49 protein-coding genes and 2 pseudogenes (1 of these 51 running past the window's edge) are annotated in these 57,671 nt (G+C 60.8%); 25 read left to right on the forward strand and 26 right to left on the reverse strand.

Going from position 1 to position 57,671, the window contains the following annotated elements:
* Positions 1 to 601, forward strand: a pseudogene (locus Q1A53_RS13260) (integrase core domain-containing protein); the annotation flags it as partial.
* A 454-nt stretch (positions 602 to 1,055) separates the two neighbouring features.
* On the opposite strand, the gene Q1A53_RS13265 reads toward Q1A53_RS13260, so the two are convergent.
* The 3 genes and pseudogenes from Q1A53_RS13265 to Q1A53_RS13275 form a co-directional block, all read right to left on the reverse strand.
* Complete coding sequence (locus Q1A53_RS13265) at positions 1,056 to 5,177, reverse strand: Calx-beta domain-containing protein (protein ID WP_299967467.1); 4,122 nt, start codon at positions 5,175 to 5,177, stop codon at positions 1,056 to 1,058.
* A gap of 756 nt (positions 5,178 to 5,933) precedes the next feature.
* Positions 5,934 to 6,152, reverse strand: a complete 219-nt coding sequence (locus Q1A53_RS13270; protein WP_299967470.1) for a hypothetical protein — start codon at positions 6,150 to 6,152, stop codon at positions 5,934 to 5,936.
* Positions 6,153 to 6,187: 35 nt separating this feature from the next.
* Positions 6,188 to 6,430, reverse strand: a pseudogene (locus Q1A53_RS13275) (integrase core domain-containing protein); the annotation flags it as partial.
* A 721-nt stretch (positions 6,431 to 7,151) separates the two neighbouring features.
* Here Q1A53_RS13275 and Q1A53_RS13280 point away from each other — a divergent pair.
* Both Q1A53_RS13280 and Q1A53_RS13285 read left to right on the forward strand, forming a co-directional pair.
* Complete coding sequence (locus tag Q1A53_RS13280) at positions 7,152 to 7,769, forward strand: tRNA (adenine(22)-N(1))-methyltransferase TrmK (RefSeq protein WP_299967473.1); 618 nt, start codon at positions 7,152 to 7,154, stop codon at positions 7,767 to 7,769.
* Positions 7,770 to 8,362: 593 nt separating this feature from the next.
* Complete coding sequence (locus tag Q1A53_RS13285; protein ID WP_299967476.1) at positions 8,363 to 8,539, forward strand: hypothetical protein; 177 nt, start codon at positions 8,363 to 8,365, stop codon at positions 8,537 to 8,539.
* 4 nt (positions 8,540 to 8,543) lie between these two features.
* Here Q1A53_RS13285 and Q1A53_RS13290 read toward each other — a convergent pair whose 3' ends face one another.
* From Q1A53_RS13290 to Q1A53_RS13310, 5 genes are all read right to left on the reverse strand, one after another.
* On the reverse strand, positions 8,544 to 8,942 hold the full coding sequence (locus Q1A53_RS13290) for a hypothetical protein (protein ID WP_299967479.1): 399 nt from the start codon (positions 8,940 to 8,942) through the stop codon (positions 8,544 to 8,546).
* A 590-nt stretch (positions 8,943 to 9,532) separates the two neighbouring features.
* A complete protein-coding gene (locus Q1A53_RS13295; RefSeq protein ID WP_299967482.1) occupies positions 9,533 to 11,023 on the reverse strand; it encodes a caspase family protein in 1,491 nt (496 codons plus the stop codon).
* Between the two features lie 16 nt (positions 11,024 to 11,039).
* Positions 11,040 to 11,639, reverse strand: a complete 600-nt coding sequence (locus Q1A53_RS13300) for an OmpA family protein (RefSeq protein WP_299967485.1) — start codon at positions 11,637 to 11,639, stop codon at positions 11,040 to 11,042.
* Positions 11,629 to 12,687, reverse strand: a complete 1,059-nt coding sequence (locus tag Q1A53_RS13305) for a hypothetical protein (RefSeq protein ID WP_299967489.1) — start codon at positions 12,685 to 12,687, stop codon at positions 11,629 to 11,631. Before Q1A53_RS13305 ends, Q1A53_RS13300 begins: the two co-directional genes overlap by 11 nt.
* The gene (locus tag Q1A53_RS13310) at positions 12,684 to 13,289 is read right to left on the reverse strand and encodes a hypothetical protein (protein WP_299967492.1); all 606 of its coding nucleotides are present in this window, start codon (positions 13,287 to 13,289) and stop codon (positions 12,684 to 12,686) included. Before Q1A53_RS13310 ends, Q1A53_RS13305 begins: the two co-directional genes overlap by 4 nt.
* 293 nt (positions 13,290 to 13,582) lie before the next feature.
* Here Q1A53_RS13310 and Q1A53_RS13315 point away from each other — a divergent pair, with 293 nt between their 5' ends.
* From Q1A53_RS13315 to Q1A53_RS13340, 6 genes are all read left to right on the forward strand, one after another.
* Complete coding sequence (locus Q1A53_RS13315; protein WP_299967495.1) at positions 13,583 to 14,269, forward strand: hypothetical protein; 687 nt, start codon at positions 13,583 to 13,585, stop codon at positions 14,267 to 14,269.
* 14 nt (positions 14,270 to 14,283) lie between these two features.
* The gene (locus tag Q1A53_RS13320; protein ID WP_299967498.1) at positions 14,284 to 15,306 is read left to right on the forward strand and encodes a TAXI family TRAP transporter solute-binding subunit; all 1,023 of its coding nucleotides are present in this window, start codon (positions 14,284 to 14,286) and stop codon (positions 15,304 to 15,306) included.
* Positions 15,307 to 15,308: 2 nt separating this feature from the next.
* A complete protein-coding gene (locus Q1A53_RS13325) occupies positions 15,309 to 16,637 on the forward strand; it encodes a caspase family protein (RefSeq protein ID WP_299967501.1) in 1,329 nt (442 codons plus the stop codon).
* 40 nt (positions 16,638 to 16,677) lie between these two features.
* A complete protein-coding gene (locus Q1A53_RS13330; protein ID WP_299967504.1) occupies positions 16,678 to 17,457 on the forward strand; it encodes a hypothetical protein in 780 nt (259 codons plus the stop codon).
* The gene (locus Q1A53_RS13335; RefSeq protein ID WP_299967507.1) at positions 17,454 to 18,824 is read left to right on the forward strand and encodes a hypothetical protein; all 1,371 of its coding nucleotides are present in this window, start codon (positions 17,454 to 17,456) and stop codon (positions 18,822 to 18,824) included. Before Q1A53_RS13330 ends, Q1A53_RS13335 begins: the two co-directional genes overlap by 4 nt.
* 635 nt (positions 18,825 to 19,459) lie before the next feature.
* On the forward strand, positions 19,460 to 20,524 hold the full coding sequence (locus tag Q1A53_RS13340; protein ID WP_299967509.1) for an alpha/beta fold hydrolase: 1,065 nt from the start codon (positions 19,460 to 19,462) through the stop codon (positions 20,522 to 20,524).
* Between the two features lie 46 nt (positions 20,525 to 20,570).
* Here Q1A53_RS13340 and Q1A53_RS13345 read toward each other — a convergent pair whose 3' ends face one another.
* Positions 20,571 to 21,320, reverse strand: a complete 750-nt coding sequence (locus tag Q1A53_RS13345; protein ID WP_299967512.1) for an FCD domain-containing protein — start codon at positions 21,318 to 21,320, stop codon at positions 20,571 to 20,573.
* Positions 21,321 to 21,501: 181 nt separating this feature from the next.
* On the opposite strand from Q1A53_RS13345, the gene Q1A53_RS13350 reads away from it, so the two are divergent.
* The 7 genes from Q1A53_RS13350 to Q1A53_RS13380 all read left to right on the forward strand — a co-directional run bounded on the left by Q1A53_RS13350 (position 21,502) and on the right by Q1A53_RS13380 (position 30,184).
* The gene (locus Q1A53_RS13350) at positions 21,502 to 22,278 is read left to right on the forward strand and encodes an FCD domain-containing protein (protein ID WP_299967515.1); all 777 of its coding nucleotides are present in this window, start codon (positions 21,502 to 21,504) and stop codon (positions 22,276 to 22,278) included.
* A complete protein-coding gene (locus Q1A53_RS13355; RefSeq protein WP_299967518.1) occupies positions 22,275 to 23,258 on the forward strand; it encodes a substrate-binding domain-containing protein in 984 nt (327 codons plus the stop codon). The genes Q1A53_RS13350 and Q1A53_RS13355 overlap by 4 nt, the downstream gene beginning before the upstream one ends.
* Positions 23,259 to 23,317: 59 nt before the next feature.
* Entirely contained in the window at positions 23,318 to 25,207 is a 1,890-nt protein-coding gene (locus Q1A53_RS13360; protein WP_299967521.1) for a sugar ABC transporter ATP-binding protein, read from the forward strand.
* Positions 25,204 to 26,181: an ABC transporter permease gene (locus Q1A53_RS13365; RefSeq protein WP_299967524.1), complete on the forward strand. Its 978-nt coding sequence runs from the start codon at positions 25,204 to 25,206 to the stop codon at positions 26,179 to 26,181. Before Q1A53_RS13360 ends, Q1A53_RS13365 begins: the two co-directional genes overlap by 4 nt.
* 10 nt (positions 26,182 to 26,191) lie before the next feature.
* A complete protein-coding gene (locus Q1A53_RS13370; protein ID WP_299967526.1) occupies positions 26,192 to 28,129 on the forward strand; it encodes a hypothetical protein in 1,938 nt (645 codons plus the stop codon).
* A gap of 1 nt (position 28,130) precedes the next feature.
* Positions 28,131 to 29,111, forward strand: coding sequence for a D-erythronate dehydrogenase (gene denD, locus Q1A53_RS13375; protein WP_299967529.1), 981 nt, complete (start codon positions 28,131 to 28,133; stop codon positions 29,109 to 29,111).
* A gap of 62 nt (positions 29,112 to 29,173) precedes the next feature.
* On the forward strand, positions 29,174 to 30,184 hold the full coding sequence (locus tag Q1A53_RS13380) for a TRAP transporter substrate-binding protein (protein ID WP_299967532.1): 1,011 nt from the start codon (positions 29,174 to 29,176) through the stop codon (positions 30,182 to 30,184).
* A gap of 457 nt (positions 30,185 to 30,641) precedes the next feature.
* Here Q1A53_RS13380 and Q1A53_RS13385 read toward each other — a convergent pair whose 3' ends face one another.
* Entirely contained in the window at positions 30,642 to 31,625 is a 984-nt protein-coding gene (locus Q1A53_RS13385) for a sugar-binding domain-containing protein (RefSeq protein WP_299967534.1), read from the reverse strand.
* Between the two features lie 226 nt (positions 31,626 to 31,851).
* Here Q1A53_RS13385 and Q1A53_RS13390 point away from each other — a divergent pair, with 226 nt between their 5' ends.
* The 6 genes from Q1A53_RS13390 (at position 31,852) to Q1A53_RS13415 (ending at position 38,060) form a co-directional block, all read left to right on the forward strand.
* The gene (locus Q1A53_RS13390) at positions 31,852 to 32,841 is read left to right on the forward strand and encodes an autoinducer 2 ABC transporter substrate-binding protein (RefSeq protein WP_299967536.1); all 990 of its coding nucleotides are present in this window, start codon (positions 31,852 to 31,854) and stop codon (positions 32,839 to 32,841) included.
* Between the two features lie 75 nt (positions 32,842 to 32,916).
* On the forward strand, positions 32,917 to 34,413 hold the full coding sequence (locus Q1A53_RS13395; RefSeq protein WP_299967539.1) for a sugar ABC transporter ATP-binding protein: 1,497 nt from the start codon (positions 32,917 to 32,919) through the stop codon (positions 34,411 to 34,413).
* Positions 34,410 to 35,411: an ABC transporter permease gene (locus Q1A53_RS13400; RefSeq protein ID WP_299967541.1), complete on the forward strand. Its 1,002-nt coding sequence runs from the start codon at positions 34,410 to 34,412 to the stop codon at positions 35,409 to 35,411. Before Q1A53_RS13395 ends, Q1A53_RS13400 begins: the two co-directional genes overlap by 4 nt.
* 7 nt (positions 35,412 to 35,418) lie before the next feature.
* On the forward strand, positions 35,419 to 36,432 hold the full coding sequence (locus tag Q1A53_RS13405; RefSeq protein ID WP_299967543.1) for an ABC transporter permease: 1,014 nt from the start codon (positions 35,419 to 35,421) through the stop codon (positions 36,430 to 36,432).
* Positions 36,433 to 36,462: 30 nt separating this feature from the next.
* Complete coding sequence (locus Q1A53_RS13410) at positions 36,463 to 37,464, forward strand: dihydroxyacetone kinase subunit DhaK (protein ID WP_299967545.1); 1,002 nt, start codon at positions 36,463 to 36,465, stop codon at positions 37,462 to 37,464.
* Positions 37,461 to 38,060 carry a dihydroxyacetone kinase subunit L gene (locus Q1A53_RS13415; protein ID WP_299967547.1) on the forward strand — a complete coding sequence of 200 codons (600 nt, stop codon included), beginning with the start codon at positions 37,461 to 37,463 and terminating at the stop codon, positions 38,058 to 38,060. Before Q1A53_RS13410 ends, Q1A53_RS13415 begins: the two co-directional genes overlap by 4 nt.
* Before the next feature lie 368 nt (positions 38,061 to 38,428).
* Here the strand turns inward: Q1A53_RS13415 and Q1A53_RS13420 are convergent, their stop codons facing one another.
* Genes Q1A53_RS13420 through mtnK form a run of 5 tightly spaced genes read right to left on the reverse strand, consistent with a single transcriptional unit; the run spans position 38,429 to position 43,593 of the window.
* On the reverse strand, positions 38,429 to 39,508 hold the full coding sequence (locus Q1A53_RS13420) for an aldo/keto reductase (RefSeq protein WP_299967550.1): 1,080 nt from the start codon (positions 39,506 to 39,508) through the stop codon (positions 38,429 to 38,431).
* Positions 39,509 to 39,515: 7 nt separating this feature from the next.
* Positions 39,516 to 40,196 carry a class II aldolase/adducin family protein gene (locus Q1A53_RS13425; RefSeq protein ID WP_299967552.1) on the reverse strand — a complete coding sequence of 227 codons (681 nt, stop codon included), beginning with the start codon at positions 40,194 to 40,196 and terminating at the stop codon, positions 39,516 to 39,518.
* Positions 40,193 to 41,200 (reverse strand): sugar-binding transcriptional regulator, encoded by a 1,008-nt coding sequence (locus Q1A53_RS13430; protein WP_299967555.1) that lies wholly within the window; start codon positions 41,198 to 41,200, stop codon positions 40,193 to 40,195. The genes Q1A53_RS13425 and Q1A53_RS13430 overlap by 4 nt, the downstream gene beginning before the upstream one ends.
* A 9-nt stretch (positions 41,201 to 41,209) precedes the next feature.
* A complete protein-coding gene (gene mtnA, locus Q1A53_RS13435; RefSeq protein WP_299967557.1) occupies positions 41,210 to 42,313 on the reverse strand; it encodes an S-methyl-5-thioribose-1-phosphate isomerase in 1,104 nt (367 codons plus the stop codon).
* Complete coding sequence (gene mtnK / locus Q1A53_RS13440) at positions 42,310 to 43,593, reverse strand: S-methyl-5-thioribose kinase (protein WP_299967559.1); 1,284 nt, start codon at positions 43,591 to 43,593, stop codon at positions 42,310 to 42,312. Before mtnK ends, mtnA begins: the two co-directional genes overlap by 4 nt.
* 107 nt (positions 43,594 to 43,700) lie before the next feature.
* On the opposite strand from mtnK, the gene Q1A53_RS13445 reads away from it, so the two are divergent.
* From Q1A53_RS13445 to Q1A53_RS13455, 3 genes are read left to right on the forward strand one after another with little or no spacing between them, the layout of a single operon-like run.
* A complete protein-coding gene (locus Q1A53_RS13445; protein WP_299967562.1) occupies positions 43,701 to 45,215 on the forward strand; it encodes a sugar ABC transporter ATP-binding protein in 1,515 nt (504 codons plus the stop codon).
* Positions 45,212 to 46,222: an ABC transporter permease gene (locus tag Q1A53_RS13450; RefSeq protein ID WP_299967565.1), complete on the forward strand. Its 1,011-nt coding sequence runs from the start codon at positions 45,212 to 45,214 to the stop codon at positions 46,220 to 46,222. The genes Q1A53_RS13445 and Q1A53_RS13450 overlap by 4 nt, the downstream gene beginning before the upstream one ends.
* Positions 46,223 to 46,247: 25 nt before the next feature.
* On the forward strand, positions 46,248 to 47,288 hold the full coding sequence (locus tag Q1A53_RS13455) for a substrate-binding domain-containing protein (RefSeq protein WP_299967568.1): 1,041 nt from the start codon (positions 46,248 to 46,250) through the stop codon (positions 47,286 to 47,288).
* A gap of 519 nt (positions 47,289 to 47,807) precedes the next feature.
* On the opposite strand, the gene Q1A53_RS13460 is transcribed toward Q1A53_RS13455, so the two are convergent.
* The 11 genes from Q1A53_RS13460 to Q1A53_RS13510 form a co-directional block, all read right to left on the reverse strand.
* Positions 47,808 to 48,569: an SDR family oxidoreductase gene (locus Q1A53_RS13460; protein WP_299967571.1), complete on the reverse strand. Its 762-nt coding sequence runs from the start codon at positions 48,567 to 48,569 to the stop codon at positions 47,808 to 47,810.
* A gap of 13 nt (positions 48,570 to 48,582) precedes the next feature.
* Positions 48,583 to 49,569 carry an acetamidase/formamidase family protein gene (locus Q1A53_RS13465; protein ID WP_299967574.1) on the reverse strand — a complete coding sequence of 329 codons (987 nt, stop codon included), beginning with the start codon at positions 49,567 to 49,569 and terminating at the stop codon, positions 48,583 to 48,585.
* Between the two features lie 96 nt (positions 49,570 to 49,665).
* On the reverse strand, positions 49,666 to 50,130 hold the full coding sequence (locus Q1A53_RS13470) for a hypothetical protein (protein WP_299967576.1): 465 nt from the start codon (positions 50,128 to 50,130) through the stop codon (positions 49,666 to 49,668).
* Positions 50,123 to 50,422, reverse strand: a complete 300-nt coding sequence (locus tag Q1A53_RS13475; protein ID WP_299967580.1) for an antibiotic biosynthesis monooxygenase — start codon at positions 50,420 to 50,422, stop codon at positions 50,123 to 50,125. The genes Q1A53_RS13470 and Q1A53_RS13475 overlap by 8 nt, the downstream gene beginning before the upstream one ends.
* Before the next feature lie 64 nt (positions 50,423 to 50,486).
* A complete protein-coding gene (locus Q1A53_RS13480) occupies positions 50,487 to 51,989 on the reverse strand; it encodes an amidase (protein ID WP_299967583.1) in 1,503 nt (500 codons plus the stop codon).
* 119 nt (positions 51,990 to 52,108) lie between these two features.
* Positions 52,109 to 52,816 carry an ABC transporter ATP-binding protein gene (locus tag Q1A53_RS13485; RefSeq protein WP_299967586.1) on the reverse strand — a complete coding sequence of 236 codons (708 nt, stop codon included), beginning with the start codon at positions 52,814 to 52,816 and terminating at the stop codon, positions 52,109 to 52,111.
* Positions 52,813 to 53,535, reverse strand: a complete 723-nt coding sequence (locus tag Q1A53_RS13490; protein ID WP_299967589.1) for an ATP-binding cassette domain-containing protein — start codon at positions 53,533 to 53,535, stop codon at positions 52,813 to 52,815. The genes Q1A53_RS13485 and Q1A53_RS13490 overlap by 4 nt, the downstream gene beginning before the upstream one ends.
* A complete protein-coding gene (locus Q1A53_RS13495) occupies positions 53,532 to 54,563 on the reverse strand; it encodes a branched-chain amino acid ABC transporter permease (protein ID WP_299967592.1) in 1,032 nt (343 codons plus the stop codon). The genes Q1A53_RS13490 and Q1A53_RS13495 overlap by 4 nt, the downstream gene beginning before the upstream one ends.
* Entirely contained in the window at positions 54,564 to 55,430 is an 867-nt protein-coding gene (locus tag Q1A53_RS13500) for a branched-chain amino acid ABC transporter permease (RefSeq protein WP_299967595.1), read from the reverse strand.
* 10 nt (positions 55,431 to 55,440) lie between these two features.
* On the reverse strand, positions 55,441 to 56,679 hold the full coding sequence (locus Q1A53_RS13505; protein WP_299967598.1) for an ABC transporter substrate-binding protein: 1,239 nt from the start codon (positions 56,677 to 56,679) through the stop codon (positions 55,441 to 55,443).
* A 118-nt stretch (positions 56,680 to 56,797) separates the two neighbouring features.
* Positions 56,798 to 57,671 carry the 3' portion of an amidase gene (locus tag Q1A53_RS13510; protein ID WP_299967600.1) on the reverse strand. Its footprint extends 734 nt past the window's final position, so 874 of the gene's 1,608 nt are visible here — the last part of the coding sequence; the start codon falls outside the window, past its right edge; it ends in the stop codon at positions 56,798 to 56,800.

Genomic DNA, 57,671 nt, shown 5'->3' on the forward strand with positions numbered 1-57,671 from the left:
TGGTCGTTGGACTTCGTGTCTGACGCCTTTGAGGATGGCCAGCGGTTCCGCGTGTTGTGCATCGTGGATGATTGTACGCGCGAAGCCTTGGCAACTGTAGTCGATCGCTCCTTGTCTGGTGCCCGCATCACCCGCGAGTTGGAGATCTGATCCGACGGCGTGACCAGCCCGATATGATTGTCAGCGAGTTGCCATTGGATGCGCCATTGGTCCGAGCGACAATGGCGACGGAACAGAAATGACATCTCATGCTGTGCTGCGATGGTGCCAGGATACTGGCGTTGGCTGGCATTACATCGCACCAGGCAAACCGATGCAGAACGCCTTCGTGGAAAGCTTCAACGGCAGGCTGCGCGACGAATGTCTAAATGAGCACATCTTCGGCAACCTCGCCGAAGCCAGAAAGATCATCGAAAACTGGAGGATCGACTACAACACACAGAGACCACACACATCACTTGGCGGGTTGGCACCTGCCGTCTACGTCAATCTCAACCGCCGCACCCGGCCTGCCTCGCTTGAGCTCCGCAAAGGCTCCGCTCAGCAGGCCTTGACCGCAACCATATCAACAGCAAGAAACAGGAACGGATTCTACACCTGAACACCCCGGATCAGGGGGCTGGGTCACGACATATCCATAACGGGCGGTTGAGCACCTCGCGTTACACTTGAGGAATACCGTAACCGTTCATGGGATAAACGGCCCGTTTGCTCTCTCGACAGACTACTACGCAATCGGTCGAGAGAAGATATGCCGCTATACCATTTTTCAAGATGGCTTTGTTCGTTTGCGTGTTTACGGATTTCTGGCCTCGTTTTCTCGAGCCAACAACAGCTTCTGGCGGCATCGACCGTCATGATCCAAACCGCCAGAAGATCCCACCTAGCTGCATACTAAGGAAGACAGCTTAAAGACCAACGGCCACAAAAAAAGCATGGCTCATGGAAAACGACGACCTTGGAATGAATCGCACCCAAAAAGGAAATGGCGCTTCATCAGTTTACCTGATCATCGTTTTATCCTCATGAATTTATGTGAGCCAGAACGACAAACCTCACAGAATGAAGTCGCCCGCGGTGTAATCGGTTGCCAGGACGCCCGGGCCATCGTTTATGCGGACCTCCAGATCGATAGCGCCGTCGTTGTTCACATTGCCATATAGCCGCGTTTGGCCGCCGAATTCCTGGACCCAGAGGGCCCCTGCGCCGAAGCCAAGGCCAGTCGCATTGGTAACTGCGCCAAGGAAGGTGAACGCCTGATTGCCCCCAAGCGTCGTATTGGCATCGATGGTCGATACGTCGATAACATCGCCGCCAAAGGTCCCGGTGCCCTCAAAGCCGATGATCGTATCCGCAGCCTCAAAGCTCGATTCCGCAACTGCGTTGAAGTCGAAGGTGTCGAATCCAGCGCCGCCATTCAGGGTGTCCACACCGAGACCGCCGACCAGAGTATCGCCCTCGTTGCCACCGTTCAGTACGTCGTTGCCGTCGCCGCCGTCAAGAAAGTCGAAGCCATCGCCGCCGAACAGAGTGTCGTCACCAGCCTGCCCAAAGAGGTCGTCATCTTGGGTCTGGCCATCGATGACGTCGTTGCCAGCGCCGCCCAACATCGTGTCGTCGTTTGCACCGCCGAACATCGTGTCATTGCCGGTCTGGCCGTCCATGACGTCACCGCCGCCGCCGCCGCCCATGAAGTCGTCGCCAGCGCCACCCAGCAACGTGTCGACCCCGGTCTCGCCGAAAATCGTGTCGTTGCCGTCTTCTCCATTGATGAAGTCGTTGCCGCCGCTGCCAAAGAGCGTGTCGCTGCCGTCGCCGCCGCGGATCGTATCATTACCTTCGCCACCGAATGCGGTATCGTCTCCGCCGCCCGCATCGATGGTATCGACACCGTCGCCGCCGCCAATCGTATCATTGCCGAGGCCTCCGAAGATGGAGTCGTTGCCCGCTTCGCCAAAGAGCTGGTCGTTATCGTCATTTCCGTCGATATAGTCATTCCCGCCCTGGCCATAGACCGTGTCTGCGCCGTTACCGCCCGACATCGTGTCGTTGCCGTCGCCACCGTTGAGCACATCGACGCCGTCACCACCAAAGAGTCTATCGTCGCCCCGCGCACCGAGAAGACGGTCATCGCCTCCAAAGCCAAAAATGTGCTCGTCATCGCTGGTGCCTGTGATGGTCTCCCCGGCCTCTGTACCCAAAATGACGGTCGGGCTCGGTTGCGGTGTGGGTTCGATGGTACCGATCGCGAAAGCCTCGCGCGCATTGCCAGGCAAGACACCATTTTCCAGATCCGACAGGCGAAGGACCAGCGTCTCAGATCCTTCAACTTGGGTGTCATTGTTGATCGGTACAGTGATCGATGTGGTGATTGCACCCGCGGCAAAGCTAAACTGTCCGCTGGCGCCAGCAAAGTCTGACCCTGAGTCGGCTGTGCCGTCGAGAAGACTGAAAGAGCCGGTCGTCGGCTCAGCGGTCGAGCCGATCCGACTGAGCGTAAACGTCATCACACCACCTTCCGGTGCACTGGTATCGCTCACCAATACACGCGGTGTGCCCAGCACTGCCGCGGGCGTGTCATCGTCGAAAATAATGCCCGTGGCGCTCAGAGTGGACCCACCGCCCGCAAAAACCGCCCCTGTTGGGTTCGACAGCTCAACCACAACGGTTTCGTTTTCTTCCGGCGTGTTGTCCGCCACAGTACGCACAAAGATCTGGCCGGTTGTGGTGCCGGCCGGAATAGTGAGCGTGCTGGCATTCACATCGAAGTCTTCAGAAACGATTGCGGTGCCCGAAAGCGCCTCGTAGCTGAAGGAAACCGGGCTCGTTGAGGGTTCGGACAGGGTAACCAGAAAGGTCATGAAATTGTCATTGCCGCTTGAGCCTTCGACAATTTCTCCGACTGTCAGCGAGATTTCTGGGGCCAACCCCAATGCGGTGTCGTCGTCGAACAACGTCGCCTTCGCAACGACACCGGTTTGGCCGCCCTCGATTTCAGGCGAGTTGGTTGTCAGCACAAGCTGAAAGCTCTCCATCTGTTCGGATGCCGTGTCACCGAACACGTCCACCGCGACAGATGCGATCGTCTGACCGGCCGCAAAGGTCACCTGACCACTGGCGCCCCGAAAGTCCCCGTTGCTCGTGGCGGTTCCTTCGACGGTGGTGTAGTCGAAGATGATCGTTTCGCCCGAAGGCTCCGACAGGCGTATTTCAAAGACTGCCTGTTTGATGCCGCTGTCGCCTTCCAGGATCGTGGTGTCCTGAATCGTCACAGAGCGTTTCAGGCCCGAACCATCATCGTCCAGTAGAACGGATTGGACTGTCATGCGCTCTTCGCCATTGGCGAGTTCGGCACCCAGCACGTTAAAGACTTCGACCTGAATATTCTCATCTGCTTCGACAGTGTTTTCGGCCGCTGTACGGATAAAAAACTGCGCCGAGGTCTGACCCGCCGGAATCGTTACGGTGGTGCCGTTGATATCGTAGTCCGCCCCTTCATCTGCGAGGCCCGAAAGCGCGCGATAGATGAAGGTGACCGGCGATAGCGAGGGCTCCGACAAGGTCGCGGTATAGGGAATGAAGTTGTCGTTGCCACTGGTACCTTCGACGGTTTCTCCACCTGTCACAGTCAGCGAAGGTGCGGTAGCAGACGCATCATCATCCATAATCGTGGCTACCCCGCCGGCGAAATCGACCGCGAGTTGATCCGCGTGTGCGGCGATGGGTGCAACCACGAGAGAGAACTTCTCGCTGCCTTCGATGGCCGTATCGCCTGAAACGTCAACGGCCACAGAAGCTACCGTCTGGCCGGCGGCAAAGGTCACAGTGCCTGTGGTCGCCGTATAGTCCGAACCGGCCAAAGCCGTGCCATCACGTGTCTGATACGTCAGCGTGATCGCTTCGCTTGCGGGATCCGACAAGCGGATCTCGAAAACAGCCTGTTTCGCACCACTGTCCCCTTCCAGCAAAGTCACATTATTGACGAAAGCTACCCGCTTCTGCCCCGATCCGTCATCATCGAGGATCACACCTTGAACGGTCGTTATAGGCTCACCATTCGACAGGACCGCACCTTGTACGTTGAAGATGTCGAGCTGAAGGCTCTCGTCTGTTTCGATCGCATTGTCCGCGACCGTGCGGACAGAAAACTGTACCGTGGTCTGTCCAGCGGCGATCGTCACAACTGTTCCGACGCTATCGAAGTCTGCGTCCTCGTCTGACGTGCCCGAATTGGCACGATACGCGAAAGAGATAGACGATAGCGCCGGTTCCGAAAGGGTCGCCGTAAAAGTGACGAAATTATCGTTGTTGCTAGACCCTTCCAACACATCCGCGCCCGTTACCGACAGAGTTGGGACACTGCCCGATGCGTCATCATCCAGGATTGTGGCCACGCCGCCCGCAAAATCCACCGCGAGTTGGTCGGCGTCTGCTGCGGTGGGGGCAACCACGAGAGAGAATTGCTCGCTGCCCTCCACCAAGATGTCGCCAGTGATGTCTACGGTAACGGTTTTCACCGTTTCTCCCGCCGCGAAAGTCACCGATCCGATCGCTGCGGTGTAATCCGAACCCGCCAGCGCGGTGCCGTCGCGGGTTTGGTAGTCAAGCGTTATCGCTTCGGTCGACGGTTGTGACAGGCGGATCTCGAAAACTGCTTGTTTGGTGCCAGCATCGTTTTCCCGCACGAAGGCGTCATTGACCAGCGCAGTCCGTTTCAGCCCTGTGCCGTCGTCATCGAGGATCACGCCCTGAATGGTCGTGCGAAGCTCGCCATTGGCAAGAGTTGTCCCTTGCACATTGAAGATGTCGACTTTGACACTTTCGTCCGCTTCAGAAACGTTATCGGCCACCGTGCGCACGAAGAATTGCACCGACGTCTGGCCTGCCGGGATGGCAATAATGGTACCAACGGTGTCGAAATCAGCTTCTTCGTCCGCCGTACCGGACCGCGCGGCGTATATGAAGGTGACCGGCTGCAGCAATGCCTCGGAAAGGGTCGCGGTATAGACGATAAAGTCGTCATTATTGCTGGAGCCTTCGATGATTTCTCCACCGGTAATCGTCAGCATTTCAATATCCTTAAGTTGTTTATAGTCGTTCAAATACAGGTCGGACCAGTAAACTCGTTTGTGGCGAAGCTTGTAAAGTGTTAACGAACCGGTGTCGGCGATCTTCACAATTCATTTGCAAAACGCGAACGGTTGCGGCACGCGCATGAGGCGTCGACACCCGAGTAGCATGGTGCCAGGTGAGGCCTGTCACGCTTTCGCGCCGGTCCAAGTGGTCGTTTAGGTCATCGCCGTCGGATGCGACCAAGGTCCAACAAGAGGCGCGGCAACGGTGGCACGATTTACGGTGCGCTCTTAAGTGCTCACAATTAGCGATCTCAACCCTTCATCATGCCGCCCACGAATGTCTCAGGATTGGTTCTGCCTTCTCGGGTTTGTGGGAAACACAATCCACGCTTTTTCGCGGCCTGTAATTCGTTTCAATCAAACAAGTACGAGCTTGTTTGAAGGGTGAGCCAGACGAGGTGATTGCTGCGATGAAACAGGCTCAGGCTGAGAGTGAGCAAAACAACCACAAGGCCTATACGCGCGCTGAACGATCGGTACCTACCCTCAGCAGCACAGACTTAGGGTATTGCGCAGAAATTCGGATTTCAATTGTAGCCTAGGCGAAAATAGCATTGATAGATAATCGCTGCACCTCGGTGAGCTTCCGAAGTATGTATTTGGTCTTCTGTTTGAGAAACCAAATCTGCAGAAAGCTTGGCTGATGCTTTTCCGGCCCTTCTGATAGCCGAGAGCCAAGGCGTTAATCGATATCTTCTTAAAATAATTCTCAAGGTTCCGGCTACCCTGAACGGTATATGTGATTTGGGTTCTCTCGAAAATACAATGCAAAAAGTCCAGGCTGATACTTGCCCTGACTTAGGCACCAACAGGTTCATTTCTTGCGCTCGGACCAAAATCGCAAAGAAAGCGAGCCATCTTAGCCGAAGCTGGTTTATTAACCTGGTAAACACGGTTCGGTCTGAGGCCAGCAATCGCAGAGAGCAGCCAAGACGTGACAAAGCCGACGGTCATGCGCGGCTCTTTGTTGTCCACTGAAAGGCGCATATCCAAATCTTTTGACTTTTGAGCGATCATCCCGCAGGTCTTGCAAGCTGGTTTTTTTCTTGGTCCTAGGTGTTCAGTCCCGGCATCTGGTGGATCGGATAAGCAATGGATCTGTCTGGCTCTGAAGTCCAGATCTTGCAGATGTATTCGTAAGGCGTCAGGCCGTTGAGCGTCTTTAACCTGCGGGCAAAGTTGTAGGCTGCGATGAAGTCTGCGAGATGCGTGCTCAGCTGATCACGAGTATCGTAGTGATACCGTTTGACGGTCGCGTCCTTGATCGTGCGGTTCATCCGTTCGACCTGGCCGTGCCTCGGGAAAACAGTCCCCCGGACTGTTTTCTGGCCCTCAGCACTCCACGGATGGTTTGGCTTTGTTAGAAGCCACTCGGTGGATTGATGACGAAACACCTCCTGCACCGCGCACGATCTACCATGAGACGAAGCTGGAGGCTGAGGCGATGGTGCGCCAAGAAGCCGGGCCTCATCTGAATGCTGCCATCGTTCGGATCAGCCGCTGCTTTCAGAAAACCCGGCAGAGATGGTGATCCACCGCCTATCACGGGGTGTCAGCGCGGGATGCCGCCTCTGCCCATCTCCATACAGCCGCAGCATGTGACGTGACCTGCACCCCTCTCATTGCGAGTGCTGCAACCCCCTTCCGACGCGACGATGCAGGAATGCTCGGATGTGATCTGCGCGCGGTGCTGGCCAGCCGCTGCCCGGCCATTCTGAATGCATTTGCATCACGAAGGTGGGAAGTGCCCCGGCGCATGGATCGGGTTCATGACAGCGCGAAGGCGCAGGATGTCTGGAAATGGACCCCACAGCACGACGCGCTTTCTATGTTGATCGCAGAGACTCCGGGGACGCCAGATCACTCCGACTTCCAACAAGGGGCCAGCGATCAGGATTGAAAATGTGCTGTCCCCCGATGATTTGGCCCAGGTCGCAGAGCGTCAACGCGCGCAGCAGTCGGACTGGCGCAAGGTTCCGAACGAAGGCTGTCTTTGAAAAGCTGGGGTTTCTGGTCTTGCCAGATGCCTTCCCGCCGCGTTCAGACACGCGGCTGTTGCTGCAAAACATGCACGTGCCGCCCGGTGTATCGGTTTTGGATGTGGGGACTGGCATGGGTGTTCTGGCTGTCGTGGCGTGCAAGGCCGGGGCCGAGCGCTGTGTTGCGCTCGACATCAATCCGCAATCTGTTCGAAACGCCAAAAGCAACACAGAGCGCCATCAACTAAACGGGCGTCTGGACATACGCCTGTCTGATGGGCTTGCGGCCCTGGCACCCGGCGAGCGTTTTGATCTTGTCCTTGCGAACCTCCCGGGTTGGGCAGCACCAGCCAGCGATCACGTGGAAGCTGCTCAATGGGACACGGGCTTTGCAACCAACAGAGCTTTCTTTGCGAAAGTGAGGAAATACTTGTCCCCTAACGGGCACATCCTCATGGCCAAGGCAAACTACCCCGGAATCAACGATGTTCCGGCGATGGCCGAAGAGAACGGTCTGATGGCCCGGATCGTCGCAGCGCAGGCGCCCAAAGAAGACGACCCGCGTCGGTACGTTATCTTGGTGTTCGCACAGGCTCAAAGGAGAGATCAATGGATCTTGGCCTACGGTGCATGTCGAGTTGCACCGGTAGGCTGAAATCACCGGCCAAAGCACTGTGTTTCGGGACGATGTGATCCACGTGGAGGCCAGACTTTGCGACATCCGTGCCGCTTAAGCCGCCGGTCACGGGTGGTATCTTGTTGTCGAGCATCACTGCCTCTTCATTTATTCGTTGGTTCGCCCAGACCAGTGCAGGGCAGAGCAGCAACGGATCATTGGGTGTCGGAAGTCATCAGGTCTGTCTGCTGTAAAAGGCTTTGTCTGGTTACGTGATTGGATGAAGTCTGGTCAGAGACGGTATTTCCATGGAACGAGCCGGATTGCGTCACACCATCGGCGTAGGTCAAATCGAGCACCACACGCGGGGCAAGACCTTCCGCGAAACGCATGGGAATGGCGCGGGCGAGGCCACCGGAGGACGGTGTCTGGTTGGCGGGGTGGCTTTCCCAAACTGCATTGCGTCTTCATTGGTTTTCGGTCGTATCCCGTCTCGGTTTCCATGCTGACCTGAACGCTGGAGAAGTCAGCGTCGCAAAGACGGTTTGGGAACAGGTTTTGATCATTACGAAGGCCTCCGCAAAACGCGATGCGCCCAGTGACCATGCTCTACAACAGATTTTCTCGATTGCATGAAGCTATTGAGCAACACGGGCGCTTTTAGTCGGATCGTCGCAGGACGGGCCGACGAGCACGGCGAGGAGAAGACCGCTATGATCGCCGCCATTGAAGCGGGGTTTCACCTGCCGGGCAATGGATCAGCGGCTATATCGGCCAAGACCTCTGTTCAGCAACTTACCAAATGTTGACGAGTTACTCGGCCTCTCTCGCCATTTGCCGTGCAAACGCCTGCAGGTCCGAGGACTGACGCCAGAATGCCGATTGGTTCAGATACGCATCGACAAACAGAAGGATACGCGCCTCAATCCCGGGCCGAAAAAATGAAAGAAACCCGACATACGACGAGCGCCAGCACGAACGCCAAAACCGGATCGGGGCAATATTTGGCGAGCGGCTTACGGCACCCAATAGGGCAGGTGTCTCGAAGTCTTCCGGTCCGCCACCGCCGCTACAGCAACCTTCATCTATCTGGTGTGACGCCGCGCCGTCGGGCGGTTTTTGAATGTGGGTGCAGACCGCGTCTATGACCTTGGCGTCGCTGCGCGTTGTGTCCGTGGCATGGCTCGAAGCTGCCAACGCCGGACATGTCATGTCCGTCCGCATCCTGCAGTCGCGCCGACGCAGCAAATCCTATGGCGGACGCAGCATCGCGATGGACCAACGGGATCAAAGAGTGGATACGATACGCCCTGGGCAAGGCGGTAAAGTGCAGCAACCGATCGTTCTGATGTAGTTTGCTTAAGCCCGATCTTATCCTCAAAAAGTCCAATCATCGCACAGCCGACGCATCATTCGGCAGAAGAACTGTTCCGCGATACCTGCCTCCATCATCGCCCCCCAAGTCATGGAGCTAAAGCGTCAAACCGGGTTCAAACTGTAACGCACTCGGCCAGTGGGGTCGGATCAAAAAGTGCTGCGGGTTCAAGAAGCCAAAGATGGATCCGGTGAGCAACCGCTTCCACGTCATGCGCCAGGCATCCGAAACAACGCGTTGCGTCTGCGACCGGGGGCGATGCAAGCACCGCTGCACGCGCCGAAGGCGAGTTGGTCCGCACAGCTGGCTTGACCCTGTGCGGTCATGAAGGACGGCGTTGGCGGCAACGGCAGCTATGACTGGCAAGGCCTCGCGACAACATTGCGAAAGATGTCAGCCTTATCTGTCACATTCACCCAGACGGACGCTACTTTGACAAAATCGTACCGATCGCAATGCCAAGGAGCGCGCCACCAATTACGCCATTGTTATTGTTTGACGAGCTGTTCCGGCGCTTGGTTGTTGCCCGTGGAGCAGTCGCAGTATGCGTGTAAGGCGTGTACCGGCCTTCGGTTTGCGCCACCAGCAGTTCCAACTGCGGGATGCTCAGAAATCCGGTCGGTTGCAGCCCGTTGCTGGCCTGCCAGTTGGAAATCCCGCGCCGGGTGTTATTGCCCCACAAACCATCCACGGTGCCCACATTGTTACCCGTGGCGTTCAGCCGCGCCTGAACGTTGCCACGCCCGGTGCGGTCAAGATTGATGGACGCTTCCGTAGCCTCACCGGTGATCTGACCCCGCAGTGCCGCGGTCACGGGCAGTTGCAGGGGGCCAACCTCGTTGATGGCGGCACTGCGGGTGTTTGCTGCCGGCTGGGGCTGGGGCAGGCGCGCGGATGCAATCTGTGTCGATCCTCCGCCCTGCGCTTCTTGCAGGCGGCGGATCATCCGGCGGGCATTGTTGGCGTAAAGCCCTGTGGGAAAGCTCTCAAGATAGGCTTTGTAATCCTCAACATCACCAGTTTCGCGCGCCAGATCGAACAGTAGTTTTTGTTCTTCCAGCATGGATCGTGAGGGCGCCGCTGCCACGTTTGTGTCAACCGCTGCCTGTGCGACGGGTGCAGGCTCCACTCTGTTCACACGGTTAAGGACCACCGGACCTGTCAGGGACACGTTGATCCAGGGACGCTGTGCCTGATCCGTGCTCTGGTAGACATCACCTGTCACCCGGCTGAAGACTTCGGCGATATCGGTGTTTTCCGCGTCAATATGCTTGAGCAGCGCCGTGGTGAAGGGCGAATTCAGGCCATCCCCATCCAACGCGACCTGGCCGGGACTGGTTGCGAATGCAATAGCCATGCCCTTGCCATTATCCTGAACCTTCATCTCTGCCAGACCGCTCGACACGGCGGCAGACCGTGTGGCGCCCATGGAGCGCGATAGCGTTTGCGACAGCGGGTTGTCACGGCAGGCGTCCAGAAACACCAGGTTCACCGCGTTTGACAAAGACATCTGGCGGGTGACGAAATCCACCGACACGGCTTCAAAGTCCAGCGCCGTTTCATCCTCGAATACGGCGTCTACCGGGACGAGGTAGTTGGTACCGTTCACCGACATGCCATGACCTGCGTAAAAAAACATATTCACATCGGAATCGCGCGAGGCACGGGCAAAATCACGCAGCAGGCGTTCCATTCCGATCTTGTCGAGATCAAATCCCACATAGGTCTCAAAGCCAAGGCTTTCGAGCTTGTTGGCCATGGCCTCGGCGTCATTCACCGGATTGGCCAGCGGTGTGGAGTGCTGGTAGGCACCATTGCCGACCACCAGCGCCAGTCGGCGTTCAGCTGCTGCGACCGACGCGGTCAGCACGGTTGCTGCCATGACCACAAAGCCCATCAAATAGATAAAAATACGCATTTTGGTACCTCGTATGTCAGGAAAGGGGTTGGACGTTGATGATCTCAACGCGGCGGTTCAAAGGGTTCATCAGGTTCGTGGGGTCCATCGGACGGGACGTCCCATACCCCGTCGGCACAAGCATGGTGCGGGGAACCTCGTAAAAATTCACAAGATGATCCACGACGACTTGCGAGCGCATCTCGGACAGGCGCTGATTGTAGGCCAGATCGCCCCGGCCATCGGTGTGACCGGCGACCTGAAACGACATCCGGGACAGACGGGTGTCCAGCAAGGCCTTGGCCAGTGAGCGCAAGGCCAGCATCCCATCGGCGGTCAGTTTGATGGAATCCAGTTCGAAATTGATCGTCATGCTGATCTTGGGCAGGTCAACCTCCATCGGAAGCTGCCCCTGAATATTGATCCCGCGCTTGGCAATGCTGTTCATCGAGCGCACGACCGGCCCGGTATTCTGCGGCAGCAGTTGTTGAATGATCGACTGGCTGTCGAGATTTTGCTGTGCAGGCGCGGTTGTCGGTATGGCAAGTGCGACGCCGAACGCTGCAATTAATCCGATTTTCTTCAATGATGCCTCCACCGTTAAATGTAAATGCGGTTGTGCGCCGTCAGGGCACAACCGTAATGTGCAAAACCTCGGCCGAGATTTCGCGGCTTCCAATACCTTGATGCTCTTCCTGCATCCCTTTGCTCAACAGACCGAGAAACCCGTTCTGATCCAGAGGTGCGCCGTTCGCGGCCAGGGCAAACTGCCCCCGCGGCCCGATTTCCAGGGTGTCCAGGCTGTCGATCGGGCTGCGGGATGTGACAACGATAATCGCCTCAGAGCCCGCCGGAGCGGACGCAGTGTAGAGCTGTCGTCCTGCAACCCCGTCACCAAAGAGGATGGTGGACCGAGGCCTGTATTGCTCGCGCAGCAGGCGGGTGCGGGGCGTCAGATTGACCACGCTGCCATCAGCCTGAAGATAGACGACATAAACAAAGGCGAAGAAATCCGGCGTCGTGACTTCGAACGCAAGGCTTTCCTTGAAGGCCACCCGCGTTTTGTCGGACAAAAGCCGCACCCCGGGTTTCGCATTGGAGGTCAGGGGCAGCTCAAGCGCCTCAAGTGCTGCGCAGGCCGGGAAGGGCTTTGCCGTGACCGAAGCCACCGTCTGAGCGCCGTAGGTTGACGCAAGCTGCGCGCGGTCCTCTTCGCCCTGAACGTATCCGTTCAGCCGCAGTTGACCGTCACCGCTCAAGACCCAATGCAGCGTCGCACATTCCAGAGCCGTGCGGTACCGGATGCGCGGGCTGATGTCGTCGATGCACCGGTCGATCACATCGACGCGGGCCGGCACGTTTTCAACCACCAGTTCCTGAAACGCGTCCTTGCACAGTGGCTTGGCCGTCAGCACGAGAGGGTGGCGCGCGATCTCCGTGGCCAGCTGAGACGGCTCCCCTCTGCCGACGCCCGGTGACGCCACCGTCAACGCGCTCTCCAGTTCGTTCAGCCGCCGTTCAGCGTCAAATATGTCGGCACGCAATGCCGATACTGCGCCAAAGCCCTGATTGACCAGAGCACCTATGTTTCCAATGGCGTCAACCTGCTGAGCCGCCCCAGCAAGTGGGGCCACGATCAGCCCAGCCGCAAGCAGCAAAGCCCGGGTATGCGACAGCGGGGTCATCCGCAGTAGGCCTTTGCCGCGTCAACCCGGACGGTAACCCGCCGGACTTGCCTGAGCAGATCGCGCGCCCGAAAGTATCTGGCGTCCATGTCAATCTGGGATCCATCGGCCTCGGCAATGCCCTGGTCGGGCCAACAGGTTTCGAGATGAAGCGCCAACTCGGCCATTTCGGCGCGCGAGACACCGGCCAACTCCGCTCCGGCCGTATCGACCATGTTAACCATGATGGGGTTGCAACTGTCTTCCGCAAAGCTCGGCTTGAGCGCGTCGAAAGACGTCAAAAGGGTCTGGCTGAGCCTCAGCCCGTTTTCGATTCCATCGAAATAGCCATCCAGCTCTGCCGGTGATTTCTGGTTGCCGAAATTGTCGGCAAAACACAGCAGATCCGCCCGTGTCCGCGTCAGAGCCTGCCCGCCGCCGGACACGACTGCAACCTCGTCTTCTGGCTGGGCCGCACCCCCGCCTTCGGGGTTATTCTGTAAAGATTTCAAAAGGTTGATCTGATATCCCGCATCCTCGATGATCTGATCCAGCGCGTCCAAACTGATCTCGTCTATCAGCCGTTCGACGAGCGCATCCGCTTTGACTGATGCGGCGTTCAACACCCCAAAGCAGATGGCGCAACCAAGCAGAGCTGTACGGATAAAAGACGCCATTATGTTCCGAAAAAATCAATAGTTGAAAGAAGTGCTTTTACTTACGATAGTGATCTGACGGTTGACCGGCAACATTCTTGTGAAATTTACATTAAATGAATATTCAAGTGTCAGTGCTGAGGGTGCTATTTGTAACTTTGCTTTGCGGTCCGGCGGCCGCGAATACCGTACCAACGCTTCTCGATGCTTTGGGAGAACCCCGTCTTGACCAGGACGTCGTCTGTGCCGACATCGCGCCATTGGAACGCGGCAAATTTCGCAAGTGCCGCGTGCGCTGGATCGCCATCGAACTGGACGCGGTCAAAGACGAGATCGAGCGGCTTCGGGCGGACCGCATCGAACAGGAGCGTAACGCGGTCTGGGATTGGCTGAACGCCACGCCGGTTGAAGATTGCGATGCCGTCCCCGAGATCGAGATTGCGAAGTTTCCGTTCTGCGCGGCAACCAATGACGCGGCAGGGCTGACCCTTTTGGCGCGTCATGAGAATGGCTTGTCAGAGTTGCGGACATTGCGCGAACAGCTTGCGGGCCAGTTGTCCGATTTGCAGACTCGCCTCGAGGCGATCAAGCAACGGCAAGGTGCGCTGACCAGCCGCTTTGACGAACCTCTTGCAGCCGAGCTCGAACCGCTGCTGGCCCGGTTGCGGGAACTCGACGCGCAGACCCAGTTGATGGGAATGATGAACAAGGCGGAACTGGCGTCGGTCTCATTGGCGGAACCGGTTGTTGCCTTGCGGCTGATGCAAGCATCGGCAGGCACCGATCTGCGCGAGGACGCATCCGCATCCGCAAGCGTTGTGGCCTCGATCCGGTCGGGCGAACGCCTTGTCGTGATAGAGACAGACGATCCGCAATCAGAGTTTATTCCGGTGGTGCACGGCCTGTCAGGCTTTGGCTACGTGGCACGCACCGATCTCGAACAATAACAGAAGGGCACGATATGTCTGAGTTTCGCACGGGTTTTCAAAGGAGCAGAACCATAGGGCGCGTCAAAAGCGCGGTGCTATCTGTGGTCTGCGCCGCGGCGTTCGGCACGATGTCAGTGGCGCAATCTGAAACACCCACGCTACGGATCACCACAGGCGGACCCAGCGGTACCTATTACGCCATCGCCCGGGACATTCAGAACATCCTGCCGGATTCAATCCCGTTTGAAGTGGTGCAGAGCGATGGCTCTGTTCACAATCTGCGACGCCTGCTGGCCTTTGAAGGGTCCGAAGAGCAGGAATATTTTCAACTCGCTTTGGTACAGGCGGACGTGCTGGCGCAATTGCGGGACCGCGCCGAAGGCAGCGATGTGCTGCAATCCATCGTCAGCCGCATCAAGGTCGTCATGCCGCTTTATGTGGAGGAAATCCACGCCTACACATTCGCCACCACGCAGCTGCTGAGCTTTGAGGATATCCTGTCGCGGGAAAACCTGTTCATCAATGCGGGGCAGGAAAAGAGCGGGACGAACCTGACCACGCGCTGGCTTATCGAGCAGGTTTTGCCCGATAATCGTGACATTCAGTTGGTGAATGTGAATGTCGGCCCGGGTCTGCCTGCGATGGGTGGCTCTTATGACGTGTTGTTCGATGTCTCGGGGGCACCAAATGACCGCGGGCGGAGTATCGCAAAAGAACGGGACATCACCTTGGTGCCGATTGACGTGCCGGAGCTGTATGAGTTGCCGGATTCGCCCTATGTTCGGACGAAAATCACCCAGGATCACTACTCCTGGTTGACCCGCGACATCGAGACGATGGGGGTTCAGGCGTTGCTGGTCACGTTCGACTATGACGAACGCAACCCCTTCTGCCAGCAGATCGAGCGTATGACGCGCACCATTCTTGAACGGCTGCCCGCGCTGAAAGACCCGGCCACAGATGCCAACCCCGCATGGGCCGAGGTCAACCCGCTAGAGGGCAGTCAGCGCGCAGACCTCTACCGGTGTTCGGCGCCGGTTTTGCAGGGCAACTAGGGATGCGTCTGCTGCGATGCATAAGGCTCTGTCTGGCCGGGATTGTCATCGGCAGCGCGTCGGCGGTTGCGGCAGATGTGCTCGAGAGCCCCGACCGTTTCGCCTATGTGATCGGCAATTCCGCCTACGAGACATTCGGTGGTGACAAGATCGAGGGATCGCCCTTCAACCTCGTTACGCCAGCCAATGACGCCCGCCAATACGCTGATGCGTTGGCGCGCTTGGGATGGACTGTTCTCAACGAGGCTCGCGTGGAACGCGCGACCGAGGCGATCCGGCGCGAGCTCGAAGCAGCGCTGAACCAGATCACCCCCGGATCCGAAGTCGTGTTTGTCTTCAGCGGGCATGGCTTCTCGATCAACGATACGAATTTCATCGTGGGGATACCTGCGTCGGGCGAAAGCTACGCGTCGGTCGAGGAAATGGTCAGCGGGTCCATACCCATCGATTACATCGTCGAGCGCCTCGACAGCCGGGATCCAAGCCGGATCATCCTGATCATCAATGCCTGTGGTGATCAGCCCTTGCTGGATTCCGTTGGAACGGCCCCGGCGCGGGTCAGCTATCCGAATGTCGGCGCGGAGGTTCTGATCCTCTATAGCTCGTCGCCGCGCGGCGTTGCTTACGACTTCATCGATAGTCAGGAGCGCGCGACCCGCGACCAGGAAGAGAACCTCAACTCTCTGTTCACAAGGTCCTTTCTGAAGCAAATTGAAGAAGATCAACCGCTGCTCGCGGCATTTACGAATGCGCGGATCGAGACAGAACGCCTCAGCCTCAAGGCCGCGGCTTTTCGCGGCCTGCCGCCGCGTTCGCACCGCCAGATCCCGCATATTGTGCACGATACGATCAACGGACGCTTCAATCTTTTTGACCCATCGGCCACCCTGATCGAAGCCTCGCAATCCGCGGACTGGCGGCTGGCCCCGTCCTCTTGCCGGGTGAACGAGAACAGCCTGAACGAAGCACTGGCCTTGCGTGACGCCAGCCCGAACCCCAGCAAAGAGGATCTCGATGCGCTGCGGGCGTGTATTCTGCAAGCGGGCTTGCAGGATCTTGGTGTCGATAAAATCACCTTCGACGGTGCCCGTGGTGGCGTGGTCTTTTCCAGCGTCTCCGCTGACAGCGCCTTCAAAAAAGCGGACCTTGTCAACAGCATTTCGATTGTTCGGGTGGATGGAGCACCGGATCGTGTCACGCTCCGGGACCTGAACCAGTTTCAGGAGGTCCTTTACGAAAACGTGCGGCGCCCCGGCACCACCATGTATTTTACCCGTGTCGGGGCCCCGGAAACCGGTGGAGGGTCGAGTTTTGTCATTCATGAATATTGAAAACTGCACGAAAAAAGGCGCGCTGTGCGCTCTGACCATGATGACGTGGTCCACAGCAGCAATCGCGTCCGAGTTCATCATTCTGAGCGCGCCAGAAAAAATCGAGGTGCGCGAGACAGTGAGTGAGAGCGCGGGCACGATGTCGGGGGCGCATAGCGCGCGCATCAGGGCAAATGCCTTGATCGCCAGCCTCTTTCTGTCGAAGTCAGAAACGGAGACCACCGCGCAACCTGGGCAATTCAAGATCGCGCCGATTGTGGTGCCAGCGGTCGTAGAAGAGATGGAAGAGAACCTGCGCCTTTGCATGAACCTCAATACGATCAATGGTCACTATAAACTCATCGGATACGCCGAAATGGCGAAAGTTGAGAAGACGGGTTCAGCGACAGATCTGGTGGCCTTGTCGTTTGAAAGCGAGCACGCGCAAACCATCGGCAACCGGTACGGGGACAGTTCGTTTATCGGCCGCTCTTTCATCGCTACGGCCTGCGCATCCAGTCAGACCTCCTACTACATGCCGGTCAGCTTTGCGGACGATCCTGATACGTTGAACATCACGTTCGAGGTGACAAACGGCACCGTGGAGGCCGTTCTCTATGCCATCGGCGAGGACGGTGTGACAGCGCGAGAAGGCGCTGAGATGACTTGCCGGGCCACGCGTCGGCTCACCAAGGGCTTTGACTGTGAGGTCAACCTCGCTGGTCTCTTTGACACAGTCGATGTCGAGGACTACTCTGGCCTCGTCGAGCTGGGCCTCACCATCACCGACAAACAAGATACGTCTTACTTTGCCACGCGTATCTCTGTTCCGCGTCCATGATCGATTGGCTGTATGGCTGGGCCGCGCGACAGCTGGGCCCGAGAGAGCGTAAATTTCGCTGGTTTCTGATCACGATCTTCAAGGTGCTGCTTATCCCCCTGAGCCTGGGCGCGGTCATTGCCCTCGGCACGCTGGCTTTCAGCATTTTTGCTTTCTTCAATCCCGATCAGACACGTGGAAACGCCGTTTTTGTCATTGCCGCGGAAACCGACCGCCTCTCGTTCGAAATCAGCGAAAGCCCGCAGAAGACCAAGTTTTTCATAGACGGCGCTACCATCGCCTTTGAGAATACTTCTGTCGTCGACGCGGATGCGCCAGCAGACTCTCAGGAACGCTTTTGTCTGTCCGGATGGATCGAGGCACTGCCGGGAAGTACAGTCGACCTCATGGTGATCGAGGGACGACAGGCGGCACGGATCACCGAAGGTACCACCGTTCTGAGCAATGGAAGCCGCCGTTTTGCTCTGAATGACACAGACGATGCAGAGAGTACGACGCCAGCAAACGCGCTGATGGCCGCTCCGTCGAACACGCCTGATGGCGCGACACCGGTGGTCATTGAGGCGCTGAGCATGCAAGGCACGGTGCAGATCCGTGATGACGCGGATTGCCCGTCTTCGCTCCGCAGCGATGACGAGGAGGTTGCCTTTGCCCCGCGCAACGAGCCGATCTTCATCGACGGCCCCGGGCAGATCGGTCAACAGACGGACGTCATTCAGTCCAAAGAATGCTCGGGCAATGCCAGCGACTGCGAGGAGGCAGTGTCTCGGCGCATCATGGAGCCGGGCCGTACCTACATCACCGGAGACATCGACATCCTGGCCCGCGAAAAGCTCTGCTGGGATCAGATCCGGGGGCGTGACTGCAATGGATTATTTCGCCTCGATGCGGATTCGGTTCCGCTGCCGACAGGCGCGTCGGTGCAGGGGGTGCTCGCCGACGAGCTTGAAGAGCCGACCCCTCTTTTCGGTCAGGTTCACTTCGATGGTGCGTTCTATGTTGTGAACGTCTGGTCAAATGCCAACTGGATCGCGCTGACATTTCCAATTCAGACCATTGAACGGTCTCCTGACCCATCGAGCGAAAGCGCAGCCGAGGGCATTGATACGTTCGAAATAGCGACAGAACTTTCCTACAACGAACTTCGGTTGTCATTTCTGGACCAGATCCTGACAGATGCTTGGCTGTTGGTTGCCGCAACCGCCCTTTTGACGCTTCTCAGCTGGGTCTTGAGCGTGTTGCAGATCGAACTGGATATGGTGCCACAGCAACTCGGCAACAAACCCAAAGAGAATGTCGAGCCAGTCACCACTGCCTCACCTGCACAGTCGCCGGACAGTACGGCACCGCCCGATCAAAACAGTTAGTTTTTTTTACGTAGGTTTGAAACGCATCCCACGGCCATTTCGGCGTCGTTCAAATCAGGTTTATCTGCCGTCAATAACTGTCGATCACCGGTATGCCGAGCGGCCTTATCGGTTCAAGGACCGGCTGCGCATCGACATTTCTGGGCCATCCGCTCCCGGCCTCTAAGGCTGACGCAGCTTTTTCCGGTGTGGTCGAAAAATCTGCTTCAGGCAGGATCGCTTGGTCGAACTCTGATGATATCCAAACCGGCGCCTTTGTGATCCGCGTTCAACCCTCAAAGAGGGCATGCTGCGCGTTGCGACCTGAAACTCTGACCGACCGCCGCACGCCGACCCATCGTGGCGCGGGCTTCGGTGCCACTGACTGCTTCGGAAGAGAAACTGCATCAAGTAGTGAGAGAGCCATTTCTGCCTCAGCTCCAACTCATAGTTCAACCTGTCGTGGCTCAGCCGCTTCGGTCACGGTTGAAATTAGGCCGGAACGGCCTGCAGATGTCGGCTGATTTCCCTGCTCAAAGGCATCGTCCCGGGACCTTTCCGGCAAAACTGTTGACAACTAAGCGAATTCGAACATGCTAACTGGTCTGTTGGCCGGACCAGTATATCAGCCGGGCACAATCCTAGGGAGGACATCGATGAAATACTTTCAACAAATAGCTGCTGCGGCCGCAATCGCCTTGGTGGCCGGCGTTGTGCACGCCGCCGATTACCCGGAGCCGGTGCGCAGCACTTTCGTCATCAAGGACTTCGCCTTTGAGGATGGCGGAACACTGCCGGACATGAACGTCAGCTATCTGACAATCGGCGATCCGGCCAACCCGCCGGTCCTGATCACCCATGGCACCACCGGGCAGGCAACCTCGATGCTTGGGGCGGCTTGGGCCGACAATCTGTATGGTCCCGGTCAGCCGCTCGACGCGGAGAAGTATTTTCTGATTTTGGTCGACGCTATCGGTGCCGGTGAGAGCAGTAAGCCCTCTGATGGCCTGCGCGCCAGTTTTCCCGAACATACCCTGCTTGATATGGTGAAAGCCCAAAAAATGCTGCTGGAGGAGGGTCTCGGCATTGACCGGCTACATCTCAAGATCGGCTTTTCAATGGGCGGAATGCTGTCGTGGACATGGGCGACGGAGTATCCTGATTTCATGGATGGCGTCGTACCGGTCGCGTCGCTGCCGGGGCCGATGGCGGGGCGCAACTGGATGATGCGGCGCATGGTGATCGATGCGGTGCGGGACGATCCCGCGTGGATGGGCGGCGACTATGTCGAGCAGCCGCCGATGCTGCGCTACCAGAGCGCCTGGTTCGGCATTGCCACATCAGGTGGCAATCTGCGCCTGCAGGAGCTGGGTGCGACCAACGAGATGGCCAGCGCCTATGTCGACGAGCGCAAGGCCAGTCAGAAGGTGGGTGACGCAAACGATGTCATGTACATGTGGAACGCCTCTCGCAACTTTGACCCGTCGCCCAAGCTGGATCAGATCACCGCCAAGGTGATGGTGATCCTGTCCGAGGACGACGAACGCAATCCGTTGGAATTGCCGATGCTGACGGAAGGTATGGCCAAGATCGCCGATGGGCAGGTTGTCGTGGTGCCCGAGGGCCCGGATACCAGAGGCCACGGGACGACTTATAATGCAGCCGCCTTTGCCGACACGCTGGCGGTCTGGATGGCCAATCTGCCCAACGCACCGGAGTGATACATGCCGGGCCGCTCTCTTCTTCGGAGCGGCCCGGCACGCCCGCTCAGGTGCGCACTGCGGCGTCCAGGAACAGACGCGTGGTCGTGTAAATGCGGGTCGAATGCGCGATGAAGGCGTCGCTGGCAGCAGCAGCGTCTCCTGCCGCAATCGCATCCCGGATCGCAAGATGATCTGAAAGGCTCACCTGTACCGATCCTGGCTGGGCCACGATGCGACGGCGGTGATCCAACAGAAAATTGTAGAGCGACATTGCCATGTCGAACAGCGCGTCGTTGCCTGCCGCGCGGTAGACCAGCATATGAAACTCGCGGTCGCACAGCAGAAAGCGCACGGGATCACCCTCGCAGGCGCGCTGCGCAGCGAGCGACGTATCAAGATCTGCGAGCAATTCCGCCGTGACCCGCTCCGCAGCAGCGCCAGCCAACCGGCTTTCGACAAGCAGGCGGGCGTCGTGCACCTCTTCCAGATCATAGTCTCCGGTCAGGCCCAGATCCGCCGCTCCCCGAACCAGCGCCGAGACGTCGGATTTTGCAACGGTCGTCCGCGCACCGTGGGCGACGCGCAGGATGCCGTGTGCCGCGAGTATGGCAACTGCACCCCGAACGGAATCGCGGCTGACCGACAGTGCCGAGGCGAGTTCACGCTCGCTTGGCAGCTCATCCCCTACCGACAGGACGCCAGATGCGATCAGCGTCGCCAGTTTCTCCGCGATCACATCGCGTACGGAGCGACGCGAGACGTTGCCCATGATCTCCTTCGTATCCTCGAAGGCGAGTTTTCGTACTGTGCCCATATTCCGCAAATCCGTGCCGTCTCATCTTTTCGTTGCGGGTGATAGCAGGTTTGGCGCTGCGACGGTAGCGCGGCAGGTCACACCGTAAAGATAACGTTGACTCGTTCTGTTTACTGGTACAGTGTTCGGACCAGTAGTCCAAAGCGGAGAGCTCCGCGCCAGCCTGGGGAGGAGGGTCGAGATGGATGCACAGACCCTCTTGGCGGAGGACGGAACCGGTCGCGCGCATGTTCCGCGCCGGTCGATGAAGGAAACAATCGCTGACAAACTGGCGACGCTGATCGCATCTGGGGTGCTGTCCGTTGGTGATGAGCTTCCGGCGGAGCGTGACCTTGCCTCGGTCATGGGGGTCAGTCGGGAGACGATCCGCGGCGCGCTCTTGATCCTGTCCACCCGCGGCATCCTAACCGTGGTGCAGGGGGCGAGAACCACGGTTGCCTCAATTGACGTGGGTGAGATGGCGCTGTCAGGCATGCTGTACCGCGATGTGATGACCTATGGCCTTGATGAGGTGCATGAGGCCCGGTTACTGATCGAAGCCCGCATCGCACGGTTGGCGGCGGCGCAGATCGAGACCTCGGCCCTCGACAGGCTGAGTGATCTTATTGCCGCGCAGGAGGCGGCTGGGGCCGATCCTGTGCGCTTCCTGATCTCGGACCGAGAGTTCCACACGGTTGTGTATCGCGCCTGTGGAAATGGCGTCCTCTCAGATGTGGCCACCACGCTTTACGCCTACCTTCTCGATCACCGTCGCCGCGTCATTGCGCGGCCCGGGGCGATCCAGACCAGCATTTCAGACCACCGCGCCATCCACGATGCGCTGGCACGGCGCGACGCAGATGCGGTCGCCGCGGCCTTCGCCGTTCATGAGCGCCGTATTTACGAGACGACCCGCCAGATCATGCCAAAGGCAGGCACGGCGGCAAGACCCACCAACGGAGGAGGAAAAACACCATGATGACCCGCAGAAAGCTAACCGCTCTGGCCATGTCGGCCCTGACAGCTGCGACCCTGACGCTGGGTGCGCCCGCGCTGGCCCAAAGCAAAGGCGAATTGGTCTATATGACCCCCGGTCTCGATCTCGCCTTCTGGCGCTACGTTTCCGAAGGCGTGAAATCGGTCGCCGAGACCCAAGGATACGGTTTCGCCGCCCTCGACAGCACCAATGATCCACAGACCCAGTTGCAAAATGCACAGGATGCCATCGCGCGCGGCGTGGCGGGCATCGTCCTGTCGCCTACCGATAGCAGCACGGCCCCGGCGGTTCTGTCACTGGCGAAGGATGCCGGAATTCCGGTCGTCATTGCCGACATCGGCACGGATTCAGGAGAGTTCGTCTCGGTCATCGGGTCGAACAATTATGAAGGTGCGAACGGTGTCGGAGCGGCACTGGCCGAGGCGATGAAAGCCGCTGGCAAGGACGATGGCAGCATTGGCATCGTCGGCATCAGCCAGGCACGCCTGAACGGCCAGGCCCGTACCAAAGGTTTCGAGGATGCAGTCGAAGCAGCGGGGATCGACGGCAAGGCCGGGCTGCAACAGATGCAGGCCTATACGGCGGATGAAACCTTCAAGTTCACGCAGGATATGATCACGGCCAACCCTGACATGACCGGCATGTTCGTGCAGACAGATGGTCCGACGCTGGGGGCGTTGCGCGCGATCAAGGCCGCGCGGATGGATGGTGAGGTTCTGGTCGGCGCCTTCGACGGTATTCCGGAATTCGTTCCGCTTTTGCAATCGGGTGAACTTGTGGTGTCCGGCATGCAGCAACCCTATCTGATGGGCGTCCGCTCCGCCGAGGCGATGATAGAACATCTGGACGGCGGCACACCCCAGAAGGAGATCACGGTTCCGATCCTGATCGTCACGTCCAGCAACATCGAGGAGCTGCTGCCGACGATCAAGGAAACCGTTTTCGCAAATGAGATCGACTGAAGCAGCGACAGTGCCGGGGCGGCTGTGATTGCCCCGGTGCCCCTGATCCACGGATGACCATGCACCAGTCCCAAACCCGCGCCGAGCCGCTTCTGACCGCCCGCGGTGTGTCCAAGTCCTTCGGCAAGACCCAGGCTCTGACCGATGCCTCTCTCGCCTTGCGGCCAGGGGAGATCGTGGGGCTGCTCGGGGCGAACGGGGCGGGAAAATCAACCCTGTCGCGCATCATTTCCGGGCATCTCCGACCGTCGGGCGGTGATATCGCTTTTGGCGGTACGCCGCTTGCCTTGACCTCGACGCGCGACGCTTTGCGGCGCGGGATAGCACTTGTCGCGCAGGAAACATCGCTGGCGCCCGACATGACCGTGCTGGAAAATATCTTCCTACCGGATCTCGCAACCCCAGGACGGCTCTCCTTTCGGGCTATGCGCGACAGGGCCGGTGAATTGCTGTCCGGTCTGGGTCATGAACACGTCCTGCCGCTGGACGCCGAAGTGCGGCTGCTATCCGCGGCGCAAAAGCAACTGGTGGAAATTGCCAAGGCGCTGGCGCTTGATGCGCGACTGGTGATCTTCGACGAACCCACAGCCTCCCTGTCCATGACCGAGGTCAACCGGCTCTTTGACATCATGGCGCGCTTGCGCGACGGAGGCCGGGCGCTGGCTTTCGTGTCGCACCGGCTTGAGGAGGTTTTTGCCATTACCGACCGCGTGACAATCCTGCGGGAGGGGCTCGCGGTCGCCGAGGATGTCGCGACATCCACGCTGACGCAGGGCGACATCATTCAGCATATGGTAGGTCGCGACATCGGTGCAATCTACACGAAGCGCACCGCCGCCGACACAGTGGTGCAAGACATCGCCTTCGAGGTGCGGGGCCTGTCATCCGCACCCTACGTTCGGGACATGAGCTTCGCTGTCCGCAAGGGCGAGATCCTGGGCCTTGGCGGGCTAGTCGGTGCAGGGCGGTCCGAAGCAGTAGAGGCCATTTGGGGACTGCGCGCGCGTCAGGGTGGCGAGATCCTCGTGCACGGCAAACCCGTCACCTTTCGCAAGCCGGCGGACGCGGTCCGTGCGGGTCTGGGCTTTGTCGCCGAAGACAGGCGCGCGCAGAACATAGTCCCCGATATGTCGGTGCGCGAAAATCTGATGCTGGCGCAGATGGGTCAACACCGGGGCTTTGGGCGCGGCTACGGCAAACGGTCGGCGCAGATGACGCAGTTGATCGCAGATCTGGGGTTGCCCGCGGACCGGCTCGATACCAGCCTGTTGAACTATTCCGGCGGGATGCAGCAGAAAATCATCATCGCGCGCTGGCTGCTGACCGATCCGGAGATCCTGATCCTCGATGAGCCCACCAAGGGCGTGGACATCGGCACGCGGTCGTCCATCTACAGCATCCTGCAGTCGGCAGCGGATGCGGGCCTCGCCGTGATCGTCATATCGTCGGATTTCGAGGAGTTGCTGGGTCTGGCAGAGCGCATCGTGGTCGTGAGCGACGGCTACACCATCGCGGATCTGCCCGCCGCGCGTCTCACGGAGGAAAAGCTTACCCTGCTGGCAGCGCCCCGCACCTCGACGGCGCGTAATCAGGCGCTGCTCAGGGCCCTGGCGCAGGACTACGATGCAGACGCGTTCTGGACCCTGATCGACGGTGAAGAGCTGATCTGTCTCGCGCAGGCGGGCAGGTCTCTGGCCGGCTTGCCGCCTGGCGAGGCACTGCGGGCAGAGGAGACAAATGTCTCCGTAGCCCTTGCTGCCCGCCACGATGATTTCGTGACCGAAGCGGATGGCGACCGCCAAACCCTGCTGGTCCAGATGACGGACAAGCGCGGGCATGATCTGGGCTGGATCGGGGTCACGGTAGCAGGGGATGCGACCGTGCCGCCGTCCGACGAGATAAGGGCGCGGGTGCAGGCGTTGCTGCATGCCGAGGAGGAAAGCGCATGACCGACGTCGCCAACGAGCCACGAGGGCCAGGCACCTTGTCCACCATAGTGCGCAGTCTGGAGTTTCGGATGTTCTGCCTCGCGCTGACGCTGGCAATCATCCTGTCGCTGTCGTCGCCGTTCTTTCTGACGGAGCGGAACATTTTTAACATCCTCGACCAATCGGTCGTGATCGGCATTGTCGCGGTGGGCATGACCTTCGTGATCCTGACGGGCGGCATCGATCTCTCAGTGGGTGCGGTCTTCGGGTTGGCCGGGATCGTGCTCGCGCAACTGCTCCAGACCATGCCCGTTCCGCTTGCCATCCCACTTGCGGTGCTGGCCGGGGCGGGCATCGGGTTGTTCTCGGGGGTATTGGTCGCGGTGTTCGGGCTCGCCCCGTTCGTCGTAACGCTCGGCGTCATGGCCATCGGGCGCAGCTTGTCATTCATCTTTTCCGGTCAGCGCAGCATCTCTGGGCTGCCGGAGGGACTCGACAGCATCGTCTATTCCAGCTTTCTGGGCATTCCCGCAAATGTCCTGTTTCTCATCGGTCTCTACCTTTGTGCTTGGGGGTATCTGAGCTACGCCAAGGGGGGGCGCACGATCTACGCCATTGGCTCCAACAAGGAAGCGGCGCGCGCGGCCGGGCTATCGGTCACCTTCTATTCCGTCCTGCCTTACGTTGTGTCCGGTGCGCTTGCCGCCGTGGCGGTCACCTTCAGCCTCGCGCAGGTCATGTCGGCGGATCCTATGGCGGGCAGCGGGCTCGAACTCGATGCCATCGCCGCTGTCGTGATCGGTGGCGCCAGCCTTTACGGCGGACGCGGCACGCTGATCGGGACGCTGTTCGGCGTGCTGATCATGGTCATGATCCGCAACGGGTTGAACCTGATGGGGGTGTCGCCGTTCTGGCAGGGCACGGCCATCGGCTCGATCATCATCCTGGCACTGCTCGCCGAACGCCTGATTACCTGGCGCTCGGCCCGAACCTGACGGAGGCCCCATGCAAAACCCGTCTCGCGCGATTGCGTTCTACGGCACCGAAGAACCGGTCCCGCCACCTCGTATGCTGCGGGCGGGCAAGCTCTCGGCCGAACTGGAGGCCGGAAATCTGCGCTATATTCGCTGGAATGGTGAGGAAGTGCTGCGTGCGGTGTCCTTCATCGTACGCGACAAGGATTGGGGAACATACAATCCGGTGATTTCGGATCTCGAGATCACGGAGGCTCGCGACAGCTTCCGGGTGACATTGCACGCGGTGGCCGCGGATGCGGAGCAGTCATTTGCTTATGATGCCGTGATCGAAGGTCATGCGGACGGGCGGCTGACCTTCGCAGGCAAGGGCGCGACGCAGGCCGGGTTTCTGACCAACCGCACCGGCTTCGTGATCCTGCATCCGATCGAGGGTGTGGCCGGCGCTGCGGTGACAATCGAGCATACGGATGGCCGCCTCATCGACGGCCACTTTCCAGAGATCATCGACCCGCTGCAGCCGATGATGGACCTGCGCGCGCTGACCCACCGGACCCCCGGCAGGGTCGAGGTCCATACGCTCATGGAAGGCGACACCTACGAGATGGAGGACCAGCGGAACTGGACCGATGCCTCCTATAAGACCTACGTGCGACCGCTTGCCAAGCCGTGGCCCTACCGGATCGCGCCGGGCCACGGGGTCGACCAGAGGGTGACGATCACCCTGTCGGGCGAGGGATCGGTTAAGGTGGATGACGGCCCGGTGGACCTAAATCCCGGTGCCGCGACTGGCCCTGTGCCGCCATTGGGTATCGGATTGCGCCCCGAAGATGTCGCAACCAGCGCGGACGCGACGGCGCTGCGCGCCTTGGGCCCGGCGCATGCGGTCCTGCACCATGATCCGCGTGCAGATCACGGAAAGGAAACGCTTGCCGCCATGCTTGACGTGGCGGGCGATATCGGAGCCGAGCCTTGGCTGGAGGCGGTTGTTGCGCGGACAGATGATCTGGGTGCACGGGCCGAGGTGCAGGCCCTGGGCGCCCTGGCTGCAGATATTGATGCGCCCTTCACTACGGTTCTGGTCTCACCGGCCCCGGATCTGAAGTGCACCTTGCCAGGCTCGGTCTGGCCCGAGGCACCGGATGCGTCTGCGCTTTATGACGCGGCGCGCGCGGCCTTTCCCGGCACCCGGATTGGCGGCGGCATGTTCAGCTACTTTACCGAGCTCAACCGGAAGCGACCGCCTGTTGACCATCTCGACCTTGTCAGTTTCACCACATCACCGATGGTCCACGCGGGCGACGACCGATCCGTTATGGAAACGCGCGAGGCTCACCCCGCCATCGTCAAGTCGGTCTCCGCCATCGCGGGTCACACGCCGTGGGCCGTCGGCCCCTCGGCCATCGGCGTGCGCGACAATCCTTACGGGGCCGCAGCAAAGTCCAATCCGGACAACATCCGGCAGGCGATGAACTGGAACGACCCGCGGCAGCGTGGCCTGCTGGGAGCGGTCTGGGCGCTTGGCTACTTCGCGCATTTTGCCAGCGGTGGCGCGGCAGCCGTGACACTCGGGGCGGGAACAGGACCCTTCGGCGTGGTCTCGGCACCCGCGGATTTCCCCCGGCCGTGGTTCGAGGATCATGGCGGCGTCTATCCCGTTTTTCATGTGCTGCGCGGTCTTTCCCGGCTTCGGGGGGCCACCATGCGCGCGCTTGATTTCGCCGCCTCTGCGCCGGTCGTGGGCTTTGCGGCGGACGGGGAGATGGGCGTTGAGATCTGGGTTGGCAATGCCGGACCTGATCCCGTCCGTATTGCCGTTCCGGGGGCTGGGCGGCACGCGCTTCTCGACGCAGAGCACTTTGCCGCCGCCGCTGAGGCGCCGGATTACATGGACCACCTCAGCCCCGTCGATGGTTCTCGCGCGACACTCGACGGTTTTGCCATTTCCCGTATCCTGTTGGAGGCCTGACATGCACCTTCTTATCATCGGCGCCGCCGGTATGATCGGCCGCAAGCTGGCCGAACGCGTTGCGGCAACCGGGTTGATCGGGGGGGAGCCGGTCGACCGGCTGACACTTGCGGATGTTATCGAACCTGATGTCGCCGCAGACTTCAGCGGCACGCGCGCCGCCGCGGTCGCGGATCTGACGGTTCCTGGCACGGCCGAGCAGCTGATTGCGGACAGGCCGGATGTCATCGTGCATCTTGCGGCCATCGTTTCCGGCGAGGCGGAGGCAGATTTCGACAAGGGGTACGCCATCAATCTCGATGGCACCCGCGCCCTCTTTGAAGCGGTTCGCCTTATCGAAGGCTATGTGCCGCGCCTGATCTATGCGTCGTCACTTGCCGTTTTCGGCGCGCCTTTCCCCGACCGGATCGGGGATGAGTTTCATCTGACGCCTCTGACCAGCTACGGCACGCAAAAAGCAGTGGGTGAACTGCTGCTGGACGATTATTCGCGGCGCGGCTTTCTCGACGGGATCGGCATCCGCTTTCCGACCATCTGCATCCGTCCCGGCAAACCGAACGCCGCGGCGTCGGGCTTCTTTTCGGGCATCCTGCGCGAGCCGCTGAACGGTTTGCCCGCTGTTCTGCCCGTGCCCGACACCTTGCGCCACTGGCACGCCAGTCCGCGCGCTGCCGTCGGTTTCGTCGATCACGCCGCAGGGCTCGATACCGGCCTGATGGGGCATCGCCGTAACCTGACGATGCCGGGGGTGTCCGCCACCGTCGCCGACCAGATTGCAGCCTTGCGCGATGTGGCGGGGGAGAACGCGGTCGCCCTGATCCGCCGCGAGCCCGATGAGACGGTTCATGGCATCGTCTCGGGCTGGGCCCGCGACTTCGACACACGGCGCGCTCTGGATCTCGGTTTCCAGGCTGAAGCCTCATTCCGAGAGATCATTCACGTCTACATAGAAGACGAACTGGACGGTGCCTTGCCGTCCTGATCACCGGGACCGCATCCTGCGGCCCGCAAAACATGGAATAATATCCAAGGGAGGAAAGACAGATGATCAGAACAACCCTCGCAGCCGTTTCCGCGGCAGCCCTCATGGCCAGCATGGCCAGTGCGCAGACGACGACGCTGCGCATCCAGAACCACCAATCGCCCGAGTCCACCTCAGGTCGCGTCATCATCGACTTTGTCGAGAACGTAACGACCATGTCCGGCGGCGATATCCAGATCGAGATGTTCTATTCGGCATCCGTTGTAAAATCGGTTGAGACCTTCGATGCCGCTGTTAGCGGGATCCTCGATTGCGACATGACCAACGGCAGCTATCAGACGGGCAAGAACCCCGCGTTTCAGTTCGTCGCCGACACCATGGGTGGCTATGATACGCCGCTGCAGTATCAGGCCTGGGTAAATGTTGGTGGTGGGCGCGAAATCATTAATTCGCTCTACAACCCGCGGGACATGACCTTTATCGGCGCGGCCATCGGCGGGCAGGAATCGCTCAGTTCGACGCGCCCCCTCAGAGGCCCGGCCGATCTTGAAAACTTCAAGTTCCGGTCGCCTCCCGGCATGCAGACGGAGATCTTTTCGGCCCTCGGTGCATCGCCCGTGGTCATGGACTTCACCGAAATCTTCACATCACTTGAAACCGGTATCATCGACGGTGCGGATGCGTCTTCCCTGGCGGTGAATGTGGGGCTGGGGATTTACGACATTGCGAAACACACGACTTTCCCCGGCTTCCACTCGATGTCGTCGGACCATCTGGCCTGTCGCACCGACGTCTGGGAAGCCATGCCGGAGGCGCATCGCGCGATCATCTCCACCGCACATAAGGCCATGGCGATGGATCTGATGATGCTCACGCTTGTGGAGAACGGCGAAGCGGTGGCGGCATTACCGGCGCAAGGCGTGACGCTTTATGACTGGTCGCCCGAGGATCGCGCCACGTTCCGCGCCGCAGCACAGGAGGCATGGGCGGACTGGGCCGATAAAACCTCAGAGACCGCCACCATCGTGCAGAGCCACCGCGACTTCATCGAGCGGATTGGCCTAGGTCAATGAGGATGACCTTCTGAGGCGGAGACGCTGATGCGGAACACGGGGCTGGCGTGACAACACGCTGAGAGAAGCTCTGAGCACGCCGGGAGAGGCCACGCGATCGTGCGTGGCCTCTATACGTATCGTCGCTCTGCAAAAGGTGTCTGACACCGCCACCAGTCGATGACTGGACGTTTCGAGTGTACTCGCGCGCCTGACCTGCTGCCCGACTACCGACCGGTTTGAACTGGAGTTTTCTACGGCATTGGCATCCGGCGTGCCCTTGGCGTCTTTCGAGCGCATCGTTCGTCGTTGAATAACCTCAGGGACGGACCCGGCGCAGAAGTCACTTCCACAGCGCGATCTCTGAGGTGACACGTCCGGCGGTTCTATTGGACGGGTCCTTATACGGCCTGGTCTCAGTAGGGAGCTTCCATCTCCTTGTTGTCGCGCAGACGCCCCCGGCGGCCGTGTTGTGTGCTCACTTTGGTGTGCAGCCCTCGCCCTCTGCGGTGTAGAGGAGGGCTTCGGCCAGCCCTTCGTCCACCAGCAGTCTCTTTGCGAAACCGGCCCTCAGCACCGCCAGCGTGGCTGCACGTTTACCCGTGCCTCCGGCAAGCAGAACCGTATCCATCCCCGCCATGTCAGAGGGTTGAACGCAGGGGGTGCAGCGGTTCAGCTCGATATCCGCGACGGTGCCGTCCGCTTTGTAGAACACGCCGCAGCAGTCTCCCACCACATCCGCGTCGCGCAACTGCTGGATCTGCTCGGCGCTGAAAATGTCACTGTCAAAGAGGATTGAGCCTTCACGGCACTCGCCCACGCTCATCAAGGCGTGGTGCGCGCCGCGGGCCGCGACCATCGCGTCGCGCACCAGCCGCTGCGCGATGATCCCCTCACAGGCCGAGGCGCTGTCCGCCACGAAGGGCGCGGGGAGCAAGATCGCCCGCCCCCCCGTCTGCGCGGCCAGCCTGACACAGACATCGCCGGGTGCCGTATGTGAGGCGTATGTGACCGAGCCCATCAGGGAGACGAATGTCAGACCACTGTTGCGCACACCGGTGAGGTTGTCGGCCATGGCCGACAGGGTTCGGCCCCAGCCAACGCCAACTGTCACCGGCGTATCGGAGCTTGCGATCCGGGACAGGTACCCGCTCGCCAGGATCGCAACCGCATTGCGCGCAAAGGCATCGTCATTCGCCGCGCCCCTGACCGGCGCGACCTGAGCCTCCTGAAGACCGAAAGCATCCGCGAGGCGGTCCGCCAGCGCCAATGTCCGGGCTGTTCGATGCTCCACCGTGATGCGAACAAGGCCCTGATTGCGCGCGTCGGCCAGCATACGAAGCACCTTGAAACGCGAGATACCAAGCCGCTTGCTGACTTCCTGCTGGCTGAGATTGCCCACGTAGTAGAGCCAGGCCGCCTGCGCGATACCATCATCAGCCGGGTGTTTGTTGGACAACATGACCGCTTTGGTTCCTCCACATGGCCTGCGACAAAATGGCTTGACCAGGCGTTGGCGCCTTTTATATTCACATAGGTGCACTCGATGCACAAGTGTTGCACAGCGGCAGATGCCAGGGGGCTTCGGGCACGCTTTGTGAGGATCGAGGTGGCGCACAGGAGGGAGGCCGGGCGATGCCCGGCTTCGGGGAAAGATCCGCAAACGCGGGCTCAGGGAGGAAATTCAGATGCAAACCAAGTACAGACTTTTGGCCAGTGTGGCGCTGGCGTCGACGGCGCTTTTCGGCACGCAGGTCGCCGCCGACGGACATTCCAAGGACATCGCGACCGTCGTCAAGATCGCCGGTATCCAGTGGTTCAACCGGATGGAAGAAGGCGTCAATAAATTCGCCGAGGACTCCGGCATGAACGCCTTTCAGGTGGGTCCCGCACAGGCCGACCCGCAACAGCAGGTCGCGCTGATCGAAGACATGATTGCGCAGGGCGTGGACGCGCTCGCTGTGGTGCCGATGTCGCCCGAAGCGCTTGAGCCGGTGCTGGGCCGCGCCATGGAGGCCGGCATCGCCGTGATCACCCACGAGGCGGCAGCGCAGCAGAACACCGCCTACGATCTTGAGGCCTTCGTCAACGAGGATTTTGGCGCCAACCTGATGGAGCAACTGGCGAGTTGCATGGGCGGTGAAGGCGAATATGCCGTCTTTGTCGGCTCGCTCACCTCCCAAACCCATAACCAGTGGGTCGATGGTGCGATTGCGCATCAGGAAGCCAACTATCCCAATATGACACTGGTCGGTGACAAGAACGAAACCTTCGACGATGCGGAACAAGCCTACACCAAGGCGCAGGAAGTCCTGCGCGCCTTCCCTGATATCAAAGGTATGCAGGGATCTGCCTCGACGGATGTGGCCGGGATCGGACGCGCAATCGAAGAGCGCGGTATGGAAGACGGCACCTGCGTCTTTGGCACGTCGCTGCCCTCCATCGCCGGTCAGTACATCGAAACCGGGGCGGTCGATGGTATCGGTTTCTGGGATCCTGCCGTTGCCGGGGAGGCCATGAACAAACTCGCCGTCATGGTGATCAACGGCGAGGAAGTCACCGATGGCATGGACCTCGGCCTGCCGGGTTACGAAAGCATCTCGCTCGATGGCAAGGTCATCTATGGTCAGGCATGGGTGAACGTGAACGCGGACAATATGGCAGACTATCCGTTCTGACCTGTCGCTAGCCGGGGCGGTCACACGTTGGCCGCCCTGAGTTCCTCACGCACTCCTAATCCAAGTTGGTTGTTCATGTCCTCAGATCATGACACCGCGTTTATTGATCTGCGCGCGATCACGAAACGCTACTCAGGCGTCACCGCGCTCGATTCAGTTGATTTTACCGTTCAACCCGGCGAAGCGGTCTGCCTTGCCGGAGAAAACGGGTCCGGCAAATCCACACTGATCAAGATCATCTCGGGTGTGGAGCCCGCGACTGCGGGCACTGTCAGCATCGCGGGGCAGGAACGGCCGGTGCTGAACCCTCGCATTTCAGCCGCAGCCGGTGTCATGGTGATCTTTCAGGATTTTTCCCTGTTTCCAAATCTGAGCGTTGCAGAAAACATCGCATTTGCCACGCAGCTGTCGAAACACAAGCGTTTCTACAAATCAGCCGTGACACGCGACATTGCGCGCAGTGCGCTCGACCGGATCGGGGTGGAGATCGACCTCGACGTCAGGGTTGAAACCCTGCCGGTCGCGCAAAAGCAGATCGTGGCCATCTGTCGCGCACTGGCCGCCAAGGCGCAGCTGATCATCATGGATGAGCCGACCACCGCGCTCACGGAAAAAGAGGTGCGCCGGTTGCAGGGCATTATCCGGATGCTCAAGGAGGAGGGCGTGGCGGTGATTTTCGTCAGTCACAAGCTGGCGGAGGTGCTTGAGGTTTCCGAAAAGGTCGTCGTATTGCGCAATGGCAAGAAGGTTGCCGAGGGGCCGGCGTCGGAGTTCGACACGCAATCGCTCGCGCACCATATGACAGGCCGCGATGTGCCCGAAGTACCGCCAAGCGACGTTGAGGCGGGTGCAGAGACCCTGATGCAGGTAGCGGGGCTGACCAAGGCGGGGTCGTTCTCCGACATCAGCTTTGAGCTCAAGGCGTACGAAGTTCTGGGGATTACCGGGCTTTTGGGCAGCGGCCGCACCTCGGTCGCCAAGGCGCTGTTCGGTCTGGTTGCACCTGACGAGGGCACGATCACGGTGGACGGTCAGGTGACCCCGACGGGTGATCCGCAAGCCGCTTCCATGGCGCGGATCGGCTACGTGCCCGAAGACCGGCTGACAGAGGGCCTGTTCCTCAGCCAGTCCATCCTTCACAACGTCACCATCGGGCGGCTGGATGCGCATTCCCGCGGCGGGTTTCTTGACATGGCCGGTCTGGTGGCGGAGGCCAGTGACTGGCTCAAACGGCTCAAGGTCAAGGCGCCGGATGTCACGGCCCCCGTGCAGTCGCTATCGGGCGGCAATCAGCAGCGCGTGGCGCTTGCCCGCTGGTTGTCACGCGCGCCGCGGGTGCTGATCCTGAATGGGCCAAGCGTTGGTGTTGATGTGGGCTCCAAGGCCGACATCCACGACATCATCCGCGATCTTGCGGGGCAGGGGATCGGGATCATCGTGATCTCGGACGATCTGCCCGAGTTGCTGGCCACCTGCCACCGTATTCTGGTGATGCGGGACGGGCGGATCATTGACACGCTGGATGGCAAATCGGTGACCGAAGATCAGCTCGCCCGGAGGCTGGCGTCATGACCGCATGGCTGCCAAAGGACTTCTGGACGCGCAATGAAACGCTTGTCGCCGGTGTCGTTGTCTTGTTCTGCATCATCGCGATGCTGTCGGATCCGCGGTTTCTCACGATCACGACCGTGTCGGATCTGCTACGCGCGGCCATCGTCATCGGGATCCTCGCGGTCGGCGCCATGCTGGTGCTGGTCTCCGGCGGGATCGATGTCAGTTTCACCGCAATCGCGGTCTTTGCGATGTATGCGTCCTCGGTCCTGTTTCTGGCCGTGTGGCCGGGGGCGCCATGGCCCCTGATCTTTGCTGCGTCCATCGTCTTCGGAGCCCTGCTGGGGGCGATCAACGGTTTTTTCATCGCGTTTATGGGTCTGCCCACGCTGATTGTCACCCTTGGCACACTGTCGGTCTTCAGAGGCTTTCTGCTCACCTTTATCGGCTCGCAGCGGATCTCCGATCTGCCCCCTGCCATGCGGGATTTTTCGCGTGGCGTTCTGGCGCGGGGCACGACGGAGGCGGGGAATTTCTACTCCATTCCCTGGGCCGCTCTTGCCCTGCTGTTCGTGATCGTGATGACGTGGTTTATCCTGCGCAAAACCATGCTGGGGCGGTCGATCTATGCCATCGGCGGGTCGGTCGAGAGCGCGCGGCGCATCGGCATCAACGTCAGGTGGACGCAGTTTTTCGTCTATGTCTATGTGGGCGCGCTGGCCGGTCTTGCCGGGATCATCCACGGCTCGGTCGGGCGTATGGCGGATCCGTTTTCACTTGTGGGGCTGGAGCTGTCGGTGATTGCCGCCGTGGTGCTGGGTGGCGCGCGGCTGATCGGGGGATATGGCACGCTCACGGGCACGCTGCTGGGCGTTGCTCTCATCGTCATCGTGCAGAACAGCCTGATCGTAATCGGCATTCCCACCACATGGCAATCGGTCACAATCGGGCTGCTGATCCTCTTGGGCACGGGCGTTCCCGCCTACCGCGCCAAGCGGGCCGCCAGCCGCGCAGGATAAAGACATCATGACACCACGTGCAAGCAAGGCCGATTTCACGAAGACCCCGGAATTCCGCCTGTTGATCATCGCGGTTCTCGTCTTTGGCCTGATGTCGGTGCTATCGCCGGACAGGTTCCTGTCCGCGCAGAACCTCACCTCCATGGCGTTCCAGTTTCCGGAGTTCGCCATCCTCGCGCTGGCGATGACCATCACCATGATGACGGGCGGCATTGATCTGTCGGTTGTTGGCGTGGCGAACCTCTCCGCGGTGGTGGCCGCCCTGATCCTGACCCAGTTCTCCGATCCGTCGATGCCCGCGGCGCAATCCGCGTTCTGGCTGAGTCTCGCGATTACGGCGGCGATGTGCATCGGGGCCGTGGCCGGTGTGCTGAACGGTGCGCTTGTGGCGTTCTTTGGTCTGCCGCCCATTCTGGCCACCCTTGGATCCGGGCTGGTGTTTACCGGCTTTGCCATTGCCATGACGGGCGGCAGTGCGGTGATGGGCTTTCCCGACGCGGTCGCCGTCATCGGCAACGGTCAGGTTTGGGGCATTCCGGTGCCACTGATCCTCTTTGCGGCACTCGCCGTGCTGCTTCATCTCATCCTCACGCGGACGGCCTTCGGGCTCCGGGTCAGCATGTATGGTGCCAACCCCTTGGCTGCACTCTATGCTGCGATCGACATCAACCGCATGTTGCTCAAGGTCTATGTCATCGCGGGCATGTTCTCGTCCATCGCGGGCCTGATCATCATGAGCCGCGCGAATTCGGCAAAGGCGGATTACGGATCCTCCTACCTGCTGCTGGCCGTGCTGATCGCTGTGCTGGGCGGTGTGAACCCCTACGGCGGTTACGGGCGGGTGATCGGCGTGGTCCTCGCGGTGCTGTCCATGCAGTTCCTGTCGAGCGGGCTGAACATGCTGCAGGTCTCCAATTTCGCACGAGAGCTGATCTGGGGCGTGCTGCTGATCCTCGTGATGGTCATCAACACCAACGCTCTGGCGACCCTGCGCGCGAGCATGACTAGATCACCGAGATAACACCGCTGTCCTGAATGAGGGGAGAAGACGATGAAAAAGATACTCAACAAACCCGAAGACTACGTGGATGAGATGCTCGCGGGGATGACGGCCGCACATCCCGAGCACTACAAGCTTTACGGCGACAGCGGCAAAGTCGTCGTGCGCGCCAAGGCGGGAAAGGGCGGCAAGGTCGGCATCGTCACCGGTGGCGGCTCGGGCCATCTGCCCGTCTTTACCGGCTACGTGGGTGAGGGGCTGCTGGATGGCTGTGCCATTGGCGATGTTTTCTCCTCCCCCTCCGCCGAGCAGATGGCCGATGCGATCCGGGCCGCTGACAGCGGGGCAGGGGTCCTGCGGCTTTACGGGAACTACGGCGGTGACGTGATGAATTTCGACATGGCCGGTGAATTGGTCGAGTTCGAGGATATCACCTGCTCCACCGTTCTGTTGGCCGATGACGTCGCCTCCGCCCCGCCGGACGAAGCCCAAAAACGCCGTGGCGTCGCGGGCATGATCTATGCGTTCAAGATGGCCGGTGCCGCCGCCGAAGAGGGACGCGATCTCGACGCTGTAACAGCCTTGGCGCAAAAGGCGGCGGATGCCTGCAGATCGATCGGTGCGGCGCTGTCGCCCTGTACGGTACCGCAGGCAGGCAAGCCGACGTTCGAGATCGCCGAGGATGAGATGGAAATGGGCATGGGCATCCACGGCGAACCCGGGGTCTGGCGCGGCAAGCTGCAAACGGCAGATCAGATTGCGGGCGAGATGATGGACCGGCTTCTGGCGGAGGTCCCGCTGACCGGCGGTGACCGTGTCTCTGTTCTGGTGAACTCGCTCGGGGCGACACCGCCCGAAGAGCTTTACATCCTTTACCGCATCGTCAAGACCCGTCTGGAGGATGCCGGAGCAACGATTGTCATGCCGCTGATCGGGCGGTACGCCACCTCGATGGAGATGGCGGGTGTTTCGTTCACGTTGTGCAAGCTTGATGCTGAATTGGAAACGCTGCTCAAGGCTCCCTGCGACTGCGCGTTCTGGAGCGTCGGATGACCATCACGCACGACGTCCTGCTTGCCGCGATTGACCGCATCACTGCTGCGATGCAGCGGGATTTCGACAGGCTCAACGCCGCTGACGGGGCGCTCGGGGACGGCGATCTGGGCGTAACCATGTCCCGGGGCATGCGGGCGATCTCCGACATGAAGGAGGATTTGCCGGACGATATCGGCACGGCGCTCTTTCAGTGTGCGCAGGCCTTCACGAAGACCTCCGGATCGTCGTACGGCACCCTGATGGCGACGGGCCTGATGAGTGCAGCAAAGACCCTTCGGGGCCAGAAAGCCATCGAGGCAAGCGCCATTCCCGAGCTGATCGCCGCGGCCCGCGACAAGATGCAGGAACGCGGCAAGGCGGAGTTGGGGGGCAAAACGGTGCTCGACAGCCTGGACTACTTGGCCAGTGCGATGGCGGGGGCCGACGACATGGCAGCCGCGGCGGCACAGGCGGTCGACACGGCGCTGGATGATTTTCGCGACAAACCGGCGACGGTCGGTCGCGCCCGCATCTTTGGCGAAAAAAGCATCGGCATGGATGATCCCGGGATGTTGGCGATGCAATCGGTGGTGAAGGCCGCCGTCGATCTTTAGCAGCTAGGCGTCGGGCGCGGTGGCACGAGCACGCGAGACTGCCGCTCACGCATCGTCCGTCGCCCGTGCCGCGCGAATGTCTCGGCGGGGCGGCGAGGACGCCCGGCCTAAGCGGCTTGCCACTGCCAAATCCCGCTCATCTCAAACCTATCTTCGGAGCGTATGGGAACGGTTCAGATAAACTTCACCCCTGACGCGGGCAGATGGTTTGAGCGGGTATGATCGCCCGGCGACAACCCGTAGACTGAACGCCGCAAGTGTTCTTGCGGCGTGCCCCATGATCGGACCTGCTTCTTCCAACATAGCCAGATGGACGTCGTTCAGGCGCGGGTTCTGGATACAATCCGCTTCCAGCGGAGGATGTCCTATCATACCAGCGGATCTTCACCGCCGTAGTGCCGGTCCGGGTAGTCCGCGTGCAGCGCCTGATCCGCCGGGCCGAAGCGCGGGCGGGCAAAGTTGTGCTGATGCCAGTAGGGATAGATCAACGGCAAGCGGCTCACATCATTCAAACGGGTCAATTCATCCTCTGTCAGAACCAGATCCACCGCGCGGAAGTTGCGCTCAAACTGCTCTGCGGTGCGCCCACCGAGGACGACGGATGCCACCGCCGGACGGGTGAGCAACCAGGCAAGGGCAACCTGCGCCGCCTCGACACCCCGCGCCTCTCCGATCTCGACCAGAGCATCGACAATGGTCCAGAGCCGCTCCATGTCGCGGATTGGAGGCTCATTCCAACCCGCTGCCTGACGCGACCCTTCGGCAGGCTCCGAGCCGCGGCGGTGCTTGCCCGACAACAGACCTGCCGCCAGCGGCGACCAGACCTGAACACCCAGACCCTGATCCACCGACAGCGGTAGCAACTCGTACTCCGCCTCTCGCGCCTCCAGTGTGTAGTGGATTTGCTGCGCCACGAAGCGGCTCGCATGCCCGGGTGCCGCGGCAAGGGATTTCATCACCTGCCAGCCCGAGTAGTTCGAACACCCCGCATAGCGCACCTTGCCCTGCTGGATCAGCGTGTCGAGTGCTGCCATCTTTTCCTCGACCGGCGTCAGCCCGTCCCACTCATGCATGTAGTAAAGATCGATATGATCGGTGCGCAGCCGCTTGAGCGACCGTTCGCATTCGCGGATCAGGTGCCACCGGGACACGCCTTGATCGTTCGGCCCGTCGCCGATGGGCATCCGCGCTTTCGAGGTGACGAGGATATCGTCATATCGCCCTTCGAGCACCTCGCCGAGGATCTCTTCGGACAGTCCGGTGGAATACATGTTCGCCGTGTCGAACATATTCAAACCGTGATCAATGCAGGTGTCCACCAACCGGCGGGCATCGCCCACGTCCTGGCTGGCCGTGCGCCCGAAGTCTCCCCGCCCGCCAAAGGTGAAGGTTCCCATGGTAATGACCGAAATGTGCAGCCCCGTGCGCCCCAGCGTGCGATATTTCATGATGTTCCTAGCTTTCCGTTTTGTCTCTGCCGCGCGGCCCGTAGGTCTTGAAGGCGACCATGACCTCGGCGATCTCGTCATCTCTTAGGATATGTGCAGCACCTCCGATGCTACCGAACAGGTAGGTGCGCGCGAGGGCCTCGAGCTCCTCCAGCCGCCATCTGGCCTTGTCGATCGTCTCGCCCAGAACGGTGGCCCCATGATTGGCCATCAGACATCCGTGCCGGTCGGACATGATCTCGGCCATGTTTGCACAAAGCTCCGGGCTGCCGAAGAGCGCATAGTCAGCCAATGGCACGTCGTTGCCGCCAAACGCGGCGATCATATAGTGACAGGCCGGGATCTTGCGGCGCTGCACGGCCAGCACAGAGCAGTAGGGCGGGTGGGCATGCAATACCACAGGCATGTCAGGGCGCGCCTGGTGCATCCCCTGATGGAAAGGCCACTCCGAGGATGGTTTCGCGCCACCGTCAACAGGCGACCCGCTCAGCGGAATGGTGACCAGTGCGTCCGGCGTCAGGTCCTCGTAGGGCACGCCCGAGGGTGTGATCAGAATACCACCGTCGATCCGGGCCGAGATATTGCCGGAGGTTCCCTGATTGAGGTGCCGTTCGTTCATCCACAGACAGGCATCAATCAGTGCCTGACGTGTTTGGGCCGTGTCGGGCAGCGGGGGTGCCGCTCTCATATCGCCATCTCCAAAAGATCTTGCGCGATCTGCGTGCTTGTGGCGAGGTGTGTGACAAAACCGCCCTTGATCGCGGCACAGGCCGGTCGCGCGCGGTCAGGTCCTCCAGCGACGAGCAGCCCCATCTCCTTGCCGCGCATGTGCTCCAGCGATACGCCGATCATGCGCTCTTCGACAGGTGCGAACACCGGCTGCCCGTTGCCGTCAATCAGACGGCCGCAGACCACGCCCACGGCCCCTTTCGCGCGGTAATCCGCCATGCTGTCCGCGCCTAGAATACCGCTGCGCACCACATGGGCATCGGCGTCGCAGGTGCCACAGGCCAGAACGGTCTTGTTGCAGTCGGATAATGCCTCAAGCTGGCCCCGCACGACCGGTTCATCGCACAGGGCGTCCCGAAGATCCCTGTTTGACAGAACCAGCGGTACATGCAGGTTCACACACTGCCCTCCCAGCCGGTGTGCCAGCATTGACGTGCAGGCCTCCGCTTCGAACCCGGGTGCGGCAGGACGCGACCCCAACAGCTGGATCACCGTCAGATCCGGCACCGGCGTATAGGGCACCTGCTGTGCCATCTGGTAGACCGTCGCGCCCCAGGAAACGCCCAGCCGGTCGCCGGGCTCCAGCAGGCGGGGCAGCCAGTCGGCGGCGGCCCGGGTCACCCGTGAAACGCTGGCAGCCGCTGTTTCGGGTCCGGTCGTGTCATCCGGTACGACGAGTGCGTCCAATAGCCCGTAGGCGCGACAGAGATCCGCCGCGAGCCGGTGCCCCCGGAAGACGTCGCTGTCCAGATGCACCCTGACCCAGTCCCGCGCGCGTGCCTCGTTGAGGTAATTCACCACCGAGGCCCGGCTGATCCGCATACGCGCCGCAATCTGGTTCTGGTTCAACCCGTCGTGATAGTAGAGCCACGCGGCCTCGACAAAGAGCGACTCGTCGCGCGGCGTAAGACGTGCAAGATGGGTGCCACCGTTTTTGGGGGCGTTGAGGGACCCGACGGACATGCGCGCGCCCTATTCAGCGGCCTGCGCATAATCGGGAAACAGCGCTGCCAATCCGCTCTCGGACGCGTCGCACACACCTCTTTCGGTGATCAGGCCGGTGACCAGCCGGTTCGGTGTGACGTCAAAGGCGGGATTACCGCCACCGGTGCCGTCCGGCGTGACCCTGACTGTACCGATGTCCCCCGTGTCGGTGAGGCCCTGCACGTGCGTGACCTCTTGGGCCTCCCGCTCTTCAATCGGGATCTCGGCCACGCCGTCGCTGACGCTCCAGTCGATCGTGGGGGAGGGCAGGGCCACATAGAAAGGCACGCCGTTGTCATGGGCAGCAAGCGCCTTGAGATAGGTGCCGATCTTGTTGCACACGTCCCCGCGCCGCGTCGTACGGTCGGTGCCCGTTATCACCATATCGACCATCCCGTGCTGCATCAGATGGCCGCCCGCGTTGTCGGTGATGTAGGTATGGGGCAGGCCGTGCTGGCCCAACTCCCAGGATGTCAGCGCCCCCTGATTTCGGGGCCGGGTTTCGTCCACCCAGACGTGTAGCGGCAGACCGGCGTCATGGGCATGGTACATCGGGCTGGTGGCCGTGCCCCAATCGACGGTGGCGAGCCATCCGGCATTGCAATGGGTCAGCACGCGCACAGGCTCGCCCGCGGGCTTTCCAGCAGCGATCTCGCGGATCAGGGCCAGACCGTTCTCGCCAATCCGGCGGTTAATTTCGACGTCTTCATCGGCGATCTCATGCGCGAGGGTCAAAGCAGCGGCGGCGCGGTCGGCGAGCGACAGCGGGCGCAACGCGGCGCGGCAGCGGTCCAGAGCCCAGCGGAGGTTGATGGCCGTCGGGCGTGTCTTCTCAAGGAAGTCCCAGGCCGCATCCATGTTTCCGTCGGAGGGATCTTCGGCCATGGCGAGCGCCATTCCGTAAGCTGCCGTGGCCCCGATCAGCGGCGCGCCCCGGACGCGCATCTGATAGATGGCATCGGCAAAGTCCTGCATCGTTACAACCGGGATGACACGAAAGTCGTGCGGCAACCAACGTTGGTCAATGATCTCCAGAACGCCCTTTTCGCTGTTCCACCAGAGGGATCGGTAATGTGTGCCGTCGATCTTCATGAGACGTCCTTTCCGTTAAAGCTCCGCGCCAGAGCGCACACCGCTTCCACGCCGGAGATCTCCTCCGCCGTGTGGATCAATTCCGCGCCCATCATGAGGTTGCGCGCCTCCAGCCGCGCCCGCAGGGACACATCGGCGATTTCCTCGAAATCCGCATTGTGGGCCAGCGACAGACAGCGTCGGTGCATCTCGATGCCGCAGACCGCCCAGGCGTCGCGCCAGATCCCCGCGAGCACGGCGTCGCAGGCCGGGGTGCTGTCGTGACCCTGATCCTCGAAGAGCGATGCGGGGTACAGGATACCGGTCCGCTCGGTTTTCCACAGATGGCGAAACTCCGTCTCGAAGGTGCTGCAGGTGTCGGCGATCACAGCGAGTATCCAGGCCTGATAGTCATCGAGGCCGGACGCGCGATGCGCGGGTTGACTGAAGTAGGCCATCAGGAAATTCGCGCACAGCATGCCGATGTCGAACCCCATGGGTCCGTATTGGACGAACTCCGGGTCGATCACTTTGCTGTCGCTGTCCGTCGACATGATGGACCCTGAATGCAGATCGCCATGCACCATCGTCTCGGTGTTTGACACAAACCGCTGCAGCGCCTTCTGCGCGCGTACCTTCAGACCCACATCGGCGCGCAGCCGTGCGACCACCGGTTCCAGCCCTTCGGTCTGGTTGTTCATCTCCGCATCGAAATAGGGGTCTGTAAAGACCAGAGCCTCCGTGATGGCGGGGATCTCGATGTTACCGGCAAAAAGGGCCACATCCGTTTTCTTGTCACCACTCTGCATCGAGAGCTCCGAGCCACGGAACGCCGTCCGCGCGCAATAGCAACCCAGAAACGCTGCGAGCCCCTCCACCCGTTCGCCAGCGATGAGCTTGCGGCGCAGGATCACGTGTGGAGCAAGAAACTCCATGACGATCAATGCCTGGGTTTCATCGAAATAGTGCACAACAGGGACCGCGCCCGGGTCGCGGGCGGCCTGCCGGGTCAGTGCGTGATACTCAAAGAACGCGCGATATAGCGGCAGTGGCCAGCTGTCTCCGACAAGGCGCACATAGGGCAGGGCCTGTTTGATGATTGCCTTGCCGCCCGGGCCGCTCACGATGAAGACGAGGTTGAGATTGCCATCGCCAATCTCCTCGACGCGCCAGGTCGATGCGTCCTCTCCGACCTGAGCGGCGAGCGCTGCCACGCCTTTTAATCGCTCCGGCAAAGTTTCTACTGTCAGGGCCTCATAGGTGTTGGCCGCACCCATTGTCCCGCCGCGCTCTTGCTTCATCGTGCTGCCACCCCCGCCGAATGCGCCCCATGGTTAGACTCATGTCATGCCATTTGACAAAAGTATTTTATCGCGCCTATCGTCGCGACACAAGAGGGAGGATCAGAGTGGCTGGTGACGCACTCAAGGTGAGCGGTTTGAAAAAATCGTTCGGCAAAAATCATGTACTGCGGGAGATTGATCTGACTCTTTCCGAGGGCAGCGTGACTGTTTTGATGGGCGCGAACGGCGCCGGAAAATCCACGCTGGTCAAGGTGATCTGCGGACATCACCGCGCGGATGGTGGATCGGTTACACTGGCGGGGGAGGCATTCACGCCGGTGGATGCCGCCGATGCGATCGACAAGGGCGTGGTGACAGTGCACCAGTCGATCGATGATGGTGTCATCCCCGATCTGGACGTGGCCAACAACCTGATGCTCGACCGGCTGGTTGAACCAGGCCACGGTCTCTTTGTGCGCGAACGTCACCTGCGCGCGGAGGCGGCGAAAGTGGCCGCTGCGATGGGCATCCATGTGGATCTGCGCGCGCGGGTGTCGGACATGTCGGTCGCTGACCGCCAGATGATCGCCATCGCCCGCGCCATGGCGCGCGCGCCCCGTGTGCTGATACTCGATGAGCCGACATCATCCCTTTCCGCCGCTGAGGCCGACAGGCTTTTTGCGCTGATCGACCGGCTGCGCGGGCAGGGCGTTGCGGTGCTCTATATCTCGCACCGGATGTCAGACATCCGCCGCATCGCCGACCGCATCGTCGTGATGCGCGATGGCGCTATTTCCGGTGTCTTCGAGGGCGCGACGCTGGACTACGAGGCTGCCGTGACGGCCATGCTCGGTCACCGCATGACGGATGTGGACGTCACCGTGCAAAGCGGGACAGAGCCGATCCTGGAGGTGTCCAATCTGAGCCTTTTCAACCGGTCGCAGCCCATTGATCTGACGGTGCGCGATGGGGAAGTGGTGGCGCTTGTCGGCCTTCTCGGCAGCGGCAAGAGCCGGCTGGCCGAGATCCTCTTTGGCCTGTCGCAGCCCCGCTGTGGAGATATTCGGCTCAAGGGGCAACTCTACGCCCCACGTTCGGTCCGGGACGCCATTGCCCGGGGCGTCTTCATGTCGCCCAAGGACCGCGGCAGCAACGCGGTGGTGCCGAGTTTCGACATCGCCAACAACATGACGATCCCCTTCCTTGGGAGCTTCAGCACCGGGTCGATGCTGAAGACCGGACGGCAACGTGCGTGCGCGCGCGAGATGGTGGATGGTCTGGGTATCGTCTGCCAATCGACGGGCGACGATATCGGTACCTTGTCGGGCGGCAACCAGCAAAAGGTGATGATCGCCCGGTGGCTGCTGGAGCCTGCAACGGTGCTGTTGCTCGATGAACCCTTTCAGGGGGTCGACATTGGTGCCCGACGCGACATCGGCCATCAGATCCGCGCCAGCGCGGCGGGACGTGCGACCCTCGTTTTCCTCGCGGAGATCGACGAGGCGCTGGAGATCGCAGACCGCATCGTGGTGATGAGTGAAGGCGCCATCGTCGGCGAACACATCAACGGTCAGGTCGACCTGACCGCGCTGGTCGCGGATTTCACCGGAACGGCACCTGCAACAGGCGTATCTCCATGAGCAATCGGCTGCTCGATTTTGCCATTCGCTACGGCTTTCTCATCCTTCTTGTGGGGCTGATCGTGTACTTCAGCCTCGCGGCACCGGGCTTCTTCGGGCCCTTGTCCGCCGCCTTTGTGCTGCAATCGGTTGCGATCACCGGCATTCTCGCGCTCGGCGTGACCTGCACGCTTGTGGTTGGCGGGTTTGATCTTTCCATCGGCGCGGTTGCGACATCGGCGTTGATGCTCGCTGCGTATTCGATGGTGATCCTTGAGCACCCAACAGTGGTTGCCGTGGGCCTGTGCCTTGGCATGGGGGCGCTTGTGGGTCTGATCAACGGTCTGCTGATCGTCAAGTTCCGCGTGCCGGATCTGCTGGCGACGCTCGGCATGATGTTTCTGCTGATCGGATTGCAGCGCATCCCGACGCAGGGAAACTCCATCGCAACAGGGATGACGCTGCCCGGTGGCACAGTCGCGGAGGGGACCTTTTCTGCGGCCTTCCTCTGGCTCGGCAGGCACCGGTTTGACGTGATGATCGAGCGGCTGCTGCCCATGCCTGTGGTGATCTTTGTGGCCATCGCCGTGCTGATCTGGTTGTTCCTCGGCTTCACGCGCCACGGTCGGTTGATGTACGCCATCGGATCGAATGCGCGGGCCGCAGGCCTCGTGGGCACGCCTGTCAACCGCTACAAGATCGCGGCTTATATGATTTCCGGTGTGACCGCCTCTATCGGAGGCATTCTGCTTGCCGCACGACTGGGCCGGGGCGATATTGCCAGCGGCAACAACCTGCTGCTCGACAGCGTCGCCGCAGCGCTCATCGGCTTTGCCGTGCTGGGCGCGGCACGGCCCAACGCCTTCGGGACCGCGATGGGCGCGCTTTTCGTGGGGATCCTGCTGCAGGGCATGACGATGATGAACGCGCCCTACTACACCCAGGATTTCGTAAAGGGCGCCGTTCTGGTCGCCGCGCTCGTTTTCACATTCTACCTGTCCTCGCGCCGCACGGGCACGGGGCATTGAGTATCAGCAATAGGGAGGACTCATTATGCTGAGACGTCACTTCATGGCCCTTGCGGGCGTGGCAGGCTTCGCGCTTGGCGCCGGGACTGCGGCAGCGCAGGACGCCCCTGCACCCCTGGATAACCCCGGCGACGTGACCATCGCGCTGGTGCGCTATCTGTCGACGGGAGATTTCTTTCAGGCCTATCTGTCGGGCGTCGAGACACAGGCCGCAGCGCTTGGGGTGAACCTACGGGTTCTCGACAGCCGTCAGGACGCGGCACTGCAGGCCGATATGGTCGATCAGGCCATCGCCCTTGGGGTGGACGGGATCATCATTCAGCACGGGTTGACCGAATCCATGCGCGACGCAGCGCAGCGCGCGGTGGACGCCGGTATCAAGGTCGTGGCCTTCGATGTGAACGTCGAAAATGAGGCCATCCCCCAGATCGAGCAGTCGGATTACCTGCTGGGTAAGATGGCGCTTGACCAGGCGATTTCGGACAATGGCGACAGCTTTGCGGCAGGCTATGTCTACGTGCCCGGAATTGCGCCGCTGGATCGTCGTCACGTGGCTTGGGAAGAGATCAAGGAGGCGAACTCCGGCATCTCGGAAGAAGCGCGGATCGGCACTCTTGATAACCCGATTGCCAACGCCAACGCGAACCAGGCGCGCGCGGCACTTCAGGCCAATCCGAATATTTCGGTCTTCTTCGCGCCCTATAACGAGTTTGCCAAAGGGGTGAAGATCGCCGCCGACGAGTTGGGGATCAGTGGTGACATGAGCATCTATTCCGCGGATATCTCGACCGCTGACATTGCGCTCATGCGCGAAGCGGGCAGCGCGTGGAAAGCCACCGTTGCAACGAACCCGGCGGTCGTCGGCGAGGTGTCGGTGCGGGCCCTCGCGCTGATGCTCGCGGGTGAAGATCCCGGTGCCTCGGTGATCGTTCCGCCAACGCTGATCACACAGTCGTTCCTTAACGAAAACGACATCCGCAACATGGAAGACCTTGGCGAGAAGATGCCCCAGTTCCAGCATGCAGATGTGGCAATGGCCGACTGGATCCGCTTGCCTGAACGCTAAACGCAACCGATACGGTCTTGCCGGTGTCGAGGCCGTATCAACCCCCGCAAATAGCCCGATCCATCAGCGACCAGCCCTGACGGGTCAGCGCTGATTTGCTCCCCCCAATGGTTGCTTCTTGCCGCCCGGGGGGGGGCAGATCGTCTTGGGGAAAGATCAGCAATACAAGTACAGGTCATTCATAAAGCTGACCCATGTTTTTGGTGTCGGGCAGTGTCATGGCAGCGATGTCCATAAGACCATAAAGCGCGTGCCGAGATGACTGCGGTTTTTCGTGGGTGGCCCGTTTTATGGGTGTCTTGCACGGCACGATGTTTGGATCGGGAGGACTTTGAAGCCCTCTGAGTTTTTGTTGTCACTGCCCGATGCCTAAGCGGATGTGGGCGTGCAGGGGTAGGCGGGTCTGAAAGCACGCCTCAACAGTCCAGCAGGAAACTTCACGAGCAACGGTGCCAACTGACAGAAACACACCATCGAGACGGTTTTGCCCGACAGTCACGATGTCCGTGACACTGCCTGTCACAACTGAATACCTTTGGTCAGCGCGCCATCGATCACCAAATTGGTCCCTGTCGTGAACCCGGAACATGGGGCTGACAGAAAGGCCACGCCTGCTGCAATCTCCTCCGGTGTCCCCATGCGACCCGTGGGATTCAGCGCCATGGCTTCGGCGAAAAGCTCCGGGTTGCCTTCCTCGATCTGCTCCCAGATTCCACCCGGAAAATAGGTGTTCCCGGGCGAAACCGTATTGGCCCGAATGCCTTTTGCCGCCAGTTTGTAAGCCAGTCCTTGCGCGTAATGCACCAGCGCCGCCTTGAAGGCACCATAGGCCGGGCCGGTAAAGTCAACCTCGCGCCCTGATACCGAGGAAATCAGCGTGATCGCGGCATGCTCTGATTTCTCCAGCCACGGCATGGCGGCGTTTACCAGCCGCACCGAATGCATCATGTCAGTCTCAAAGCCTGCCTGCCAGGCTGCCTCATCATCGGCCACGGCCAGCGCAGAGACATTTGCGACCACGATGTCGATGCCGCCCAGTGCGTCGGCACTATCCGATACCCATTGCGCCAGCGCGCCTTTGTCGGCCACATCCACCGGTGCACCAAAGCAGGTTTGACCATGGGCTTTGAGCCCTTCGACCGCAGCGTCAACCTCCGCTGTGTTGCGCGCGCAGATGGACACGTTTGCGCCCTCCCGCGCCATCAGATCGGCGCAGCGCTGCCCGATCCCCTTGCTGCCACCGGTGATGAGGACATTCAGCCCCTTCAGTCCCAGATCCATGTTAGTCCCCTTTTCAAACCAGATAGCGTTTCAGTATCGACGCCCCGACCGAGTATTTCGGATCGACCATATTGCCCAACCGCACCTTGCCGCACATGGTCAGAAGCATGTAGGCCTCTTCCTCGGATTGGCCGGTTTCAGCGGCCACCCACCGCACCAGTTCCCGGTACGCGATGCGAGAGGCATCCTCCAGCGGACGGGCGCTGCCGATGAACATCATCTCCTCTTCCGTCTCAAGTTGGGGCCAGGCGTTGCCGTGCCCCTTGATCAGGTCGATGTGCAAAACGACCGTGGCCGGGATCTCCAACGCCACCCCGCAGAGCTCTCCGTCGCCCTGGATGGCGTGGCAATCGCCGACGTAGAGATAGCCGCCGGGGGTGTTCACCGGCAGGTAGATAATCGAGCCGGGGGCCACATCCGGCAGGTCCATGTTCCCGCCGTAGTAGTCCGGCTGCAGCGAGGAGATCGCCTCGATTTCGGGCGCAGTGCCGATGGTCCCGATAAAGGGCTCATAGGGCAGCGTCAGCGTCTCGGACCAATGCACGCCTGCCTCATCGACCACCACCTTCTTGACGATTTCGGGCAAAGGCGCGTTCAGCATCGCCGTCTGACCGGTTGATACCAGCCCGCCGAATTCGGGGATCAGGCAAGTGGTGCCCACAGGCTGCGGGCCGCGCGGGCTGACGGAGATGATCCGCACCGCCAGCGCATCGCCCTTTTCCGCGCCGCGCACATGAATGGGACCCGATTGCGGATTGAGGAAGGGGAATTGCAGAACCTGCGATGGCTTGTCGGCCTCGGTGCGGACCTTGCCTTCAAAGGCGTCATGGGTTTCCACCGTAACGACGGCACCGGGATCGACCTCAAGCACCGGATCAGCGTAGGGGCCGTAGACATAGTGAAAGGTCTTCTGATCCTCGATTGTCAGGCTGTGTTCGGCGCCCACAACGCCTGCCGCGACACCATTTGTGCCCATGATTGAGTGTTTCAGCCAATCCATATGTTCGCTCCCCTATCCGGTCTTTGATGTATCACAGGTCTGTGCACTGCATCCTGCCGACCAGCCTCCGCTCGGCGGGCGGTCGCTTGTGCCAACTCACTCTGTTTCCATGGGAAAACGCTCGCCCGCTACCGGTGCCCGGCCCGGCAGCCAGGTCTCGTGAATGTAGGACCATGCAACACCAAGCGGGGCGCCTCTGTCGGCGGTATAGAGCACGGTCGAAAGCCTTGCCGAACTCTGATCGCCCAGATCGTGCCATTCCTCGTAGCTGACCAGCGCATGGTCCTCCCACTGCTGCAGAATGACCGTATTTTCCATGCGGATCACAAAGGTATCGCCCTGCTCTGCCAATGCGCCATGAGTGCTTTCGAACTCGCTGAGCAGGGCAGCGCGTTCCGCGACGGTCCCGAGCGGGCTGATGACGCGGCAGGGGTCTGCGAGGGCCGTGGCGAACGGGGCAAACCCCTCCGATGTGCGCGGCAATGTCCCCCGCAACCAGTCCTGCAAGAAGACATGAAGCCGGTCGGCCTCCTGCACGCAGCGTCTAGCGAGATCATCCATGGGCCGTCACCTCACGGCAGGTATGCAACACCACATCTCCGGTGATCAGCGTTTCGGCCAGGGCAAAGAATTTTGCGACGGCCTCCGACCCGTTGTGGAGATCCTTGGCGGCCTCGTCGGTGAAGCGCTCGTAGGTCGTGAAGATCGCCGGGTCGTCCAGGCTTTGTGAGACGTGAAATCCAATCGTCTCCGGCTCATGCGCGGCAACATGGTCCGCGACGTCAAACAGCGCGGCGCGTAACGCGGTCTCTTGCCCCGCCTTCGCGCGGATGATGGCCGTGATGGTGATCATATGTGTTCTCTGCCAAGGCGGACCCTGCGCCACCCATCGCTGTGGCTGGCGCAGGGTCCATCTCTCATTCCGCGGGGGTCAGCTCCGGTTCCGCTGCGGCGGGTTTTGCCGCCGTGCCGGTCCAGTCAACCGTCGCTTCAAAGGCGGCTGCCGCGGCATAGATCGTGCTTTCGGTGTAGTCCGCACCCGTCAGCATGAGGCCCACGGGCAGCCCGTCGACCTCGCCGCAGGGGATCGACATGGACGGATGGCCCGTGACGTCGAACTGCGAGGTATTGGCGATCATCTCGAACGCCCGGGCAATCACCTCCGAGATCGGCGCGCCCGGTTCGGGCAGTTTCGACGCGGTGATCGGCAGGGTCGGCATCAACAGCAAATCATAGTCGGCAAAGACCGCATCATAGGCCGCCTTGATCTTGCGAGACAGGTTCTGCGCCTTGGCATAGTAGCGTCCGTTGTAGTGGTCGATGCCGTATTGGCCGATCAGCATGCAGATCTTGAGGCTTTCGGAAAGGTCATCCGCCTTGCCGCGCCAGTTCGCATGGAAATCTATCAGGCCCACGTCATAGGCGCCCTTCCAGTTCATGCCCATGCCGTTGCCCTGCATCATCTGCCATTGCAGGCCCTCGATGGCGATGGGCCCCCAGACCGCGGCGGCGAGCAGGTGTTCGGGGATCGAGATTTCCTCGACCGTCGCACCGAGTCCGCGGTAGGTTTCCGCGGCTTCCTTCACAGCGTCCGCCACGCCCGGCATCATGTTGCCCGCGACAAACCCTTCCTTCAGCACGCCGATCTTCATCCCCGAGACGCCGCGGTCCAGCGCATCGGTATAGCTGTCGACCTTGGGCGCGTACTGGCGCGGGTCCAGCCCGTCGGCGCCGGCCAGCACCTCCAGCATCAGCGCGTTATCGGCAACGGACATGGTCATGGGGCCTGTGTGATCAATGGTGCTCTCGATCGGCATGACGCCGGTATAGGGAACCAGCCCGTGGGTGGCCTTCATCCCGGCGATGCCACAGTAAGAGGCTGGCATCCGGATCGAACCGCCCTGATCGCCGCCGATGGCCATATCGACCTCGCCCGCGGCCACCAGCGCGGCACTGCCCGAAGACGACCCCCCCGCCGAATAGCCCATCCGCCGGGGGTTATGCACCATCGAGGGCTTCGAGGTATGGCTGCCGCCCGAGAGGCAGAAGTATTCGCAGACCGCCTTGCCCGTGATCGTGGCACCTTCGTCCAGCATTCGGGTCACGATGGTCGCATCTGCCACCGGCACAAAACCTTCGAGCGTCGAGGCGCCGTTGGTCATCGGCACGCCTGCCAGGGCCACATTGTCCTTGAGCGCGACGGTCTTGCCCTTGAGCTTGCCGTCGGAAGCGCCTTTGACCTCGACCTTGCGCGCCCAGGCGCCATAGGGGTTTTCGTCCGCTCCGGGCGCATAACCCGAGGTGCGCGGGTAGGCGACCGGCGGGGTGTAATCAGGCTCCGCATCGACGACATCGTAGGCATCTAGGTTGGGCTGCATCAGCGTGTGGTATTCTTCGGCCTCCGCCCGCGTCAGGGTCATCCCCAGCCCTGACGCTATCTCGAGAAGTTTTTCAACGCTTGGTCTTGTGATGGACATGGATCGTCTCCTCTGGATCGGTTTCGGTGTGGTGCAGCGCATCTCGCGCCGCGGGAGTGTGTTCAGGCCGTTGTCATGCCAACGAATTCGGCCACGGTTTCCGGGTTCTTGAGGTCTTGCGGCGACAGCTCGCCGGTGATGGCGCCTTTTTGGATAATCAGCACCCGGCTTGACAAAGCCGCGATAAAGTCGAGGTTCTGCTCCACCAGCACCAGCGACAGGCCGCGCGCGCGCAGGGCCTTGAGCGTGTCCACGATCTCTTCGAGGATCGAGGGCTGAATGCCTTCGGTAGGCTCATCCAGCAGCATCAGCCTGGGCCGGGCGCAGAGGCACCGGGCGAGCGCCAGCAACTGCTGCTCACCGCCCGAGAGCGCGCCGCCACGCCGGTCCAGCAGCCTTTGCAGGCGCGGAAACAGGCTCAGGATGTCATCCAGCAAGGCGGCATCTTCCTTGGCACTGCCCGCCATCCCCATGCGCAGGTTTTCCTGCACGCTGAGATCGGGAAAGATCTGCCGCCCCTGAGGTACCAGCCCCAGACCGGCCAGCGCGCGTTTATGCGGCGGCAGATGCGTGATGTCCTGACCGCCAAAGCGGACGGTCCCGCCCGTTGCGGGCAGGTGACCCATCAAGGTCTTCATCAGAGTGGTCTTGCCCATGCCGTTATGGCCCAGGATCCCCAGAAACTCGCCCTCAGCCACGCCGAGCGTGACACCTGCGAGGATCGGGATACGGCCATAGCCGGAGCGGAGCGCGTCGACTTCCAAAATCATGCCGCCAACCCCTTGCCCAGATAAACATCGCGCACCCGGGCGTCTTCGAGAACGCGGGCCACATCGTCTTCGATCAGGACGGCGCCCTGATGCAGCACGGTGACGGTTCGGGCGATCATCTTGATAAACTGCATGTCGTGCTCGACTACGATCAGCGCGCGGGATTTGTTGATCTCCAGGATCAGCTCGGCCGTGCGTTCGACCTCCTCATGGGTCATGCCCGCCGCCGGTTCGTCCAGCAGAATGAGCTCCGGCTCGCCGGCCAGAACCGTGCCGATCTCAACCCACTGCCGCTGTCCGTGTGCGAGCTGACCGACCTCCTTGTTGGCAATCCCGGTCAGACGCAGCTGGGTCAGGATCTTGTCGGTCAGTTCGGTGGCGAAGGTGGGGGTATGCTTGTGCCGCGCCGCGATCCAGAGGTTTTCCTGCACGCTCAGCGCGTTGAAAACATTGGGCACCTGCGTCTTGATGCCCACCCCCTGCCGCGCGATTTCATGCGGGCGCGCGCCAGAGATGTCCTGACCACGCAGATGCACGTGCCCTTCGGTCGGCGGCAACTGCCCTGTCAGAAGCTTGAAGAACGTGGATTTGCCTGCCCCGTTCGGCCCGATCAGGCAGCGCAGTTCCGCTTCCCTCAGCGTGAAATCCACCTGATCAACGGCGGTGACGCCACCAAAGCGGATCGTGAGCCCGCTGGTCTGCAGCAAGGGCGCGCTCATGTTTTCACCTTGACGCGGGCCTCGGGTGGCGCTGTTTCGCCTCGCCCCAGCCGTGACAGAGCCAGATCGCGCAGGGTGGGCGCGATGCCCTTGGGCACGAGCAGCACAAAGATGATCAGGATCGCGCCGAGGATGAAATTGGCGTCCAGCGCTTGCTGCGCGCCGATCTCTGTGACCATCCATTGCAGTAGCAGGCATCCGATGACGGGACCGATGAGCGTGCCGCGCCCGCCGATAATGACCCAGATGATGATTTGTGCAGAGAGCCCGAGGGCAAAGATCGTCGGGCTGACGAAGGCACCCCAGTTCACATAAAGCGCCCCGGCAAAGCCTGCGATGGCCCCGCCGATCATGAAGGTGATCAGCTTGTAGATACGCGGGTCATAGCCCAGCAGGGCGGCGCGCGTCTCGTTCTCGCGGATGGCGATGATGATGCGGCCAAATGAGCTGGCGATGAGCACCCTCAGACCAAGATAGACAAGGATCAGCGCGATCCCCGTGACCATCCAGGCCTGTTCCGGCGTGAGGATGTAGCCCGGGTTGCCTGGCAGATTGAAGGTCGGCACCCCAGGTATTCCGTTGAAGCCGCCGAGGCGCGCCTCCCCGATCTTGTAGAAGTCTCCCGCGGTGGAGTTGACCAGATTGAACAGGATCAGCGAAACGGTGAGCGTGATGACGCCAAGATAGACGTCGCTGATCCCGCCGTAGATCATGAAATACCCCAGCAGCGCGGCAAAAACGACGGGCACCAGAATGGCCAGCAGGATCGCGGGCGTGCTGTCCCCGAAATTGATCGCCGAGACGGCATAGGCATAGGCACCCAGCCCGAAAAACGACGTCTGGCCAAAGCACAGTATACCGCCATAGCCCCAGATGAAACCGAGGCTGAGCGCCAACACGGCCATGGCCGCAAAGACCGTAAGTTGCATGATCTGGAACAGATCGACGTAGAACGGAGCGGCGATGATCGCGGCCGCCGCAATGACCGAGCCGATCAATGCCCCTTTCATGCCGGTGAGTATCTGCATTTACAAACGTCCTTTGAAAAAGCGGCCCGCGATGCCGGTGGGCAGCAAGCGGATCAGGACCACCGCGGCGATGAAAAGGATCACCTCTCCGAAAACCGGTGTTGTGAGGAAGGCCGCGATCTGGTTGATGAACCCGAAAAGGCCCGAGGCCGAGATCAGCCCCCAGAGCAGCGATGTGCCGCCACCCACCACCGTGATGAAGGCCTTGGCGATATAGGCCGCTCCCATGGTTGGGACGACGCCCGCGACCGGCGCCAGCAGACCGCCCGCGAGCCCGGACATCGCCGCGCCCGCGCCGAAGGTGGCCATGTAGACGCGTGCGGGATTGACGCCCAGCGTCGCGGCCATCTCGGGGTTCTGCATCACCGCGCGCGCAATCAGCCCGGCCCGCGTATAGCGCATGACGCCAAAGACCGCCGTCATTAGAAAGACCGCCATCAGCGCCAGAAACGGGGTGTAAAGGCTCGATTGGTAGGCGCCGACCTGAAATCCGCCCAAAGGTGACGAGACACCGACGATTGTATTGCCGAAGATCATCGTGGTGGCGCCGACAATTACCAGGCTCAGGCCCCAAGTCGCAAGCATCGTGTCCACCAGACGTCCGTAGAGAAACTGGATCAGACAGCGTTCAACGATCACCCCGACGAGACCCACGAACACAGGGGCGATGACCAGCATCGCAAACCAGATGTTTACCCCTGCGGAGACTGAGAGGACAGTGGCATAGGCCCCGAGCATGAGGAATTCCCCATGCGCGAGGTTGATGATTTTCATCATGCCGAAAATCACCGCGAGACCGGCGCTGATCAGTACCAGCGAGGCGATGCCGCTTATCACGTCGAGCCCTACGATGATTGCTAGATCCATGTGCCAGCCCTCAGATGTCGATGATGTAGTGGGTGGTGTCGTTGGGGTTGGCTTCGAGATCGCAGACCGCCGCCGTGTCCAGCGGTTGTTGCTGCTCAAAGGTCTCCAGCACGTTCCATGCGCGGTTCTCGACCTCGGCGAGGAAGGTGTTGCGGGTCACGTGGTGGGTTTTCGGATCCACAACAACCTGCCCGCTGGGCCCGTCGAAGGACAGCCCCGTCTCCAGCGCTTCGATGACTTCCATCCGGTCGACCGACCCCGCCTTTTTGACGCCTTCGGCCCAGAGGTGGACGCCTTCGTAGCTGGCGGCTGCCAGCTCGCTGACGTAGGGCGTTTGTGCGCCGTGGCGGTCCTTGATCGCTTTCACGAACGCCTGGCTTGCGGGTGTCTGCAGCTCTTCGAAATAGCCGTAGCTGCCCAGCACGCCGGTGCTTTCTGTATCCTCCAGCGTCGCGGGCTCATTGACCAACCCGAAGGTTGTCGAGGCAATCGGGATTTCGTCCTTCAGCCCCGCCGCCGCCCATTGGCGATAGAACGCGGTGTGGTTTCCGCCGACCATCGCCGACAACAGCAGATCCGGCCCCGCCGCCTGAATCCGGGAGATGGACGGCCCGAAGTTCGTCACATCAAGCGGGAAGAAATCGGTCGACAGCACCTCGCCGCCGTTGTCCTCCACGTATTTGCGCATCCACTTCGCAGTGATCTGGCCGTAATTGTAATCCGCCGCGATGATATAGGCCTTCTTGCCCCAGAGGTTCATGGCATAGGGCACGAGCTTTTCGACCGTTTGTGCCGGTGTCGTGCCGGTGTTGAAAGTGTTGCGGTCGCACACACCGCCCTCGTAGAGCGTGTTGTAGAAATAGAGCGTGCGGAACCGGCTGAAGATCGGGCGGATCGCCTCGCGCGAGGCGGAGGTGATACCGCCATGGATCACGTCCACCTTGTCGCGGACCGCAAGTTGTTGGGCGTATTGGGAATAAAGCTGGATGTTGGATTGGGTGTCGTAGTTGATCAACTCGACCTCACGCCCCAGCAGCCCGCCTGCGGCGTTGATCTCTTCGACCGCCAGCATGATGGCATAGACCATCGGTTCGCCCGTTGCCGCCAGCGGACCGGCAAGATCGTGCAGGCTGCCCAGCTTGATCGGGCCGTCCTGAGCGCGCGCCACGCTGCCGATCAGCGATGGTGCGGCAAGTGCTGCCCCTCCGATCGCGGAAGTCCGGATAAATTTGCGGCGTGAAAGTGTCATCTGTAATTCCCTTCTGTTGGTCCGTGTCTCTTGTTCTGCTGACACTGTTCTATGATCGGTCATCGACCCGGCGTCGGAGAGCAGACCCCCGGAGTGCTGGGACGTGTCATCGGCGGTGTCAGTCCGCCGTCATGGGTGCGAAAGAGAGCTGTTCGACCGCCGCCGCGGCCCGGTAAAGTGTTGTTTCCTCCAGCTTGCGCCCGATGAACATCGCGCCGATGGGGCGTCCGTCATCGGTGGTCCCCGCGGGGACGGAAATGCTCGGGTGTCCCGTGGCGCAAGAGGGCGCGGTATTCGGGATCATCGCAAAGGCGCGCTCCACAACCGTCTCACGGTTGGCGTCTGGCCCAGGCAGGGGGTGGGCCGCCATGGGCGTCGTCGGCATCAGCAGCACGTCGAATTTGCGGAACAAATCGTCATAGGCGGCGGTCAGCAGGCGATTGAGGTTCTGCGCCTTGCCGTAATATCGCCCCTTGTGGCGCGAGGACATGTAATGCCCCATCAAAAGGCCGAGTTTCAGCGTCTCCGACATGTCATTGGCTTGCTCTTTCCAGTGCGACTGCTTGTCGAGCAGGCTTTCCAGAAACACGCCTTTCATATTGGTGCCGTAGGCGTTCTGCCGCATCATCAGTTCCGTGGCGCCCTCGAGGAAAATCGGGGTCCAGATGGCCGCCCCTGCCGCATGCAGCCGCATCGACACCTCCTCGACCGTGGCGCCGAACGTACCCAGGCGGTCCGCCACTTCACGAATACGATTATCGACTGCGGCCTCCGCACCCGGTTGCCCAAAACCTTCGGAGACCACACCGATGCGCAGGCCGCGCGGCGACATCTGCACCCCTTCGGAATAGGCTTGGCTCGGGGCGCCGCTCTGCCGCGGGTCAAGCCCGTCGGGACCTGCCATCACTTCCAGCATCAGGGCGTTGTCGGCCACGGTGCGCGTGATCGGTCCTGCGTGATCCACGGTCAGCTCGACGGGAAAGATGCCGGTG

The sequence above is a fragment of the uncultured Roseobacter sp. genome, assembly GCF_947496515.1.
Taxonomy (GTDB): Bacteria; Pseudomonadota; Alphaproteobacteria; order Rhodobacterales; family Rhodobacteraceae; genus Roseobacter.

Bases quoted from the DNA above. Each gene is read 5' to 3' on its own strand.
- Q1A53_RS13270 (WP_299967470.1), bottom strand. From the start codon at position 6,152: ATGATCGCTCAAAAGTCAAAAGATTTGGATATGCGCCTTTCAGTGGAC.
- Q1A53_RS13285 (WP_299967476.1), top strand. From the start codon at position 8,363: ATGAAGCTATTGAGCAACACGGGCGCTTTTAGTCGGATCGTCGCAGGA.
- Q1A53_RS13290 (WP_299967479.1), bottom strand. From the start codon at position 8,942: ATGACATGTCCGGCGTTGGCAGCTTCGAGCCATGCCACGGACACAACG.
- Q1A53_RS13295 (WP_299967482.1), bottom strand. From the start codon at position 11,023: ATGCGTATTTTTATCTATTTGATGGGCTTTGTGGTCATGGCAGCAACC.
- Q1A53_RS13305 (WP_299967489.1), bottom strand. From the start codon at position 12,687: ATGACCCCGCTGTCGCATACCCGGGCTTTGCTGCTTGCGGCTGGGCTG.
- Q1A53_RS13320 (WP_299967498.1), top strand. From the start codon at position 14,284: ATGTCTGAGTTTCGCACGGGTTTTCAAAGGAGCAGAACCATAGGGCGC.
- Q1A53_RS13325 (WP_299967501.1), top strand. From the start codon at position 15,309: ATGCGTCTGCTGCGATGCATAAGGCTCTGTCTGGCCGGGATTGTCATC.
- Q1A53_RS13330 (WP_299967504.1), top strand. From the start codon at position 16,678: ATGACGTGGTCCACAGCAGCAATCGCGTCCGAGTTCATCATTCTGAGC.
- Q1A53_RS13335 (WP_299967507.1), top strand. From the start codon at position 17,454: ATGATCGATTGGCTGTATGGCTGGGCCGCGCGACAGCTGGGCCCGAGA.
- Q1A53_RS13340 (WP_299967509.1), top strand. From the start codon at position 19,460: ATGAAATACTTTCAACAAATAGCTGCTGCGGCCGCAATCGCCTTGGTG.
- Q1A53_RS13345 (WP_299967512.1), bottom strand. From the start codon at position 21,320: ATGGGCACAGTACGAAAACTCGCCTTCGAGGATACGAAGGAGATCATG.
- Q1A53_RS13350 (WP_299967515.1), top strand. From the start codon at position 21,502: ATGGATGCACAGACCCTCTTGGCGGAGGACGGAACCGGTCGCGCGCAT.
- Q1A53_RS13355 (WP_299967518.1), top strand. From the start codon at position 22,275: ATGATGACCCGCAGAAAGCTAACCGCTCTGGCCATGTCGGCCCTGACA.
- Q1A53_RS13360 (WP_299967521.1), top strand. From the start codon at position 23,318: ATGCACCAGTCCCAAACCCGCGCCGAGCCGCTTCTGACCGCCCGCGGT.
- Q1A53_RS13365 (WP_299967524.1), top strand. From the start codon at position 25,204: ATGACCGACGTCGCCAACGAGCCACGAGGGCCAGGCACCTTGTCCACC.
- Q1A53_RS13370 (WP_299967526.1), top strand. From the start codon at position 26,192: ATGCAAAACCCGTCTCGCGCGATTGCGTTCTACGGCACCGAAGAACCG.
- denD (WP_299967529.1), top strand. From the start codon at position 28,131: ATGCACCTTCTTATCATCGGCGCCGCCGGTATGATCGGCCGCAAGCTG.
- Q1A53_RS13380 (WP_299967532.1), top strand. From the start codon at position 29,174: ATGATCAGAACAACCCTCGCAGCCGTTTCCGCGGCAGCCCTCATGGCC.
- Q1A53_RS13385 (WP_299967534.1), bottom strand. From the start codon at position 31,625: ATGTTGTCCAACAAACACCCGGCTGATGATGGTATCGCGCAGGCGGCC.
- Q1A53_RS13390 (WP_299967536.1), top strand. From the start codon at position 31,852: ATGCAAACCAAGTACAGACTTTTGGCCAGTGTGGCGCTGGCGTCGACG.
- Q1A53_RS13395 (WP_299967539.1), top strand. From the start codon at position 32,917: ATGTCCTCAGATCATGACACCGCGTTTATTGATCTGCGCGCGATCACG.
- Q1A53_RS13400 (WP_299967541.1), top strand. From the start codon at position 34,410: ATGACCGCATGGCTGCCAAAGGACTTCTGGACGCGCAATGAAACGCTT.
- Q1A53_RS13405 (WP_299967543.1), top strand. From the start codon at position 35,419: ATGACACCACGTGCAAGCAAGGCCGATTTCACGAAGACCCCGGAATTC.
- Q1A53_RS13410 (WP_299967545.1), top strand. From the start codon at position 36,463: ATGAAAAAGATACTCAACAAACCCGAAGACTACGTGGATGAGATGCTC.
- Q1A53_RS13415 (WP_299967547.1), top strand. From the start codon at position 37,461: ATGACCATCACGCACGACGTCCTGCTTGCCGCGATTGACCGCATCACT.
- Q1A53_RS13420 (WP_299967550.1), bottom strand. From the start codon at position 39,508: ATGAAATATCGCACGCTGGGGCGCACGGGGCTGCACATTTCGGTCATT.
- Q1A53_RS13425 (WP_299967552.1), bottom strand. From the start codon at position 40,196: ATGAGAGCGGCACCCCCGCTGCCCGACACGGCCCAAACACGTCAGGCA.
- Q1A53_RS13430 (WP_299967555.1), bottom strand. From the start codon at position 41,200: ATGTCCGTCGGGTCCCTCAACGCCCCCAAAAACGGTGGCACCCATCTT.
- mtnA (WP_299967557.1), bottom strand. From the start codon at position 42,313: ATGAAGATCGACGGCACACATTACCGATCCCTCTGGTGGAACAGCGAA.
- mtnK (WP_299967559.1), bottom strand. From the start codon at position 43,593: ATGAAGCAAGAGCGCGGCGGGACAATGGGTGCGGCCAACACCTATGAG.
- Q1A53_RS13450 (WP_299967565.1), top strand. From the start codon at position 45,212: ATGAGCAATCGGCTGCTCGATTTTGCCATTCGCTACGGCTTTCTCATC.
- Q1A53_RS13455 (WP_299967568.1), top strand. From the start codon at position 46,248: ATGCTGAGACGTCACTTCATGGCCCTTGCGGGCGTGGCAGGCTTCGCG.
- Q1A53_RS13460 (WP_299967571.1), bottom strand. From the start codon at position 48,569: ATGGATCTGGGACTGAAGGGGCTGAATGTCCTCATCACCGGTGGCAGC.
- Q1A53_RS13465 (WP_299967574.1), bottom strand. From the start codon at position 49,569: ATGGATTGGCTGAAACACTCAATCATGGGCACAAATGGTGTCGCGGCA.
- Q1A53_RS13470 (WP_299967576.1), bottom strand. From the start codon at position 50,130: ATGGATGATCTCGCTAGACGCTGCGTGCAGGAGGCCGACCGGCTTCAT.
- Q1A53_RS13475 (WP_299967580.1), bottom strand. From the start codon at position 50,422: ATGATCACCATCACGGCCATCATCCGCGCGAAGGCGGGGCAAGAGACC.
- Q1A53_RS13480 (WP_299967583.1), bottom strand. From the start codon at position 51,989: ATGACCCTGACGCGGGCGGAGGCCGAAGAATACCACACGCTGATGCAG.
- Q1A53_RS13485 (WP_299967586.1), bottom strand. From the start codon at position 52,816: ATGATTTTGGAAGTCGACGCGCTCCGCTCCGGCTATGGCCGTATCCCG.
- Q1A53_RS13490 (WP_299967589.1), bottom strand. From the start codon at position 53,535: ATGAGCGCGCCCTTGCTGCAGACCAGCGGGCTCACGATCCGCTTTGGT.
- Q1A53_RS13495 (WP_299967592.1), bottom strand. From the start codon at position 54,563: ATGCAGATACTCACCGGCATGAAAGGGGCATTGATCGGCTCGGTCATT.
- Q1A53_RS13500 (WP_299967595.1), bottom strand. From the start codon at position 55,430: ATGGATCTAGCAATCATCGTAGGGCTCGACGTGATAAGCGGCATCGCC.
- Q1A53_RS13505 (WP_299967598.1), bottom strand. From the start codon at position 56,679: ATGACACTTTCACGCCGCAAATTTATCCGGACTTCCGCGATCGGAGGG.